This window comes from Mesorhizobium sp. M6A.T.Ce.TU.016.01.1.1 (genome assembly GCF_003997065.1).
GTDB lineage: Bacteria > Pseudomonadota > Alphaproteobacteria > Rhizobiales > Rhizobiaceae > Mesorhizobium > Mesorhizobium mediterraneum.
In genome coordinates this window covers 1-56255 of record NZ_RZTJ01000001.1, presented here as the reverse complement: position 1 = coordinate 56255, position 56255 = coordinate 1, and the positions used below count along the sequence as shown (strand labels likewise).

Here is a 56255-nt window from a genome sequence, read left to right as displayed (position 1 = left end):
AGAATTTCACCGGGTGCCACGCTCAGATCGACGGCTTCGTTTGCCTTGACGGCGCCGAAGCTCTTGGAGATGCCGCGCATTTCGATGAGTGGGGCGGGCCTCGGCACGGGTGCTCCTGATCGGAATTGGCTCTACGATTCAGCTTTGATCGACGGGATGCGCCGCACCCCCTCTGGCCTGCCGGCCATCTCCCCCTCAAGGGGGGAGATTGGATGTCACTTCGGCTTTCGCAAATCGTCAACGCTGAAGAAAAGGCGCTGTCGGCGAAGCTGCAAATCTCCCCCCTTGAGGGGGAGATGGCCGGCAGGCCAGAGGGGGGTGCGACAAGCGCCAGATCCCCAAAAAAGACAGCGCTCTAATCCGAAACCGGCGTGTTCTCGTCGACATCGACGCGGAAATTGCCGTCTAGGATTTCGGCCTTCCTCTTCTCGACCAGCTCCTTGACGTCAGCAGGCAGCGTCTTGTCGAACTTGTGGTAGGGCGCCAGAAAGGAGCCGCCCTTGGCCATGCGCGAGAAATCGCCGTAATCCTGCGCGGTGAAGACACCCGCCTTGACCAGCTTGATCGCGTGCTCGACCGTCGGATACATGTCCCATACCGGGCCGGTGATCACCGTGTCCGGGCCGAGGCTCGACTGGTCGGACATGTTGGAGATGGCGAGGATTTTCCTCTCGACCGCCGCTTCGATGACGCCGAAGCGTTCGGCATAGATCACGTCGACGCCGGCGTCGATCTGGGCGATAGCCGCTTCCTTCGCCTTTGGCGGGTCGAAGAAAGAGCCGATGAAAGCGACCTTCCTCTTGATATCCGGATTGACCTCCCTGGCGCCGGCGAAGAAGGCGTTGACCAGCCGGTTGACCTCAGGAATGCCCATCGCCGCGACGGCGCCGATCGTGCCTGATTTCGACATCTTTCCGGCGATCAGGCCGGAGAGATAGGCCGGCTCGTGGATCCAGTTGTCGAAGACTGCGAAATTCGGCTCAGCCGGCCCGGCGCCGGAGCCGAACAGGAAGGCGACCTTCGGGAACTGCTTGGCGGTTCGGCGGGATTCGCGCTCGGCGGCGAAAGCATCGCCGAGAACCAGCTCATAGCCGCCTTGCGCATATTCGCGCATGACCCGGCTGAAATCGGCCGATTGCACCTTCTCCGACCATTTGTATTCGATGCCGAGTTCCTTCTCGGCCCTCTGCAGGGCGACATGGATCTGGTGGTCCCATGGCTCCTCGATCGGCGTGGCGAAGATCGCCGCCACCTTCAGCTTCTTGTCCTGCGCCAAGGCACTGCCCGGCAGCATGGCTGCCGCCAGGCCGAGCGCGCCCAGCTCCAGCACATCGCGTCGCGAAAGTCCTTCGCGTTTCGATTGGATTTTGCTCTTCCCATTTTCCATTGCATGCCCCTCTGATTGACGCCGTGTCGAGCCGGCTGTTTCTTTGAATTATCAGCGAGGGAACTATGGAACGGCGTCCGACCTTTGTCCACATGGTCAAATTTGCCGGGAAGCTGCAGCCGGCCGCCCGTCATGGCAAGCCGCGGCCGGCGCCTGATCTCGTTTTATAGCCCCTCCAGCGCCACGGCGATGCCTTGGCCGACGCCGATGCACATGGTGGCGAGCGCATAGCGGCCGCCGCGCTCGCGAAGCTCCAGCGCCGCGGTGCCTGATATGCGCGCACCCGACATGCCGAGCGGGTGGCCGAGCGCGATGGCGCCGCCATTCGGATTGACGTGTTCCGCGTCCTCGGCAATGCCGAGTTGGCGAAGCACGGCGATGCCCTGGGAGGCAAAGGCTTCGTTGAGCTCGATGACGTCGAAATCTGTCGGCTTCAGGCCGAGCCGGGCACACAGCTTCTGCGTCGCCGGCACAGGGCCGATACCCATGATGCGCGGCGCCACGCCGGCGGCCGCGCCTCCTAGAATGCGGGCGATCGGCGTCAGGCCATATTTCTTTACGGCCGCTTCCGAGGCGACGATCAGCGCCGCGGCACCGTCGTTGACGCCCGACGCATTGCCGGCCGTGACCGTGCCGCCTTGCCGGAACGGCGTCGGCAATTTCGCCAGTGCTTCGATGGTCGTGCCCGCGCGGGGATGCTCGTCCTTCGAGACGATAACCGGATCGCCCTTGCGCTGCGGGATCGTTACGGGAGTGATCTCTTTCGCCAGCCGGCCATTGGCTTGCGCGGCGACCGCCTTGTCCTGGCTGCGCAGGGCGAAGGCATCCTGGTCCGCGCGGGAGATGGCGTACTCTTTTGCGACATTCTCACCGGTCTCCGGCATCGAATCGACGCCATACTGCTTCTTCATCAACGGATTGACGAAACGCCAGCCGATGGTGGTGTCGTAGATCTCGGCATTGCGCGAAAACGCCGTCTCCGCCTTGGGCATGACGAAGGGGGCGCGGCTCATCGATTCGACGCCGCCGGCGACCATCAGCTCCGCCTCGCCCGCCTTGATAGCGCGCGCGGCGATGACCACCGCATCCATACCCGAACCGCAGAGGCGATTGACGGTCGAGCCGGGAACCTCCTTGGGCAGTCCGGCGAGCAGCAGCGCCATGCGCGCCACATTGCGATTGTCTTCGCCGGCCTGGTTGGCGCAGCCATAGACGACGTCGTCAATATCAGCCCAGTCGACGCCGGGATTGCGCTCGACCAGCGCCCTCAGGGGTATGGCACCAAGATCGTCGGCTCGGACCGAGGACAGCGCCCCGCCGAAGCGGCCGATCGGCGTGCGGATATAGTCGCAGATATAGGCTTCGGCCATCTATGCAGCTTCCTCTTTTACGTTCCCCCGTGCGCCGCCTGCTACGGCCCGCTCGCTTTCGCTCAATGCTTGATGCGGTCGCGCATGGCGTACCAGAGCATGCCAAGCACATAAAGCGGACCACGCAGCGCCGTGCCACCAGGAAACGGCATTGGCCTCAGCGTCGAAAACAGATCCAACCGCGAAGCGTCGCCGGTGATCGCCTCGGCGAGCAGCTTTCCCGACAGCGTCGACAGGATCACGCCCTTGCCGGAATAACCATGCGCAAAATAGACCTCGCCATAGTGGCCGACATCCGGCAGGCGCGATGTCGTCACCGAGACGAGCCCGCCCCAGGCATGATCGATGCGGCGGCCGCGCAATTGCGGAAAGGTGTTTTCCATATGCGGGCGCACGAAGCCGGCAATGTCGGCGGGCGGTGACGGCGTGTAGCGCTCGCCGCCGCCGAACAGCAGGCGCCCGTCTGCCGACAGCCGATAGTAGTTGACGACAAAGCGCGTGTCGGAAACGGCCACATTGCTTGGAATGACGTCGCTCGTGTCGTCCAGCGGCTCGGTCGCGATGATGTAGTTACCGACCGGCATGATGCGACTGTTGACGCGCGGCTCAAGCCCCTGGAGCAGGGCGTCGCCAGCCAGCACGACATGCTTGGCCCGGACCGAGCCCTTGGCCGTCGAAACCATGATGGAAGGTTGCCGCTCCAGCCGCAGCGCCACCGAATTTTCGTGGATGGTGACGCCCGCCGCTGCCGCCGCACGGGCAAGACCCAGCGTGTAGTTCAGCGGATGCATATGGCCGCCGAGCTTCTCGTACATCGCGCCGTGATAGGGCGTGTTCACCATTCCACGCGCCTGCGCCGCCGACAGCATCTCGATGTCATGAAAATTCATCACGGTGGCAAGGCACTCGGCCTCTTCTTCGAGGTCGCGCAGGTCGGAGCTATTGACCGCACCGGCGAGGTGGCCGGTCAGCCGGAGGTCGCAATCGATGGCGTGGCGCTCGATCAGGTCGAGCACCAGCCCGCGCGCCTCGAAGGCGAGATCGAACAGCGCCCGCGCCCGTTCGGGCCCATAGAGCTTGACCAGACCCTTGGCGCCCTTGCGCAGGCCGGGGATGATCTGGCCGCCATTGCGCCCGGACGCGCCCCAGCCGATCTTTCCGCCTTCCAAGAGCACCACCTTCAGCCCGCGTTCGGCGGCATGAAGAGCCGCGGACAGGCCGGTGCAGCCGCCGCCGACCACCACCAGATCGGCGTCAACGTCGCCTTGCAGCGCCGGTTGATCGAGCGCCGGATTGGCCGTCGCGACGTAGTAGGACTTGCCAATATCCAGGCCGGAATTGAAGCCCATCATCACACCTTGAGCAGCAGATGATCGCGTTCCCAGCTCGTGACGACGCTTTGGAACAGGTCGAGCTCGACGCTCTTGACGCGCAGGTAGGTCTGGAAGAAATCCTCGCCGAGCAACTCCCGGACCGGACTGCACGCGGCGAAACGGTCGAGCGCCTCCTCCATGGTTTTCGGCAGCGTGCTCTTGCTGCGATATGCGTTGCCCGATGCCTCTGGCGAGCGCGAGAGCTTTTCCTCGACGCCGAGATAGCCGCAGAGCAGAGAGCCGGCAATCGCCAGGTAGGGATTGGAATCGGCGCCGGGCAGCCGGTTTTCCACCCGACGAGCGGCGCGCCCACCGGCCGGCACGCGCAGGCCGCAGGAGCGGTTGTCATGCGACCACTCGATGTTGGCCGGCGCGCTGTGATTGGGCCGGATGCGGCGGAACGAATTCACGTTCGGCGCAAACAGCGGCATCACCTCGGGAATGTATTTCTGCAGGCCGCCGATGAAATGCCCGAACATCTCGGTGTCGGCATCATCACGCCCGGCAAACAGCGTATTCCCGGCCTCGTCGATCACCGACATGTGGAGATGCATGGAGCTGCCGGCTTGTGCGGCGATCGGCTTGGCCATGAAGGTTGCATGCATGCCGAATTCCTGTGCGGCCTGGCGCGTCAACCGCTTGAACAGCAGCACCTTGTCGGCCAGCGGCAGCGCGTCGCCATGCAGGAAATTGATCTCGAGCTGCGCCGTGCCCGATTCATGGATCAGGGTGTCGAGCGGCAGCCCGGCCTTTGCGGCGTAGTCGTAGAGTCGCTGAACCACCGGCTCGAACTCCTCCAGCGCCGCCATGTCGTAGGGGTGCTGCACGGTTTCGGAGCGGCCATTGCGCCCGACTGGTGCTGTCAGCGGCCGATCAGGATCGGGATTGGGCGCGGTCAGGTAGAACTCGAGTTCCGGCGCGACTACCGCCCGCCATCCGCGCTGGCGATAAAGATCGAGCACGGCCCTTAGGACATGACGCGGCGAGGCCATCCACGGCCGATCGTCCATGTGAAACGCATCGGCAAAGACATAGGCCCTGCCTGCTCCGGCGCCAGGCGCAAGGCAGAGCGTCGCGACATCCGGCACCATCCGCATATCGGGGTCCTGATAGCCAAAACCCTCGTCGTTGGAACCGGAATAGCGGCCGTCGATGCAGACCAGGAAGGCGCTGCTCGGCAGATAGAGCGCGCGATCCTCGAGTGACTTCAGCAGCTTGGCCGTCGGCAAGGTCTTGCCGCGCAACACGCCATTCACGTCCGGCACCAGGCACTCGACTTCCCTGATCCCCTGCTGCTCCAGCCATCCCTTCGGATCCTCCATTGGGGTCATTTGCGGTGCATCCGTTGTTGTGGTCTTGAGCATCAGGTCACGTCCTTACAAGGGCGAGAATGGCTTCGGCGGCGGCGTCCGTTCCCGGCGCCCGTGCCATGGTGGCCGCATTCTCCTTGAGACGAAAGCGCATTTCGCCGTCGGCCATTAGGCCAAGGATGGCATTTTCAAGTTCATCGTCGCTCCAGCCATCGCGGCTGAGGTGGCGGCCGACGCCGGTTTCCTCGGCACGTTGCGCATTGTCGTGCCCGTCCCAGCAATAGGACATGATCAGCGACGGCACGCCGAAACGCAGCGCTTCGCAAAAGCTGTTGTTGCCGCCGTGATGGATGAAGAGGTCGGATTTCGCAACAACCGATGGCTGCGGAAACCAGGCATCGAGATAGACATTGTCCGGAACCGCGCGATAGGTGTCGCGCAGACCGCCGACATTGACGATGAAGCGGGCCGGAAGCCGGTCGAACACGGCGAGCATGCGCTCGATCAGCCCGACATCCATGGCGCCCAGGCTGCCGAAGCTGAGATAGACCAGCGGCCCGTCATTACGCGGGAACACCGGCACATCGAACGGCCCTTCCGAGCGGACGCAGCCTTCGAGATAGACGAAGCGGGCCGGGTCGAGCGGCTCGGCGCGTTCCCGCCGCACGATCGTCGGGGTCAGCAGCAGATTGAGGTCGGGCGAAGCTTCGAGAAAAAGACCCTTCGGCAAGGACGCAAGATCGGCATCCGCCCGAAGCCGGTTGAACCGGTCATGGGCCGGAGCGACCGCTGCCAGATAGCGGGCCTCGAAGGCCGCGCGGCTCGGATCGTCGGCGGCGAGACCGGACAGATAGGGAGGCACATCGGGGTCGGGCAACTCGGTCTCGGCGCAGGAGACGACGCGCACCCATGGGCAGCCGGCGGAAGCCAGCGCCGGAAACATGATGACATTGTCGAGCACGACCGCGTCCGGCTTCAGCCGCGCCAGCAATTGGCGCAGCGGCGCCTCGGCATTGACGGCGGTATCGACAATCGCTTCCCAGGTCGGGGCGACGTAGGTCTCGAGCTGGTCGATCGGGCTCAGCCTGAAATGCGGCAGATGCCGGCGCACGAAAGCCTGCCAATAGCTCTGGCGTTCGCTGTCGGTCAGCGGCTCGTCGGTCGGCAACTGGTATTCCTGAAAACCATAGTCGGCAAACACGCCGGAGAAGCCGGCATGGCAGATGAACACCGGCCGGGCGCCACGAGCGCGCAAGGCCTGCGCGATGCCGACGCAATTGAGCGCCGCGCCAAAGCTCGCTTCGGGAAACAGCGCGATGGTCGGGCTGGCTTTGCGCGTCACTATGGTCCTCGTCAAGCCGGCCGGCTGATCATGCCGAACAATGCGGGGGCCCCGCGACTGGCCGCCTGCGGCCGCTGGCTGCGGGAAAGCCGCAAGTGGACGCGAAGCAGGTCGGCCGCAACCTCATACTGCCGGCTTTCCAATTGGTCGAGTATGGTCAGGTGCTCGCGCAGCGACTGCTTCAGCCGGAAGACGTTGACGCCGGCATAGGTCCCTGGCAGCCGGCGCAGCCTGAGATGGTCGGACAGCGCGTCGGTGACGAACCGGTTGGCGGCGCCATCGGCGATTAGGCCGTGAAAGTCGATGTCCAGGCGCTGGAACTCTTTGGTGTCGAATGCGGCATCGGGCAGCGACAGCAGTGCTTCCATGCCCTGGCGCAACGCCGCCGCGCGGGTCCCGTCCAGCCGGAAGCCAGGCGCCAGAATGGCGGCAGGTTCGAGCAGCAGGCGGAACTCGTAGCTTTCCCCTTGTGCCTCCGGATCATCGGGCGCCCGCCTGAACAGCCAGGACTGACCCGGCGCGCGGTCCAGAAGATTTTCATCTGTCAGTTTCTTTAACGCTTTTAGTACCGTCTTCCGCTCGGCATCATACCGCCGCATCAGCGCGCCGATGGTCACCGTCTGATCAAGCCGGCGCGCCGACCGATCACGCAGGATCATCTCCGCGAGCTCGTCCTCCTCGGTAACAGGCAGATCGGTGGCAAGAGTCGCCTGGCTGGTTAGGTCCACCGCAAGGCGGTAGCCCGATTCAGCCTCCCAGCGCACGACGCCTTTTTCGGTGAGCAGGCGCAATGCGGCCCGCACCGGAGTCCGCGAAACGTTGCAGAGAGACGCGATCTGCTGTTCCGGAAGATGAGCACCGGCTTCGAAGCCGCGTTGCCGGGCCACATCCAGGATGCGCTGAGCGAGATCGAGATGGTTGGTGCGCGGTCGTCTGGCAGCGGCTTGCATGGCGATTTCTCATGAACGGACTTGACCGCTGCGGCTTGACCGATCGCCCTTGCAGACACAATCGGCCAGGTTTCGCAGCGATTTTCCAAATTATGGATTGACGTACTTTTTTCTGCAATAGTACTGTCAGGTCAATCGGCAATAAAAAGACCGGGGAACAGGATCGAAGCGGCGGCATGGTCGCAAGCGCTGGTCCGACGATTGATTGAATTCGACGATCAACCAGAATGGGAGTCTGTCATGACCGCCTCAACCCGCCTGCGCCATCCGTTAAAGATATCTTCGATTGCGCTTGGCCTCGCCCTGGCGCTGTCGGCGCCGGCTTCTGCCGCCGACCTCGTCATTTCCAACTGGGATGGCTACATGGCGCCGGATGCCATGGCCGCCTTCAAGGCCGCGACCGGCGTTTCCGGTGAGGTCGTCGTCCACGCCACCAATGAGGAGATCATGGGCAAGCTCGTCGCTTCGGGCGGCAAGGGCTATGACGTGGTCTTCGTCTCCTCGCCCTTCGCCGAAGTGCTGAACAAGCTCGGCCTGATCGAGACGATCGACCACGCCAAGATCCCCAACCTCGCCAATCTTTATCCCGAGGCGGCGAAGCTGCCGCACGACGCCGGCAACAATTTCTCCGTGCCTTACACCTGGGGCACGACCGGCCTTTGCTACCGCTCAGATCTGGTCAAGACCGAGCCGACCAGCTGGAACGATCTTCTCGCCCCATCCGACGCGCTCAAGGGCAAGACCACCATGCTGGCGACAGACCGCTGGCTGCTTGCCGCCGGCCAGCTCGCCAAGGGCTATTCGGTCAACGAGACCGATCCAGCCAAGCTCGCCGCGGTCAAGGACCTGTTGATCTCGGCCAAGAAGACCTTGCTCGCCTATGACGATACCACCTTCTATTCGAAGCTGGTCTCGGGCGAGGCGCTGATGGTGCAGGCATGGGATGGCTGGTGCAATTATGGCATCGCCGAGAAGCCTGAGATCAAATACGTCATCCCCAAGGAGGGTTCGGACCTGTGGGTCGACACGATGGTGGTGATGAAGGCGTCAGCCAACAAGGACGCCGCGTTCCAATTCATCAACTTCATGCTGGACGCCAAGAACCACGGCTGGGCGGCCCAGAACATCGACTACAAGGTGCCGAACAAGCCGGCCATGGAAAGCCTGCCGGCCGATTTCCTTGCCAAGTTTCCCAATATGGGCATGCCGGTGGCCGAGCTCGTCAAGTTCGAGCAGTTGCGTGACGTCGGCGACGCCCAGCGCGACTATTCAAAGATCGTCAGCGAGATCAAGGCCGCGCAGTAACCGGCATTAAAGTCAGAGATCGCGGTCGACGGCGGGCCTCCGCCGCCGGCCGCTGAGTGCGGTATCGCAATCGTGTCCCAAACCAGATTTCGCTCCTCGTTGCTGATGGCGCCTGCGCTGGCCTGGCTCACTGCCTTGATGGTGGTGCCATGTGCGCTGGTGCTGGCGCTCGCCTTCTTCCGGCGCGGCATCTATGGCGGCATAGAATACACCTTCACGCTGGAGAATTTCGGGCTGGTGTTCGATCCGCTCTATGCCGGCATCTTTCTCAATTCGGCACGCATCGCCGGCACGGCAACGCTGATCGCGGTGGTGATCGGCTATGCCGCGGCCTATGCGATCGCGGCAGCACCGCGCCGGTGGCAGCCGGTGTTCCTGTTCTTCGCTGTCTTGCCGTTCTGGTCCAACTACCTGATCCGCACCTACGCCTGGATCGTGCTGCTCAACCGCGAAGGTCTGATCACGCAGCTCTTGCGCTGGTTCGGCTACACCGGCGAGCCGCCGTCGATGCTTTACACCGAAGGCGCCGTCATCGCCGGCCTGGTCTACAACTACCTGCCCTTCGTCATCCTGGCCTGCTACGCGCCGCTGTCGCGGCTCAACCCGGAGCTCGCTGAAGCCTCGCGCGATCTCGGCGCCTCGGCCATGACAACATTTCGCCGGGTCATCCTGCCGTTGACGGTGCCCGGCATTGCCGCCGGGGCGGTCTTCGTCTTCGTGCTGTCGATCGGCAATTTCGTCACGCCGGCGCTGCTCGGCGGCGGCCGCTTCCAGATGATCGGCAATCTCGTCTACGACCAGTTCCTGACCGCCAATGACTGGCCCTTCGGCGCGGCGCTGGCGATGGCGCTGATCGCTATAATGCTGCTGGTGCTGACCGCGCAGGCTTTGGCCGCAGATCGCGCCGCTGGCCGTATCGCCGAAGCGAAAGGAGGCGCGGATGGCTGAACGCTCCCCTGCCACGCGTCGCACGCTCTGGCTCGTGCTTTCGTTCGTCTTCGCCTTTCTCTACATCCCGATCGCCGTGCTGGTGGCGCTGTCCTTCAACCAAGGCGGGCTGCCGACCGTCTGGTCGGGCTTTTCGCTGAAATGGTATGCCTCGCTCGCCGGAAACGCCGCGATCCTTTCCGCCGCCCTTAACACGCTGATCGTGGCGCTTGTCTCGACGGCAATCGCCACGCTGCTCGGCACGCTGCTGGCCATCGGCGTCGAAATGCGCCGGCAGTATGGAAGAGGCCTCGAGGCGCTGATCTTTGCGCCGATGATCATTCCCGACATCGTGCTGGCGATCGCGCTGCTCAGCTTCTTCTCCATGCTCGATTTCACCCTGGGCCTGCACACCATCATTCTCGCCCATGTCGTGTTCAATCTCGCCTTCGTCTGTTCGGTGGTGCGCGCGCGGCTGAAGAGCTTCGACTGGTCGATCGTCGAGGCTTCCGCCGATCTCGGCGCTTCCGCGCTCACCACCTTCCGGCGGGTGACATTGCCGGTCATCCTGCCTGCGGTCGTCGCTGGTGCGCTGCTCGCTTTCACCCTTTCGGTCGACGAGTTCATCATCGCTTTCTTCACCGCCGGCGCCGGACGTGCCTCGACCACGCTGCCGATGCAGATCTACTCGATGATCCGCTTCGGCATCACCCCGGAGATCAATGCATTGGCGACCATCGTCATGGCGGTCAGTATCACAGCGCTGACCCTGTCGCAGCGGCTCAACCGCGGGGTGATCGGCCAATGAGCGAGCCCCGCACGCTGCTGGCGATCGACAAGGTGTCAAAAAATTTCGGCCGGGTGACCGCCGTCGACGGCATTTCGCTCGATATCCGCGAGAACGAGTTCTTCGCCCTGCTCGGACCTTCGGGCTGCGGCAAGACCACGTTGCTGCGCATGCTGGCCGGCTTTGAGACGCCCAATGACGGGCGCATCCTGCTCGACGGCCGCGACATCGCCAGGACCCCGCCCAACAAGCGGCCGGTCAATCTGATGTTTCAGTCCTATGCGCTGTTTCCGCATATGAGCGTCAGGGCCAATGTTTCCTACGGCCTCGAAATGGAACGCTTGCCGGCAAAGGAAATCCGCTCCCGTGTCGACGCCATCCTGGCGACGACCGAGCTCGTTGCCTTCGCCGACCGCAAGCCGGAGCAATTGTCGGGCGGCCAGAAGCAGCGGGTTGCGCTTGCCCGCGCGCTGGTCAAGCGTCCCCGGCTGCTGCTGCTCGACGAGCCGCTCGGCGCGCTCGACAAGAAATTGCGCGGCGCCATGCAGTTGGAGCTGAAGCGCCTGCAGCACGAGGTCGGCATCACCTTCGTCATCGTCACCCATGACCAGGAAGAATCGCTTGTCATGGCCGACCGCATGGCCGTGCTCAGGGACGGCAAGCTGCTGCAATGCGATACACCGCACGCGGTATACGAGTATCCGGCCGATCGTTTCGTTGCCGACTTCATCGGCGTGATGAATTTTGTGCCGGGCAAGGCTGCCGGCGACGGCGTGCTGGCGGCCAACGGCGCGCGGATATCAGGCCGGGTTCCCGCAACACTTATCCCCGGCGCTGCGGCGGTCGCATCAGTGCGGCCCGAACGCATCCGGCTGTTCCCGTCGCCAGAAACGGCCAACCGTGTTGCCGGCACCGTCGAGGCGTTGGCCTATCAGGGGCTCGACCTGCAGCTGCATGTCCGCACCGCTCTGTCGCCAAAGCCGTTCCTGGTGCGCGTCACCGCCGACGCCGCTGACCGGCGCCCGGTCTCGTCAGGCGATGCAGTCGAGCTCGGCTGGGATGCCGCCGACGTCAGAATTTTCGCAGATTGATCGAAGGAGAAGCTTTCATGGCGCAGAAGACGATCGCGTTTTTTCCGGAAGCGGCCTATGGCCCGGCGCTCAATTCCGTCGGCATCGCCCAGGCAGTCGAGGCGCGCGGCCACAGAGCGGTGTTCCTGTCGGATCCCGGCTTTGTCGACGTCTACAAGGGCTACGGCTTCGAGGCTCATCCGGTGAACCTGTCCGAACCGATGCCGCCCGAACAGATGGCCAAGTTCTGGGAAGACTTCATCAACGGCCACATCCCGAACTTCCGCAAATCGCCCTACGACCAGGTCGACAATTACGTGAAGGATTGCTGGACGGCGATCGTCGACAGCGCCAAATGGGCTGAGAAGGACCTGCCCGGTGTGCTTGCGACGATCAAGCCCGACGTCATCTGCGTCGACAACGTCATCCTGTTCCCGGCGATCAAGCAGTATGGCAAGCCATGGGTGCGCGTCATCTCCTGCTCGGAGAACGAGATCGAGGACGAGGATATCCCGCCGCATCTGTCCGGCTGCGGCGAAAACGACCACGCCTGCCATCAGCGCTATCGCGACCATTTCAACACGGTCATCAAGCCGATCCATGACGACTTCAACGCGTTCTTGATTGCCAACAACGAAGCGCCTTATCCGATCGGCCAGTTTTTCGAGGCCTCGCCCTACCTCAATTTGCTGCTCTATCCCGAGGCGGCAAAGTTCAAGCGCCGCCATCCGCTCGACCCGGCAAAATTCCAGTATCTGGAAGGCTGCGTGCGGCAGGAGAAGCCCTACACCGTGCCGACTTTTGAGAAGAATAATGACGGGCCGCTGCTCTATGTTTCCTTCGGCAGCCTTGGCGCCGGCGATGTCGATCTGCTGAAGCGCATTATCGAAACCTTGGGCAAGACGCGCTACCGCGCGCTGGTCAATGTCGGCGGCTACAAGGACCAGTACGCGCAAGTGCCCGAAAACGTCATCGTCGAGAGCTGGTTTCCACAGCCCTCGGTCATCCCGCAGGTCGATGCGGTGATCCACCATGGCGGCAACAACTCATTCACCGAGTGCCTCTATTTCGGCAAGCCGGCGATCATCATGCCCTATGTCTGGGACGGCCACGACAACGCGACGCGGGTCGAGGAAACCGGCCACGGCTTCGGCATGCCGCGCTACGACTGGAGCGACGCCGCGCTGATCGCGAAGATCGAAACCTGCCTGACGGACCCCAAGATGAAGGCCAAGCTGGCGAAAACCTCGGCGCAGATGCAGTCGCAGAACGGCCCGGAGAAAGCGGCGGGGCTGTTGGAGCAACTTCTATGAGCGCGATGTTTGACGTGCGGAGCCAAGGCACCCCCCTCTGGCCTGCCGGCCATCTCCCCCTCAAGGGGGGAGATTGGATGTCACCTCGGCTTTCGCCAATCACCAACATCGCAGGAGTGAACAGGGCGCCGAAGCTGCTAATCTCCCCCCTTGAGGGGGAGATGTCCGGCAGGACAGAGGGGGGCGCCGTAGAGCGAAGCCATCTCGAAAATGAGCGTCGAACCGGAGCACCCGCATGACCTCCTCCGCGCCGCATCTCCACCAGGCCTCGACCCGCACCGACCTTGTCGACTGGGGCGCCCAGCCCGACGCGCTGGAAGGCGCGTCCCACTCCACCGGCAGGCTCGCCCACAAGGGACCGAACAACCAGCCGGAATCCGGCATTTGGGTCTGCACGCCCGGCCGCTGGCGGCTGGCGATTCCGCGCGACGAATTGTGCCATTTCGTTGCCGGCCGCGCGACCTACAGGTCGGACGACGGCGAGGTCATCGAGGTCTCCGCCGCCACGGTGGTCATGTTCCCGGCCGGTTGGGCCGGTGAATGCACCGTCCACGAGACCATCCGCAACGTCTACATGCTGGCCTAAGCGGGAATCGGTTTCCGGAAAAGATCATGCTCAAACAACCTGCCGCACTGGAGTTTCACGACATGCCGACACCGATCATGAAATCGCCGCTCGCTATCACCGACCTCGTCGACTGGGGCGTCATTCCCACCATGATCGAGGGCGAATCCCGCACCTCGGGCAAGCTGCTGCACAAGGGACCGGAGGGCCGCTCCGAATGCGGGCTTTGGGTCTGCACCCCGGGCAAATGGCACTGCCACGTCACCCGCGACGAGTTCTGCCACTTCCTCGAGGGACGCTGCACCTATGTGCATGAATCCGGCGAGGTGATCGAGATCGAGCCGGACACGGCGGCATTCTTTCCGCAGGACTGGAAAGGCATCTGCACCGTCCATGAGACGATCAAGAAGGTCTACATGATCCGCTGAGCGGGTCTGAAAGGAAGACCATGGAATTCTTCGCTGACCGGCCGGCTTTCTTCGTCAATCCGGACTACCGGCCGATGGCCGGCACAAGAAAGCCGGTGATCGACCCGGCGACGCTGGAAACCGTCGGCGCGATCGCGGCTGCAACCAACGGCGAGATTGACGCCGTGCTGACCGCGGCGACCAAGGCGCAGGTGGCCTGGAAAAAGCTCGACGCCAAGAGCCGTGCCAAGCAGCTGCACGCAGTCGCCAATGCGATCGAGGCGTCCGACTTCACGCACTGCGCCGAGCTGATGGTGCGCGAGATGGGCAAGCCCTATCCGGAAGCAATCGGCGAGATCGCCAATTGCGCACCGATCTTCCGCTATTACGCAGAGATGGCGCGTGACGATGCCGGCAAGATCGCCGGCACGACGCAGGCCGGTTCGTTCCAGTACGCGCGCTACGAGCCTTACGGCACGTCGGTACATATCATGCCTTACAATTTTCCGATCCTGCTGATGTGCTGGACCGTCGCCGCTTCGCTCGCCGCCGGCAACGCCTGCGTGATCAAGCCGGCCGAAGCGACGACATTGTCGACGCTGGATTACATGGCCGCGTTCCGCTCCTTGCCGGAGGGCCTGGTGTCCTGCCTGCCCGGCGGGGCGGCCACCGCGCAGGCGCTGATCGCTTCGGACCGTACCCACGCGGTCGCCTTCACCGGCTCGGTTGCCGCCGGCAAGGCCGTCGCCGTCGCCTGCGCCGAGCGCATGAAGCCTTGCGTCATCGAGGCCGGCGGCAGCGATCCGCTGATCATCAGCCAACACGCCCCGCTGGACGTCGCAGCCGCCGGCAGCGTCACTGCCGCATTCCATCTTACGGGCCAGGTCTGCACCTCGGCCGAACGCTTTTTCGTCGTCGATGCCGTTCACGATCGCTTTGTCGAGCTGTTTGCCGAGAAGACACGTGCGCTGCGCATCGGCAACGGCCTCGACAAGACCGAGATCGGACCGCTGGTCAGCGAGGCGGCGCGGGCAAAAGTCATGCGGCTGGTCGACGATGCGATCGGTAACGGCGCCAAGGCGGTCACCGGCGGGCGCATTCCGCCGGCGCACAATGTCGGCTGGTTCTACGAGCCGACGATCCTGACCGGCGTCACCCCTGATATGGCGATCGTGCGCGAAGAGTGTTTCGGGCCGGTCGCCGCGATCTGTCGGGTCAAGGATTTCGACGAGGCGATAGCGCTTGCCAACGACAGCCCGTTCGGGCTCGGCGCCTCGGTCTTCACCACCGATCTTGCCGAAGCGCATGAGGCTGCGGAGCGGCTCGAAGCCGGCATGGTCTGGGTCAACAATCCGCTGATCGACAATGACGCGCTGCCTTTCGGCGGCTGGAAGGCATCGGGCCTTGGCCGCGAACTCGGCCGCCAGGGGCTCGATGCCTTCCGCCGCTCGAAGATGGTGATCATCGACCACAAGCCGGCGATCCAGGACTGGTGGTATCCTTATCCCGACAGTTGGTTCCGCGAAGCCTGCGGCCGCAAGCACGTATGAGGTACGAAGGCTGCGTCAGCCGATGCTCTCGCCGCCGTCGATCACCAAAGCCTGGCCGGTCATGAAGGACGAGCGATCGGAGACGAGGAACAGGATCGCTTCGGCTATCTCTTCCGCCGCGGCCCAGCGCTGCATGGGGATCTTGGTGCGGACATAATTTTCGATCGCGTCGCGCCCGCCCATCTGGGCGATGAACGGCTCGTTGAACGGCGTGTCGACCCAGCCCGGACAGAGCGCGTTGATGCGGACATTGTGCTTGGCATAGTCGAGCGACATCTGCCGGGTCATCGCCACCACTGCATGTTTTGAGGTTGCGTAGGCAATCATCTCGCGGTCGTAGAACACACCCGAATTCGAGGCGGTATTCAGGATGACACCGCCGCCCTGTTCGATCATCGACGGCATGACGAGCCGGGCCGCGAGAAACTGCGCCCGCACATTGATCCGCCACGAGGCATCCATGCCGTCGACGCCGACTTCGGTCAGCGTGCCGCCGACCTGGACGCCGGCGTGGTTGTGCAGGATATCGATCCGACCATGTTTGCTCAGTGTGCCCGTGATGAGTCCCTCGACCGCCGCGTCGTCGCCGACATCGGTGGCGACCGCCTCGGCCCGTCCACCGGCGGCACGGATGTCGAAAGCCGTGGCTTCGCCGGCAGCCTGATCCCTGTCGGCGATCACCACCACCGCGCCTTCCCTGGCCATGATCATGGCACCGGCGCGCCCGATGCCCGACCCGGCGCCGGTCACCACGGCGATGCGATCTTTCAGAATCATGATGCGACTTTCAGTTTGATGGTTTGCGTTGGCGCAATTGCCATTGGGCAAGCACCACAAGCAGAACGGAGGCGACGAGGACGATCGTCGCGATGGCGTTGATTTCCGGCGTCACGCCGCGCCGGATCGAGGCAAAGACATAGATCGGCAATGTCGTCTGCGCGCCGGCGACGAAGAAGGCGACGATGAAATCGTCGAAGGAGAAGGTGAAGGCGAGCAGGAAGCCGGCGATCACCGCTGGCATGATCTGCGGCAACACGATGCTGCGGAACGTCGTCAGCGGAGTGGCGTAAAGATCGCTCGAGGCCTCGACCAGATTTCGGTCGAGGCTGCCGAGGCGTGTGCCGACGATCATCGCCACCAGCGCCATCGAAAACAGGCCGTGCGCGGCGATGATCGAGCCGTAGCCGAGCGCCAGGCGTGGCGGCTGGTCATTCGGCCACAGCGACGCGAGAAACGGATTGAGGACCCCAAATAGCTGGACGAGCGCGACCAGCGTCGAGATGCCGATGACGACGCCCGGAACGACGATCGCCGCACCGAGAAGCGCATCGAAGATGGCCCGTGTCCGCGCGCCGACACGCGCCAGCCCAAGCGCCGCCGCCGTGCCGCACAGTGCTGCGAGCAAGGCGCTGGTGGTGGCGATGAACAGGCTGTTCTTCAGCGCTTCGACCAGGAACGGGTTCGACAGCGCCTTGCCGTACCATTGCACCGACAGGCCGGTGAGCTCGCTGGCGTGGCGGCCGGCATTGAAGGAGAACAGCACCACAAGCGCGATCGGCAGGTAGAGAAATGCGAAGACCGCTATGACGAAGGCGCGCATCAGATCAGGTCCACCCGGCGCGCTCCGGAAAGCCGGGTCGAAATTCGGTTGGCGGCAAGCAGCACCACCACCGAAACCAGAACCAGTGTTATCGCGATTGCCGACCCGAACGGCCAGTTGCGCGACTGCAGGAACAGGTCGACCAGCGCGTTGCCGATGAAGAAGACCTTGCCGCCACCGAGCAGCGTCGGGATCAGATATTCGCCGAGCAGCAGGATCATGACCAGCGAGAAGCCGGTCATCACACCCGGCAGCGACAGCCGCAGCGTCACGCCTAGGAATGTCGAGATCGGCGTGGCGCCGAGATCCGCGGAGGCTTCCAGCAGCCGGCGATCGAGCCGCTCGAGGCTGACATAGATCGGCAGGATCATCAGCGGCAGATAGCCATAGACGATTCCGAGCAGGACCGCGCCCGGCGTGTTGATCAGCCGCACATCTTCAAACCCGACATAGGCCAGCAATGCCGGGATGCCGCGCCCGCCCAGAACATACATCCAGGCGTAGGTTCGCATCAGCAGGCTGGTCCAGAACGGGATGACGACAAGCGCAAGCAGGATCAGCCGCCACCGCTCCGGCGCACGCAAGGCGAGGTAATAGGCAACCGGATAGGCGACGAGCAGACAGGCCAAGGCGCCTGCCGGCGCCAGCACCATCGTGTTCCAGAAGGCAGTCGCCCGCGCCGGAAGATTGGCATATTGCGCAAAGGTGAAAGCGGCCTGATAGCCGCCTTCCGGCGCCCGCTCGCCGACGCTGAAGACGGCGATCGCGACGAACGGCAGGACCAGAAACACCACCAGCCACGCGGTTGCTGGACCAAGCAGCAGCGCGGTCAGCAGATTATGACGAAGGACATTGCTGCGCATTGAAAACCGCCCCGGTGCCGGCGGACATCTGCCCGCCGGGTGAGTTGCCTGCATCGGACCTATGGCCGGTTCAAGCCGACTTGAAGCGGGCCATCAGTTCGGCCCGGGCCGGATCGGTCAGCGTCGCAGCCGCACCGAATTCCATCGGAGATAGTAGTTCCGCCGCCGGGTAGAGGATCGGATTGTCCAGCACCTCCTTGGGCAGCAGCGCATTGACCCGCGCGTCGGTGGAAGGCGCGCCGTTGGCCAGGTGCTCCTTGACCGCGACTTTCGGGTCCATCAGGTAGTTGAGCAGGGCATAGCCGGCGGGCTTGTTGGGCGCATCTTTCGGAATGGCGTAGAAGTCGGTCCAGATCTCGCCGCCCTCCTTGCCAAGCACATAAGCGATCTCGGGAATGTCGCGGTGGAGCTGCGCCCCGTCATTGGTCCAGCACATCGTCATCCAGGCGTCGCCGGCACGCATCGACGGCTGGTAATCGCTGGAAACGGCAAACAGGTGCGGCTTGACCTTCAGCAGCAGTTCCTCCGCCTTGGCGAGTTCGTCCTGCTTCAGTGAGTTGAACGAGAAGCCGTAATATTTCAGCGCATTGCCGATCGTGGTGAGCTGGTAGTCATGAACCATGGTCCGGCCGTCGCCCTCGGTCATGGCCGTATCCCAGAATTCCTTCCAGCTCGTCACCGGCTTGGTCAGCTTCTTGGTGTTGACGGCAAATCCGGTGGTGCCCCAGTTCTTCGGCACCGCGTAGGTCGCACCGTCGATCGTGCCTTCCCCAGTGAAGCGCGGGTCCTGTTGCGAGCCGTCGAAATTGGCAAGCTTGGCCATGTCGAGCGCTTCGATTATGTCGAGCTTCTTGTAGGTGGAGATCGTGTAGTTGGTCGGCACGAAGAGGCTCCAGCCCGAGGCGCCGGCCTGCAGCTTGGCCAGCATCTCCTCGTTTGACCCGAACACATTGACTTCGACGGCGACGCCGGTCTCCGCCTTGAAATTCTCGAACGTCGCCGGGTCGTGATAATTGGGCCAGGTGGCGATCGACATGCGGTCGCCAAGACCCTCCTGGGCGAAGGCGGGCGACGGCATGATGCCGAGCTCGCGGGCCATCACCGCCGTTGCGATGCCAAGACCGGTGAGGCCAAGGAACTCGCGGCGGCCGATGGAACCGCGCTTGAGCCGCATCAACTGATCGACGAATTTTTCAGGGCTTATCGGCAGTCCGTCACGATAGGATTTCGACATGTTTATTTTCCCTCTGGTTGGTCCCGTTATTCTTGGGGTCCGGGAACGCGAGCGGCGTTCCTGATGTAAAGCCGATGGCGACGGGTTCACCCGGCTTGAAGAGGTTGCCACTGCCGATCAGGTGATCGGCCTTGGCGAGCAGCGTTCCGATACCGCCGACCTCGATCGCATATTCCGCGGTCGAGCCCAGAAAGATCCGGTTGCGGACAATGCCGTTCAGCCGGCCGCTTCCCGGCGCGCCGAGGCTTAGGGATTCAGGACGCAGGCTGACGGCAACGGCTTCGTCCTGCCGCAGCGAAGTCCGTTTGCGCGCGGCAATGACGGTGCCGTCGGCAAGCGCCACCTCGACGAGGTTGCCCGAATGCCCCGCGACCTTGCCGCTCAAGAGATTGGTCTTGCCGACGAAGTCCGCGACGAAGAGATCGGCGGGCTCGTCGTAGATTTCGCTTGGCTGTCCGAGCTGGACGATGCGCCCGCCATTCATGACGCAGACGAAATCGCTCATCGACAGTGCTTCTTCCTGGTCGTGCGTGACAAGGACGAAGGTGATGCCGATCTCGCGCTGCAGGTTCTGCAGCTCTATCTGCATGTCGGTGCGCAGCTTCTTGTCGAGCGCCGCCAGCGGCTCGTCGAGCAGCAGCACCGCCGGCTTGTTGACCAGCGCGCGCGCCAGGGCGACACGCTGCTGCTGGCCGCCGGAAAGCTCGTGGATCTTGCGGCGGCCGTAGCCGGCAAGCCGCACCATGGCGAGCGCCTCGCCTGCCCTCAGGCTGATCTCCCGCGACGACAGCCGCGGCCTTGCCTGGCGCAGCCCGTAGGCGATGTTGTCCTCGACATCCAGATGCGGAAACAGCGCATATTGCTGGAACACCATGTTGACCGGCCGCCGGTAGGGCGGCGTGCCGGCCATGTCGCGGCCGCGGATAAAGACCGCGCCTTCGCTCGGCTGTTCGAAGCCGCCGATCATGCGCAGGCAGGTAGTCTTGCCGCAGCCGGACGGCCCGAGCAAGGCGACAAAGGCAGACGGCGGGATGGCTAGATCGATGCCGCTGACCGCAGTCACGCTGCCGTAGCGTTTGGTGACCCCGCGAAACTCGATATCTGGCACTGCGGTCAAAGCTGCGGGCTCCAGCGAAGGCGATTTTCAAGACGCTATCAGAGCCAACGGTGACTAGTATATACCTCGCAGGTGGTATATTTGGTCTATTTTCTCGTTTAAAGGGGTATAAATTGAGCGGATCGCGCGGCGACGAATACAATCAGCTCGCTGCGCTCATCGCGGCGACACGGGAGACGAGCGGCGAGCTTTTCGGCAAGGCGATGGTCGCTTGGCTCCGGCGGCATGTCAGCTTCGATCACTGTGTGATCTTCGGCTATCGCGGCGCCTCGCGCCCGCCGCTGCTGTTCGAGACGTTCTCGCCGGCCGAAAGCCACGTCTTCGTCGCGCTCTACCAGGAAGGGCCTTATCTGCTCGACCCGTTCCACCACGCGGCGGTCGAGCGCAAGGAAGGTTTTTGGCGCATGCGCGAGCTGGCGCCGGACCGCTTCTACGCCAGCGAATATTATCGCTCCTACTATAGCCAGACCAAGCTGGCCGAGGAGGTCGGTTTCTTCGTGCCGCTGCCGGGAAAGGACGCGCTGGTGGTCTCGCTGATGCGACTGCATGCTTCGGGACCCTTCGGAACCGCCGATGCCAGGTTGCTGCGTGACATGGCGCCGGCGGTGATCGGTCTCGCCAGGCTGCGCTGGCCGGCCCTTCCGGCCGACGAACCGGCAGCGACGAAGCAGGACGAGGCGATTGCTCCGGTCAACGAGTTCGAGCGTGCTCATATCTGGAAAAGCCTTTCGCTCACGCCGCGCGAAAAGCATGTCGTCGATCTGGTGCTTCAGGGCCATTCGACGGAATCGATAGCCAGGGCGATGCGCATCGTACCGGGAACCGTAAAGGTCCACCGCCGCAACATCTATCGCAAGCTCAAAATCAAATCGCAGGCTGGCCTCTTCGCGCGTTTCGTCGAGATCATCGACGCGCGGATTCAGTAGTCCATGATTTCGAAAATGGCCTCGCTCAGGCAGTTAGCGGGCAACGCCTTCCCAGGAGCCGGATGCTGCCATTTGCCTGAGCAGGGGCGCTGGCTTGAAAACATCCTTGCCGGTCCGCTCGTGCCAGTGATCCAGCCGTCCAATAATCTTGTCGACCCCCACAAGGCTGGCCCAGAACATCGGCCCGCCCTTGCCCACCGGAAAGCCATAGCCGTTGACCCAGACGACATCGATGTGGGAGGCGCGGGCGGTAATTTTCTCCTCGAGGATCTTCGCCCCTTCATTGATCATCGGATAGAGCGTCCGCTCGATGATCTCCTCCGCGCCGATCGTGCGCGGCGCGATACCCTTCTCGGCAGCCTTGTCGCGGATCAGCGCTTCGACCGCTGGGTTGGGAACCGGTGTGCGTGAGCCGTTCTCATACCGGTAAAAGCCGCTGCCGGTCTTCTGGCCGAAATGCCCCTGTTCGCACAGTGTGTCGGCGATTATTGCCGTCTGGCCGCGCGCCTTGCGGTTGCGCCAGCCTATGTCGAGGCCGGCGAGATCGCCCATCTGGAACGGCCCCATCGGCCAGCCGAAATCGGTGAACGCCTGGTCGATCTGCTGTGGCGTTGCACCTTCCAGCAAAAGCGCCTCGGATTCCGAACCGCGCGCGGCCAGCATTCGGTTGCCGACGAAGCCGTGGCAGACGCCGACGACGACCGGCACCTTACCGATCCGCCGTGCCAGCTCGACGATTGTCGCCAGCGCATCGGGCGCGGTCTTGTCGGCGCGCACGATCTCCAGCAGCCTCATGACGTTGGCCGGCGAAAAGAAATGCATGCCGACGACATCCTGCGAGCGCGACGTCGAGGCGGCGATTTCGTTGACGTCGAGATAGGAGGTGTTGGTGGCGAGTATCGCGCCCGGTTTGGCCACCGCGTCGAGCCTGCCGAACACCTCTTTCTTGACCGCCATCTCCTCGAACACCGCCTCGACGATCAGGTCGCAATCGGCAAGGTCTCCATAGTCGGTGGAACCCTCGAACAGGCCGAGCCGCTGACGCTTGGCGTCTTCGCTGAGGGAACCGCGCGTGACGGAGACGGCATAATTCTTCTTGATCGTCGCCAGCCCGCGTTCCAGCGCCTCGCGGCTGGTTTCCAGCAAGGTCACGGGGTAGCCGCCATTGGCGAACGCCATGGCGATGCCGCCGCCCATGGTGCCGGCGCCGATGACGCCGACCCGCGCGATCGTGCGCCGGACGATATCCTTGCCGGCAATCTTCGCCGCCTCGCGCTCGGCGAAGAACAGATGCCGCTGCGCGCGCGATTGATCGCCCGCAACGAGTTTGACGAACAGTTCGCGTTCCGCCGCCAGCGCTTCTTCGAACGGCAGCGTGATGGCATTGCGCACCGACTGCGCACAGGCGATCGGCGCTTCAAGGCCGCGCGCCTTTTTGGCAAGCTCCGCCGCTTGCTTGTCGAATGCAGGCAATTCCGCCTGGTCGAGACGATCGTTGCGGTCGCGCACCGGCGCGAACGGCCCGCCCTTGCCAGCCATTTCGCTGGCGAAACGAACCGCCTGCGCAGCCAGGCCGCCCTCGAAGACGGCGTCCACCAGCCCGGCGGCGAACGCCTCGGCCGCACCGATCGGCGTGCCCGAAACGACCATGCTGAGCGCCTTCAGCGCGCCGACGAGACGCGGCAGCCGAACCGTGCCGCCACCGCCGGGCAGCAGGCCGAGCTTGACCTCTGGCAGGCCGAGCTTGGCCCCGGCATCGGCAACGCGGAAATGGCAACCAAGCGCCAGTTCCAAGCCACCGCCGAGCGCTGTGCCGTGGATAGCGGCGACCGTTGGCTTGGCGATGGTTTCCAGCACGGCAATGATGGCGCGCAAATCCGGCTGCTGCACCGGCTTGCCGAATTCGGTGATGTCGGCGCCGGCGACAAAGGTCCGCCCGGCGCAAGCGATGACGATGGCCGCGACATCAGGCTCGTCGCGCAAGGAGACAAGCGCCTGCATCAGCGGCTCGCGAGCATGGAAGCTCAGCGCATTGACCGGCGGATTGTCGATGGTCACGACGGCAATGCGGCCGTTCCTTGTAACGCTCACGAAATTGGACACGCAAACCTCTAGCAATGATGTTCGCCGAACGATTTACAGGGCCGATGCCCGGATGGAAACCGCGATGTTTTCGCGGAAAGGCTCCGGGCTGTTGTGGTGATCCTTCGCGCCCCCCTCTGCCCTGCCGGGCATCTCCCCCACAAGTGGGGAGATCGGCTGCTTCGCCCGCACCGCTCGCCCTGCAACGTCGGCGTTCTTACTGCTGAGGCGTTTGCGATTGGCGAAAGCGGCTGAGTGCGCAATCTCCCCCCAAGTGGGGGAGATGCCCGGCAGGGCAGAGGGGGGCGCTGTCCCGCCGGCATCAAAAGATTCTGCTCCGCCGTGCGAAAGAGCTAGCGCAGTGCCTTCTGGCCGCCGGCAGCGGTGATGACGCCGACGATGATCAGCCCCGTCAGCAGCAGACGGACGCCGGCGCTGACGCCGAACGTGTTGAGCATGGTCAGGAGCAGCACCAGGAACAGCGCCGCGCCCCAGACACCCGGCACATTGGCCTTGCCGCCGGCCACCGACGTGCCGCCGATGACGACGACGGCGATTGAGGCCAGCAGGTACTCGTTGCCGATATCGACATTGGCGCCGCGGAAATAGCCGGCGAGCAGCGCCCCGTCGAGGCCGCCGAGCGCGCCCGACAGCGTGTAGGTGAGGAAGCGGATGCGGCCAACATTGATGCCGGCCAACCACGCGGCGCGGATGTTCTGGCCGATCGCCAGCACAGAGCGGCCATAGATCATGCGCTGTAGCGCGATGGCAGCGCCGATGGTGAACAGCACGGTGAGGATCGCCAGGACCGGAAAGCCCAGAATCTGCCAGTTGGTAAAACTGGCGAAGCCCGGCGGCGGCTTGATCTGCAAGCCGCGACCATAGCTGATGTCGATCGACTGGATAATGAAGCTCGCCGACAATGTGGCGATGATCGGCGGAATGCGCAGCGCCCAGATCAAGAGATAGTTGGCGGCACCGACCGCCATGCCGCAGGCCAGCGCCGCCAGAAGCCCGACGGCGATCATCGAATCATTGCCGTCCATCACCTTCATGGCGACGGCGCTGGCGAGGCCGATGTTGGCCGGCAGCGACAGGTCGACATTGCCCGGTCCGAGGGTGATGACGAACATCTGCCCGACGCCGACGATGACGGTGAAGACGGCGAGCGAAAGTGCTGCCGTAATCATGCCGCCGCCGCCATATCCGCCGGTGAAGGCAATCGTCGCCAACCACACCAGCAGCGCGCCGATGAAGGACCAGATCCACGGTTTGGCGAGCAGCAATCGCAACGATGCCATCGCTCACCTCTCCCTGCGGCTGATCAGCACCCGGGCCGCCAGCACGATGATCAGGATGGCGCCATTGGCGGCCACCTGCCAATCGGGCGGAATGTGCATGAAGGTCAGCAGTGGCGACGCGGCCAGCGCCAGCGTCAGCGCGCCGATCACCGCGCCGATCGGCGACACCCGGCCGCCGACGAATTCGCCGCCACCGAGGATGACGCCGGCGATCGAAAGCAGCGTGTAGCCATTGCCGATATTGGCGTCGGCCGAGGTGGTGATGCCGATCAAGGCCATGCCGGACAGCACCCCGAACAGGCCGGCGAGTGCAAACAGGATGATCTTGGTCTTGAGCAGCGACCAGCCGGCACGGCTGAGTGCCGCGGCATTGCCGCCCGATCCGCGCAGGATCACGCCATAGGAGGTGCGCATCAGTCCGAAATAAACGACCGCCGCGATCAGCAGCGCGGCAATGATCGGAAAGGGAATGAAAGGCGGCTTGAAAGCCATGAGCGACAGCAACCAGTCCGGCGCCTTGCCGCCGGGCTTCGGCAGGATGAGGATGGCGAGCCCCTGCCAGACAAAACTCATGCCGAGCGTCACCACGATCGAAGGCAGGTTGCGCAGATGGATCAGCGCGCCGAGCAGCGCGTAGACACCGATCGAGCCGAGCAGGATCAAGATGCCGACCAGTGGCGCGTCCTTCAGCCACGTCGCCGTGACGCAGCCGACGAAACCGACGAAGGTGCCGATCGACAGGTCGAGCTCGTTGCCGGCGATGACGAACATCTGCGCGATCGTCGCCAGGGCGATCGGGATCGCCAAATTGAGCATCAGGCTGAAGCCGAAATAGCTGATGGCGCGCGGGTTGAGCCACGCGATCGCCAGCAGCACAAGCACCAGCGATAAAGCCGGCAGCAGGCTGCGCAACAGGCGCGCCCGCGCTAGCCTGTCACGCTCGGCGGAACCTTTGAGGCCGGTCTCGACAGGTGCTGCCGTCATCTCAGGCCGCGTCGCCGAACGAGGACTGGATGATCTTTTCCTCCGTCAGCTCGTCGCGCCCAAGATTGGCGACGATCCGGCCGTTCTTGAAGACGTAGATATGGTGGCAATTGTCGAGCTCTTCGGTTTCCGTGGTGTACCACAGGAAGGTGCGGCCGCGGCCAGCTTCTTCGCGCACGAGGTCGTAGACCTCGAGCTTGGTGCCGATATCGACCCCCCGCATTGGGTCGTCCATCAGCACGATCTTCGCGTCGGAGCCGAGCGCCCGGGCAAACAAGGCCTTCTGCTGGTTGCCGCCGGACAGCGAGAAGATGTTGTTGTTCATGTCCGGAGTGCGGATGCCGATTTTCCCTCGCCAGAAGTCGGCGAGCTCGGCTTCGCGCTGCGGCGAGATCAGCAGGCCGTTGCGCAATCGCTTCAGCGAGCGGATGCCGATGTTTTGCGCAATCGACCATTGCGGGAAAATCCCGTCCGACTGCCGGTCACCGGCCACCAGCGCTACCGGCGCGGTGACCTCGATGCCGGTTTTAGAGCGCGCCGCAGCGGCGAAGATCGCCAGCAGCAGGTCGGTTTGGCCATGGCCGGCCAGCCCGGTAAGACCGATGATCTCGCCCGCATGCGCGACAAGCTCGTTGCCGTCCTGCTGCCGCGCTGGGCGGGCCCGGACCCGCAACGGGCCGGTCTCCGGCTTTTGGGTCGCAATTTCGGCCGCGATCTTCTCACGCGCTTCCGCTCCACCCATGGTCGTCACCAGCCTGTCGCGATCGAAAGCCGTTGCCGCATCTGACGCAACGACCTTGCCGTCGCGCATCACCACGATGCGGTCGGCATTCCCGAGTACCTCGCCAAGAACATGCGAGATCAGGATGCAGCTCTTGCCCCCGGCGACAAAGCGCCGGACGAAGGCCAGCAACTGGCCGGCCGTATGCGCGTCGAGCGACGATGTCGGCTCGTCGAGGATGACCAGTTCGAGCGGATCCTGCGTTTCCGTGAAGGCACGCGCCACCTCGACCATCTGCCGCCTGCCGATGGAAAGGTCGCTGGCGATATCGGAGGCGGAGATGCTGTGGCCCGGGAATATCTCGTCGAGCTTGGCGGCGATGAGATCGGCCGCCTTGCGCCGCCAACTGAGGCCGCGCAGCGCCGGGTGGTTGATACGCGTGTTCTCGGCAACGCTGAGGTTCGGACAGAGCGAGAGTTCCTGGAACACGCAGCGTATGCCGAGCTGTTGGGCGCGCGGCACCGAATAATTGTTCTCGATGCCGCCACGCACCGCGATCTGGCCGCTGTCGGGCACAAGCGTGCCCGCCACCATATGCATGAGCGTCGACTTGCCCGCGCCATTATGGCCGACGAGACCAACGCATTCACCGGCACCGACATGGAAATCGACGCCGGCGAGGGCACGGACGGCGCCAAAATGTTTTTCGGCGCCGTCCAGCCGGATGATGTCTGCGCCGGCCTCGGGCATCCCTAGCGATATCCGGTCGGCAACGCGTGCGGCATTGGATGTGCCATGCTCACTTGATGTTGGCTTTGATCGCCGCGATGGCGTCTTCCTGTGTGTATTCGTGGCTGGCGACACCACCCTTGGGGATTTTCGGCAGCGCGGCCTCGAAATCATCTTGGGTGAAGGCGAGGTATGGCACCAAGAGATCATGCGGGATGTCGGTGCGGCCGTCGAGCACCTGCTGCGCTACCCAGAAGGCCAGCGACGATACGCCCGGCGCGATGGAGGCCGACCAGGTCTGGTAGCCGTCCTTGTCCTTTTGTTCCTTCCACCATTGCAGCTCGTCCTGACGATTGCCCATGATGATGGTCGGGCGCGGCTTGCCGGCGGCGGCGAAGGCTTGTGCCGCGCCATAGCCGTCGCCGCCCTGATCGACGACGCCGACGATTTCCGGCAGCGACGGCAGGATCGTCGCGACCGCCTTTTGTGCTGTTGTCTGATCCCAGTCACCGGTCACCGAACCGACGATCTTGAACTCGGGATGAGCGGCGACGCCTTCCAGAATTCCGGCATGGATGGCGTCATCGATCGACGTGCCGGCAAGGCCGCGGATTTCCAGCAGATTGCCGCCCTTGGGCTGGAATTTGGCCATCTGCTCGACTTCCTGCTTGCCCATGTCCTTGAAGTCCACGACCACACGGTAGGCGCAAGGCTCGGTGACAATGCCGTCGAAGGAGACGACGACAATGCCGGCATCGCAAGCCTGCTTGACAGCGCCGTTGAGCGCATCCGGCGAGGCGGCGTTGATGACGATCGCGTCATAGCCTTGCAGGATCAGGTTCTGGACTTGGGCCGCCTGTGTCGGCACCTCCTTGTCGGCCGTCGTGAAGATGTCCGCGGCTGCCACCACCCCGTCCGCGACCGCCTTTTTGGTGACGATGGCATAGCTGTCGAGCATCGCCTGCCGCCACGAATTGCCGGCATAATTGTTGGAGAAGGCGATCTTCTTGTCGCTGGTATCGGCCAGTGCGGTGCCTGACGCGAGCATCGCCGCGAATGCCCCCAAAACGAGCATTTTCTTCATGTCATACTCCTCCCTGAGTTGCTGATCTTTATTGACTGCTGACGGTTGTTAAAATTCGCGTCCCTGTTTTTTATCTATTGTCAGACAAATGCAGATGGCTCGCAAGCTGTCAACTGCAATCCGCGCAGAGTTGGTGATCAACTTGCGGTGCAATGATTGAAAAGCCTTTGGGTCATGGGCTAGGGAAGGGTCTGGAGGCCGAAATCGAATGGCAGTGACGCCGACTGTTGCGCCGGGCGCACCCGGAATTGCGGCGCGCTGGACCTCGAGCGCCAAGAGCGGCGTCGGCACCGCGCTTTCACTGGCTAGCCGCGTCTGGTTCACGGTCAGCCACGGCATCCTCAACGAGATCTACTATCCCCACCTGGACAGCGCCTGCACGCGCGACATGGGGTTGGTCGTCACGGGACCGGGCGGCTATTTCTCGGAAGAGAAGCGCGATGCCGAACACAGCATCGAGCCGTTCGAGGGCGGCGTGCCCGCCTACAGGTTGGTCAACACCACGGCTGATGGCACCTACCGGATCGAAAAGCGGATCATTACGGATCCGGAACGTCCTGTTTTGCTGCAGGAAATCAGCTTCACGCTGCTGAGAGGCACGGTTGCCGACTACCGCGTCTACGCGCTGCTGGCGCCGCATCTGGTCAACGCCGGCACGGGCAATACCGCCTGGGTCGACGACTACGAGGGAAAGCCTGTCCTGTTTGCATCGGGGCGTGGTGTTTACTTGGCGCTCGCCTCGTCGCTGCCTTGGGGAGCCTGCTCGGCCGGCTATGTCGGCGCCTCCGACGGCTGGCAGCAACTCCATTGTGACGGCCGGTTCGATCCGGCTTATCAAAGGGCAGAGAACGGCAATGTAGCGCTGACAGGGGAGATTGGCTTTTCGGCCGAGAACCCAAAAGTCATGCTGGCGCTGGGTTTTGGGGCAACACCGCAAGAGGCGGCGGGGGTTGCTTCCGCCAGCTTGAAGCAAGGCTTCGATGCCGCTGCCGAGGTCTATGTCGAAAAATGGCGCAAATGGCAGAAAGGGTTGCTTCCGCTCGACCGGCATGCAGTGTCCGGGATCAACACCTATCGCGTCAGCACGGCTGTTTTGGCAGCGCACCGGTCGTCCGCGAAATCCGGCGCAGCCGTCGCCAGCCTGTCGATCCCATGGGGCTTCAGCATGGGCGACGACGATCTCGGCGGCTATCACCTGGTCTGGCCGCGCGACCTGGTCGAAACCGCGGGCGGCTTCCTGGCCGCCGGCGATCCGGCGCAAGCGCTTGAGATTCTCGCCTATCTCCGTTCCATCCAGCAGCCTGACGGCCATTGGCCGCAGAATGCCTGGCTCGACGGGTCAGCCTATTGGCCCGGCATTCAGATGGACGAATGCGCCTTTCCGCTGCTGCTCGCCGACGCGCTGCGCCGGGCCGGGCACCTGCCGCACGCCAAGCTGCTCGCCTTCATGCCGATGATCGAGCGCGCCGCTTCCTATGTCGTGCGCAATGGTCCGGTCACCGGCGAGGACCGCTGGGAGGAGGACGCCGGCTACAGCCCGTTCACGCTTGCCGTCGAGATCGCAGCGCTGCTTGCGGCGGCCGACATGTTCGGTGTTTGCGCCAAAGCAGAGCCGGCAAATTATCTGCGTAAAACCGCCGATGTCTGGAACGACCAGATCGAGCGCTGGACCTATGTCACTGGCACTCCACTGTGCGAAGAGGTTGGCGTCGCAGGCTACTACGTCCGTATTGCGCCGCCCGACACCGCCGGCGCGGCGTCGCCGAAACACGGCTATGTCCCGATCAAGAACCGACCGCCCGCCGATACGGACCGGCCGGCCGAGGCGATCGTCAGCCCGGATGCGCTGGCGCTCGTCCGCTTCGGCCTCAGGGCCGCCGACGATCCGCGCGTCGTCGACACGGTCAAGGTCATCGATGCGCGGCTGCGCTGCGACCTGCCGCAGGGGCCTGTCTGGTATCGCTATAGCGGCGACGGCTATGGCGAACACGCCGACGGCGCGCCCTTCGACGGGACCGGGCAGGGTCGCGCTTGGCCGCTGCTCACCGGCGAGCGCGCGCATTACGAGCTGGCGGCGGGGCGCAAGGACAGAGCGGCGAGCCTGCTGAAGACGTTCGAGGCCTCGGCCGGGTCTGGCGGCCTGCTGCCCGAGCAGGTCTGGGACGGTCCCGACATGCCGGAAAGGGAATTGTGGCGCGGCCGACCATCGGGCAGCGCCATGCCGCTGGTCTGGGCGCATTCGGAGCACATCAAGCTGCTGCGTTCGCTGAGCGACGGCGCCGTCTTCGACATGCCGCCGCAAGGCGTGAAGCGCTACATCGAGGACAGGACCGTGTCGCCGCGCCGGACATGGCGCTTCAACCACAAGGTCCGCATCCTGCCCGCCGGCAAGATGCTGCGCGTCGAGCTGCTGGCCCGAGCGGTGGTGCATTGGAGCAGCGACAATTGGGCGACCGCCCATGACGCCGAGACGACCGAGAATGCCTTCGGCATCCATCTCACGGATCTGCCGGTTGCCGATGTTTCGCCGGGCAATACGATCGTCTTTACTTTTTTCTGGTCCGATGCCGGCCGTTGGGAGAATGTCGACTTTTCCATCGGTATCGACAAGCTGGATTAGAGCATGATCCCGAAAAGTGGAACCCGGTTTTCGGAAAAGATCATGCTCCAACAATAGAGCCAATAGGTTTTCTATCCCTCAAGAATCAGGACGAGAAACATGCAGATCGGAATGATGGGACTGGGCAGGATGGGCGCCAATATGGTGCGGCGCCTGCTGCGCGATGGTCACGAATGCGTGGTCTACGACATCAACCCGGCCAGCGTCGCAGCCCTTGTGACGGCAGGCGCGATCGGAGCGGCGTCGATGGAGGAGTTCGTCGGCAAGCTGACCAAGCCGCGCAGCGCCTGGCTGATGCTGCCGGCGGCGATCACCGGCCGAATCGTCGATCAGGTGGCCGCATTGATGGAGCCGGGCGACATCATCATCGATGGCGGCAATTCCTATTATCACGAGGCTGTCGACCATGCAGCGCGTCTGGCCTTGAAAGGCCTGAGCTATGTCGATGTCGGCACCAGCGGCGGCGTCTGGGGCCTCGAGCGCGGCTATTGCCTAATGATCGGCGGCCCCGACAGCGCGGTCCAGCATCTCGACCCGGTCTTCGCGACCCTGGCGCCGGGCACCGATGCCGGGGCACTTGCTCCGGGAAAGGATGCCGGAACGGCCCCGTTCGGTTATCTCCACTGCGGACCAAGCGGCGCCGGCCACTTCGTCAAGATGGTCCACAACGGCATCGAATACGGCGTCATGGCCGCCTATGCCGAGGGCATGAACATTTTGAAGTCGGCCAATGCGGGCAAGCGGCAGCGGACGGCCGATGCTGAAACCAGTCCATTGGAAAATCCCCAATATTACCAGTTCGACATCGATATCGCTGAGGTGGCCGAGGTCTGGCGGCATGGCAGCGTCATCGGCTCCTGGCTGCTCGATCTGACGGCGGGCGTGTTGAAGGCCGATTCGGGGCTGACGCAGTTCGGCGGCCGGGTTTCGGATTCTGGCGAAGGCCGCTGGACGCTGAAGGCGGCCATCGACACCGGCGTGCCGGCGCCGGTTCTGTCCTCAGCCCTGTTCGACCGCTTCTCCTCGCAAGGCGAATCCGAGTTCGCCGACAAGCTGCTATCCGCCATGCGTTACGCTTTCGGCGGCCATGTCGAAAAGCCGAAGGCCGGCTCGTGACGGGGGAGACACGCTCATGAGCCTGGAACGGTCCGATACGCTGGTGCTTTTCGGGGCAACCGGCGATCTCGCCCACAAGAAGATCTTCCCCGCACTTTACGCCATGGTCGCCAAGGGAACGCTCACCGAGCCGGTGATCGGCGTCGCTTTCGACGCCTGGGACCTGCAGCAGTTGCAGGCGCGAGCCCGCGACGGCATCGTCAAGGCGACCGGCAAGGTCGACGAAAAAATCTTCGCGAAACTCGCCTCCCTGCTTCGCTATGTCAGCGGCGACTACCGTGGCGCTGCGACATTCGAGAAGCTGAAAAGCGTGCTGGGGACCGCGCAGCATCCCCTGCACTATCTGGCGGTTCCGCCGACCATGTTCGAGACGGTCATCCAGGGGCTGGAGCAGTCGGGTGCGGCCCAGGGTGCGCGCCTGATGGTGGAAAAGCCCTTCGGCCACGATCTGCAATCGGCGCGCTGGCTGAACCGGGTGCTGCATCTGGTATTCGATGAGCAGTCGATCTTCCGCATCGACCATTATCTCGGCAAGGAGGCGATCCAGAACCTGCTCTATTTCCGCTTCGCCAATTCCTTTCTCGAGCCGATCTGGAACCGCAATTTCGTCGAAAGCGTGCAGATCACCATGGCCGAGGATTTCGGCGTCGAAGGCCGCGGCCGCTTCTACGACGAGGTCGGCTGCATCCGCGACGTCATCGAGAACCATTTGCTCAACATCCTGTTGCTGCTCGCCATGGAACCGCCCGTTGGCCGCTCGGCTGACGATCTGATCGACGAGAAGGTGCAGGTTCTGCGGGCAATCCGGACACTGACCAAAGACGATGTCGTGCGCGGCCAATTCAAAGGCTATCTCCAGGAGCCCGGGGTGGCGCCGAATTCGCCGGTCGAGACCTTCGCGGCGGTGCGTTTCTTCGTCGACACATGGCGCTGGCAGGACGTGCCCTTCTTCATCCGCGCCGGCAAATCGATGCCGGTGCACGCCACCGAGGTAATCGTGCGGCTGAAGCGGCCGCCGCTCGACGTCTTCGACCCGATCAAGCCCGACGACGCCAACCACGTGCGCTTCCGCATCGATCCGCAAGTAGCGATCTCGATCGGCGCCCAGCGCAAGGCCGCCGGTGACGACATGATCGGCGAGCAGGTCGAGCTGACCGCGCTCGACGACAGCAAGGACGACATGCCGCCCTATGAGCGCCTGATCGGCGATGCCATGAACGGCAACGGCCAGTTGTTCACCCGCCAAGACGCCAGCGAGCTTGCCTGGCGGATCGTCGGCCCGGTGCTTGGCGACACCACGCCGCCCCCGCTTTATGAGCCGGGGACATGGGGGCCTGCCGATGCGATGGCCGGGTTTGGACCGCCGAACGGCTGGATCAATCCGGCGAAATGAATTGGAGAGGCGACGCAATGGCCAAGGTGGCGAAAAAGCCGGCACAGGACAGCGAAAAGATCGTGCTTGCGATCGATATTGGCGGCTCCCATGTCAAGATCCTTACCAGCGCCGGCGGCGAGGAGCGCAAGGCCGATTCCGGACCCGGCCTGACACCGCAACAGATGGTCGCAGCCGTGCAGACGCTCGCCCAGGGTTTGCCCTACGACGTCGTCTCGATGGGTTATCCCGGCCCGGTGCATCACAACAGGCCGCTGACCGACCCGGCCAATCTCGGCAAGGGCTGGGTCGGATTCGACTTTGCCGCACAGTTCGGCAAGCCGGTTAAGGTGACAACGACGCGCTGATGCAGGCCATCGGCAGCTACGAGGGTGGGCGCATGCTGTTCCTGGGTCTGGGAACAGGCTTGGGTGCTGCGATGATCGTCGACAACGTCGCCCAGCCGATGGAGCTCGCGCATCTTCCTTACAAGAACGGCCGCAGTTTCGAGGACTATGTCGGCGAACGCGGCCTGGAGAAGCGCGGCAGGAAGAAATGGCGCAAGCACGTCTTCGACGTCATCGAGCGGCTTCGCGCCGCCATGCAGCCTGACTATGTGGTCATCGGCGGCGGCAATGTCGACGAACTCGACGAGTTGCCTGCCGGTTGCAGGCGCGGCGACAACACACGCGCCTTCGAAGGTGGGTTTCGACTGTGGCGCGACAAATCCCTGATTATCTGATATTATGCCGGTTTGGGGTCAGACCTGTTGAACCGACCCTGCCGTTAGTATTGTTATTCAAAATAATGTGCGACGTGGCTCGGCGTCATTGCGTTACGCAGATTTGCCGACTAGGAACTCTATGACCCCCACGGACGGAGAAAATAGATTGACCGACGACAGCAACAAGGCCCGCAAGGACATCGACCTTCTCGAGCTGACCGCTCACATCGTGTCCGCCTACGTCGAGAAGAACCGCTTGCCCGCTTCCGGCCTCGGCGATCTCATCGCGAGCGTCAGCGCGTCGATAGGTGGACTCGGACAACCCGCCGTTCCGGTGGCAGCGCCGCTGATCCCCGCGGTCAACCCAAAGAAATCGGTAACGCCGGACTACATCGTCTGCCTTGAGGACGGCAAGAAGTTCAAATCCCTGAAGCGCCATATCGGTGTTCATTTCGGGCTGACACCGGACGCCTACCGCGCCAAATGGGGCTTGCCGGCCGACTATCCGATGGTTGCCCCCAACTATGCGGCCTCGCGCTCGCAACTGGCGAAGGCAATCGGCCTCGGCCGTAAGGCCGCCCCGCCGGCGCCCGTCAAGAAGACCAGGAAGCCCAAGGCCACGGTCTGACACGCCGTTCGAAGCCCGGCGGACATCTCCCTGATCGCTTCAGGTTTGCGCTGCCCTCATCGCCCTGCCGGGCACTTCTCCCCGTATAGTGACGGGGAGAAGTGCCCGGTGTCCGAACCGGATAGATAGGTAACAGAATGGACCGATTGCATGGGTGACAGTTTTCTTGTCCGCCGGGAGGACCGGCGATGGTTTGGCAAGAGACTGGCATCATGGACGAGCGGCTTCGGTTTGTTGTGGAGTGCCTGGCGGGTGAGGAGACGATGAGCGAGCTTTGTGTGGCCTACGGCGTATCGCGCAAGACCGGCTACAAATGGCTTGGTCGCTATCGCGCGCTCGGCCCGGAAGGCCTGCATGATCTGCCGCGGGCGCCGCTCAATCATGGCCGAGCGACGGCCCTGGATCTGGTGGAGCGGATCGTTGCGGCCAAGGAGACGCACCCGCTGTGGGGCCCGAAGAAGATCATGGCGCGGCTCAAGCGCACCGCTCCCGAGCTGCTGTGGCCGTCGGCCTCGACGGCTGGTGCGATCCTTGCGCGGCACGGGCTTGTCAGCGTCCGCAAGCGGGCACGGCTGCGGGCCTGTGGCAACGGACCATGGCCGCAAGCCGAGGAGCCGAACGCGGTATGGACGGGCGATCACAAGGGCTGGTTCCGGACCCGTGACGGGTGGCGCTGCGAACCGTTGACGGTGATGGATGCGTCGAGCCGCTACCTGTTGGCGCTCGAAGCGACGGGCTCGACGGCGGATGACGAGGCCTGGCCGGTATTCGAACGGCTGTTTGAGGCGCATGGTCTGCCGGATCGGCTCAGAAGCGACAATGGCCCGCCTTTCGCGTCGGCCGGCGTCACTGGGCTGACGCCGCTTTCGGTGCGCTTCATCAAGCTCGGCATCACGCTGGAGCGGATCGCGCCCGGCAAGCCGCAGCAGAACGGGCGCCACGAGCGCTTCCACCTGACCATGCTGCCGCTGGCCAAGACGCCGGAGGCCGACAGAATGGCCCAGAGCCAGGCCTTCGAGGCCTTCCGGCGCAGCTACAATGAGGAGCGTCCGCATGAGGCGCTGGCCATGGACACCCCGGCGCAGCATTACCGCGCCTCGCCGCGCGCCATGCCCGCGACACCGCCCGAGCCCGACTATCCGGCCGAGGCGGCGGTGCGCAGCGTGCGTCACAATGGCGAGATCAGGTGGAATGGCGGCTTCATCTACGCTTCCAAGACGCTGGCCGGCGAAGCGGTCGCCGCCACCGAAACCGAGGATGGTGAATGGGCGCTCAGCTTCCATGCCCATCCGCTCGGCATCTTCGACACCAGGCGCATGAAGCTCGTCCGCCGCAGCGCCGCGCCAACCAAACCGCTTGGCGCTGCGGCCGACAGCACAGGGGGGAAACTGTAACCCATGTATCCGGTTCAAAGTGTTACCCATCTATCAACTGGACAGCCTTCGAAAAGAATTTCGCCAATCTCACCTGGAAACCCTTGATCCAGAGCCGATTTTTGCGCGCGCCCCGCACCGAACTGCGCTAAAAAGCGCTGTGGTCGGACCAGCGCCCATTGTGGAAGCCCCGCCGGCCGATACACAGTCTCGCCGGGGCCATTCACAAATGACAGCCGAACAAACATCGCCCGACCAGCGCTATGCCGCCTTCCGCCACAAACCCTTCCTGAGCTATTGGGCGGCGCGCTTCCTCTCCACATTCGCCACCCAGATCGTATCCGTCGCCGTCGGCTGGCAGGTGTATGACCTGACCCGTGATCCGTTCGATCTCGGGCTTGTGGGCATTGTCCAGTTCCTGCCTTCGCTGCTGCTGGTGCTGGTCACCGGGGTGGTCGCCGACCGTTTCGGACGCCGTCTGATTATGGCGCTGACGGTCCTGCTGGAGGCGATCTGCGCGCTGGCTCTGCTGCTGCTGACGCTGCGCGGCCTTAGCGGACCGGGCTTGATCTTCGGCGTGCTCGCCATGTTCGGCATCGCGCGCGCCTTCTTCGGGCCGGCCGCAGCGTCGCTGTTCGCCAATCTCGTGCCACCAGAGGATTTTGGCAACGCAATCGCTTGGAATTCGTCAGCCTGGCAGACGGCAACCATCATTGGACCCGTCGCCGGCGGCCTGCTCTACGGGCTTTCGGCGGAAGCGGCATACGGCACGGCTGCCGTTCTGATGCTTGTCGCCGCGGTGCTGATCTTCACCATCCCGAAGCCAGCCCAGCGCAGCGAGACCGACAAGCCGACGATGCAGACCCTGTTTGCCGGCTTCGGCTATATCTGGAGCGAGAAGATCGTGCTCGGCGCCATTTCGCTCGACCTGTTCGCCGTGCTTTTGTCCGGCGCCACAGCACTGCTGCCGGTCTACGCGCGCGACATCCTCGAACTCGGCCCGTGGGGCCTCGGACTGTTGCGCTCGGCACCGGGCATCGGCGCCATCTGCGTTGCCATCTGGCTGGCCGGACATCCGATCCGCAACCACGCCGGCCTGGTCATGCTCGGCTTCGTCGCGCTGTTCGGCACCTTTACCGTGGTGTTCGGCCTCTCCACCATCACCTGGCTATCGATCGCCGCACTCGCCTTGCTCGGCGCCACCGATATGTTCAGCGTCTATATCAGAGAGACGCTGATCCAGCTCTGGACCCCGGACCAGGTGCGCGGTCGCGTCAACGCCGTCAACCAGGTTTTCGTTGGCGCCTCCAACGAGCTCGGCGAATTCCGCGCAGGCACCATGGCGGCGTTGATCGGCACCGTGCCCGCGGTGGTGATTGGCGGCGTCGGCGCAGTCATTGTCGCCGGGTTGTGGGCGGTGCTGTTCCCGCAGCTGCGCAAGGTGCGCCACCTCAACGGGCGAAACTGATCCAGAGCGCACTGATCCGGGCGCGGGCCCGCGGCAATCTCGAAGGCCGGGTCGGACAGAGACACACCCTCGGCGACATGCCTGGCGATGCTATGGCTGAGCGATGCGCTTTGGCTAACTTACAATTTGTTCGGCGGCAGCTTCATCGAGGCCAGCTGCCGCTTGGGCGGCAAGACCGCGGGCCGCTGCTTGTGAATCGTAAAATTCCTCGAGTGCATAGACCCTGCCCCACCGCAGGGTGAACACGTGGAGACCACGGTTGACGTACGACGCGTCGCCGTTGAGCAGCGTTGCGGTGCCGTCCCACTGGGCAAACACGGTGGTATGCCACGGCCAGCCCTTCACCCAGATGTGGTTGACCGTGAGATGGAGATTAGGCAGGACGCGGCCGAGGCGCTCAAACCAGCGGCGCACGGCTTCTTTGTCGTGGCGCTCACCACCAAGCGCGTGGGCGCCGGAAACGCGGTGACGGACACGCGGCACGAGTGCTTTCACCGCCGCATTCCAGCGATGGTTGTTGACGTGGTCGAAGCTCTGTCGGATCGATTTCTCGACAAAATAACTGTATAGCATTTGACCTCTCCTCCAAACTTATTCGACGGCGTGATCGAGGGCACCGTGTGGCGCTCCCGTCCGGTGATTTTTGACGACGTTCGCCGCCACGCCCGCCAGCAAGATGGCGGGTCTCTTTTTCATGCCCTTCGCCTCATCTCGAAATAGATTGCATCCGTCCTCTATAATGGTTATAGATTACGAATGCAATCTAAAAGGAGATGATGATGCGCGTGAGTCGCATGCAGGCCGCGGAAAACCGTGAAACCGTGATCAATGTGGCAAGCCGCCTTTTTCGGGAGCGCGGCTTTGACGGCATCGGCCTTAAAGATCTTATGAAGGGAGCCGGTCTGACCCAAGGCGCCTTTTACAAGCAGTTCGCATCAAAGGAGGACCTGGCGGCGCAGGCGTCCAGGCGGGCGATGGAGAGCGCCACTCACCGATGGTCGGCCGCGACTGCGGCAAAGCCTGAGGATCCGCTCGGCGCGGTGATCGCATTCTACCTCAGCATGGGCCATCGCGGAGAAAAGATGGACGGCTGCCCGGTCGTGGCGCTCGGCTCGGATGCCGCCAGACAGGGTGCCGAGGTCAAGGCGTCATTCGAGGCCGGGATCAGGGAATATCTAGAGATGCTCGGCAGTTGGGTTGGCGAGGCCGACGGCGAGGAGGCCGGCGGCAAGGCCATGGCCATTCTCTCGACAATGGTCGGCGCGGTGCTGCTTTCGCGGGTCGTCAACGACCCCGATCTCGCCCAGGCCTTTCTGGATGCGGCGACCGATCGGGTTCGCGAAGCAGTCGCCGCTTGAACGGCGTAGGCAACGCTGGCGGCGCACCCAAATTGATAGGAGAATAGATGCGACGAATTGTCGTTACAGGCATGGGAGCGGTCACGCCCCTTGCTGCCAATGTCGAAGCGTCCTGGTCGCGCCTGCTGGCCGGTCGTTCGGGTATCCGGAGGCTTTCGGACGATGTCGTGGGAGACCTGCCGGCGAAGATCGGCGGCGTGGTTCCCTCCTTGGAAGACGATCCGGACGCTGGTTTCGATCCCGATGCCATCCTGGCTGCGAAAGATCGGCGCAAGGTGGATCGGTTCATTCTCTTTGCGCTGGCGGCGGCAGAAGAGGCGCTTGCGCAGGCGAAATGGAAGCCTGCCTTGGAAGCGGCTCGCCTGCGCACGGCAACGATCATTGCTTCAGGGGTCGGCGGGTTCCCAGCCATAACCGAGGCGGTGCGCACGGTCGACGGGCGCGGCGTCCGCCGTCTCTCGCCTTTTATGGTGCCGTCCTTCCTGGTTAACCTTGCGGCAGGCCACATCTCGATCCGCTATGGTCTCAAGGGGCCACTCGGCGCACCGGTGACGGCGTGCGCGGCCGGCATTCAGGCGATCGGCGACGCGGCCCGTCTTATCCGCGCCAATGAAGCCGATATCGCCGTGTGCGGCGGCACGGAAGCATGCATGAACATCGTCAGTCTCGGTGGGTTTGCTGCCGCACGCTCCCTTTCCACCGGCTTCAACTGGGCGCCGGCTCAAGCCTCACGGCCTTTCGACGTGTCGCGGGACGGCTTCGTCATGGGCGAAGGAGCCGGCATGCTGGTCATTGAGGAACTGAGCCACGCGCTTGCGCGCGGCGCGAAACCACTCGCCGAGCTCGTCGGCTACGGCACGACGGCGGATGCTCATCACGTCACCTCCGGTCCCGAGGACGGCAACGGGGCGCGCCGAGCCATGGAGATCGCGATTGCCCAAGCCGGCATTTCGCCGCACGAGGTATCTCATCTCAACGCGCATGCGACCTCAACGCCGGTCGGCGACCTCGGCGAAATCGAAGCGATAAAGAGCGTGTTCGGACGCGATTTCGCGATCGCTGTCAGCGCAACCAAATCGGCGACCGGACACCTGCTCGGAGCCGCCGGCGGGCTTGGAGCCATCTTCGCAATCTTGGCGCTGAGGAATCAGGTCGCGCCGCCAACCCTTAATTTGAGCGCTCCGGATCCCGCCGGCGACGGGATCGACTTCGTTGCAAACCAAGCCCGGCCGATGGGAATGGACTACGCGATCTCCAACGGCTTCGGCTTCGGAGGCGTCAATGCCAGCGCGCTATTCCGGCGCTGGACGGACCAGCTGGCCGGCGCGAGCATCGCAGAGTCCGGTGATTGACTTCCGACCGCCTGGCAGCCCGGCGCTTGCGATCGCGGATGCTATTCGGGTGCTGCAACGCGAATCGGGCGGGTGCCGATCTTTGCCCCACTGACGGCATCCACGGCCACCGGCTCGATTTCTTCTCCTGTCTCTGCATCGATGTATCGCGCCAACCTGCCTTCGCCGCGGTACTGGCGTCCCCACGCACCCAGTAAGATGAGCACCGGCAAGAAATCGCCTCCGGCCGCCGTCAGCACATACTCATCGCGCGGAGGCCGCTCCGAGTAGCGCCGCTTTTCCAGAAGTCCCTCTTCCGTCAGCGTCGCCAGCCGCCGGGTCAGAATGGTGGGGGCGATGCCCAGACTTTTCCGGAATTCGTCAAAGCGCGTGAGGCCCAGGCTCGCGTCGCGAAGGATCAACATGCTCCACGCATCGCCGACGCAGGTGAGGCCGCGGGCGATCGGGCAAAAGGCATCGGAAAGATTTTTCATGTTAATATCATTTTGATAGTGACTTAATATCAAAATGATAGTAACATCTTTTTGAAATGCAATCCAGCACAAAGAAGGAGTGACCCTCATGAACAGGACCAACCCGGAATTTAACCGTCAGAGCGCGCAACCGATGCATCATGTCGCCGCCGGCCAGCCGAGATCGGCGCCATCCATACGGAGCCTCGCGACGATCAACCTTATCGGTGGCGTGGCGGCATTCTTCCTGGCCGCGTCCCCGTTGCATGCCGGTGAGCTGTCGGCCATGGCCGGGGAGAGTATCGATCTCGGCGGTTTTCGCGGCGTCCTGCACTACACCGACGAAAATGACGGCTATCGGGTGATCGCAACGATAGCGGAAGGAGAGACCGGGATTCCGGTGCGCTTCTCGGCCACTCTCGCCGAAGGGCAGTCGGCTACGATATCCGTGCCGCGGAAATTGGGCGAGCCTGAGCAAAACCTCGAGATTTCGCGCTCCGGCGACAAGCTTACCGTCACCGAGGTGGGATCAGTGTCCAACCAGCAAACTGGGGCCATTGCCGAGTAATGGCCTCATCGGATCGCGGGGCGTGCGCCTATCTCCATTTGCGCACGCCTGCAGCCGGCAAATCCAGCACAAAGAAGGAAGTGATTTCCATGAACAAGACCAATCTAGGCGTCGCCCTGGTGACGGGCGCATCCACCGGCATCGGGCACGCAACGGCCAAAGCCCTGCAGAACGCGGGCTTTCGCGTGTTCGGAACCAGCCGTCGTGCGGTCGCCGAACGATCCGACGGCGTTACCATGCTGACCTGCGACGTCACCGATGACGCGTCCGTTGCGAAACTGGTCGATGACGTGTTGGCTGAAGCCGGACGTATCGACCTGCTCGTCAACAATGCCGGCGTCGGCCTGCTCGGCGGCGCGGAGGAGTCCTCGACCGTCCAGGCTCAGGCGCTGTTCGACGTGAACGTCTTCGGCGTTCTCCGCGTGACCAACGCGGTCCTGCCGGCAATGCGCCGTCAAGGGAAGGGCAGAATCGTCAATTTGAGTTCTGTGCTGGGTTTAATCCCAGCACCTTATTCCGCGCTCTATGCGTCGACCAAACATGCCATCGAGGGCTATTCCGAATCGCTCGACCACGAACTGCGCCCTTTCGGAATTCGCGTCGTGTTGGTCGAGCCCGCCTATACCCGAACGTCATTTGAAGAAAATCTCGCCAGGCCGGACCAGTTGCTTGAGATCTATGACGCTGCGCGCGCTGGCATGGATGTGATCCTGCGCAAATCGATGGAAACAGGTGATGCTCCCGAAATTGTAGCCGGGACGGTCTTGAAAGCAGCGACCGATTCCGTTCCGAGGAGGCGCTATGCGGCGGGAAAAATGGCGCGCCAGGTCAGTTTATTGCGCCGTTTCGTCCCCGCATCCGCATTCGACAAAAGCCTGCGAAAGCAGAACGGCCTGCCGGTCTGACGTTGAAGTCAACGACATTCTGCTTCGGTCGAACCGGCAGGCGTTGCCGGCGCGAAGCCGCCATCTGCGGCCGCCTGCCGGGGCGGCCGGCGCGCTACGCGGTCATGCTGCCTCCGCGCTTTTCGGGGATGCCTTGAAGAGGTTGCCGCCGATGGCGCGCGCGGCACCGAATTGAGAGACCGGATCCTGCGTCTCCGAGCCGAGCAGGAGCTCGGACGTCACGACGGATGCGCCACAGTAATCGAAGATGCCATGGTCGATCTGCGTCTTCATGGCTCCAAAATAGCCGTGGCGCGCATAAGTTCGCAAGTCGGCGCCTCCGATGGCAACCAGATGAACCCGGAGATGGCGAAGTTTCTTCACCAGTTTGGTATTCGGGCCTTCATCGTAAGCCCAACCGTTCGCGAATACCCGATCGATCCATCCCTTGAGAAGCCCCGGCATCGACCACCAGTAGACGGGATAGACCAGCACAAGGGCATCGGCGCGATCAATCCTCGCTTGCTCGGCGGCGACATCGGCTGAGGGCGGCGTCTGCCTGCGATGGACGGCGAGATCAGTCGCGGTGAACCTTGGATCGAAGCCTTCCGCCGCAAGGTCGGCAATTTCGAAGGAATTGCCGGGATCGGACAGGGACACACCCTCGGCGACATGCCTGGCGACGCTATGGCTGAGCGAGCTGGGATCGGGATGCGCGATAACGATCAGCGCGTGCATATCAAAACTCCTGCTGATTGGTTGCGGCCGAAGGGCCAAGCTTATATACTCTTAGTAAGTTACTAATGGTACATAAGCATGTCAAGCGCCGGATCAAGGGAGCAGACTTCCCATTCGCGACCGCGTCGCCGCCTGTCGCGGGAGGAACGGCATCGCCAACTTCTGGACGTCGCATGGCGGCTGATCGGGGAAGAAGGAACGGAAGCCTTGACGCTCGGGCGGCTGGCCGAGCAGTCGGCTGTTACAAAACCCGTCGTTTACGACCATTTCGGCACGCGGTCCGGGCTGCTGGCGGCGCTCTATCGGGAGTTCGACGCGCGTCAGAATGCGCTCATGGACGCTGCGCTTCAGGCGAGCGAACCGACCTTGGCGGGCAGAGCCGCGGTTATCGCGTCCTCCTATGTCGACTGCGTGCTTCTCCAAGGCCGCGAGATACCCGGTGTCATCGCGGCGTTGGCCGGTTCGCCTGAGCTTGAAAGGATCAAGCGCGACTGCGAGACGGCGTTCATCGAGAGGTGCCGGATTGCGCTTGCCCCATTCGCCGGAACTGGTGCTGTCGCTTCAGCGGGCCTTTGGGCGATGCTCGGTGCAGCCGAGGCCCTGTCCTATGCTGCCGCGACCGCAGAAATCACGGCCGCGCAAGCGCGGGACGAACTCTTCGAAACAATCGTCGCGATGGTCGCCAGAAGCGCGCCCCGGCATACGCTAGGCCGTAGACACATAACCCTTTAATCCAGTAGCGAAGTGCAAAATCCCTCAGATCAACCAGCGACGCATCACAAGGCTACCTTCCAGGAGCCCTGAATGCTCACCTGGCAAGCAGTTTATGAGTTTACGGCTTAGGGCGACACCTTGTAGATTGGACACATGGCGCTCAAACGGATGGACAACGTAGGAATCGTCGTCGATGACCTCGAAGCGACGATTGATTTCTTTCGCGAGCTCGGCCTGGAGCTCGAAGGGCGAGGCACGGTCGAAGGAGAATGGGCCGGACGTGTCACTGGACTGGGCGATCAGCGCGTCGAGATTGCGATGATGCGCACGCCGGACGGCCACGGTCGGCTGGAGCTATCCCGCTTCCTCACGCCGCCTGCCGTCGCGGATCACCGCAACGCCCCGGTTAATGCTCTAGGCTACCTCCGCGTCATGTTCGCCGTGGACGATATCGACGAGACGCTTGAAAGGCTCCGCAATCGCGGCGCGCAGCTCGTAGGCGAAGTAGTCCAGTATAAAAACGTGTATCGGCTCTGCTATATCCGCGGGCCTGGAGGGCTTCTCATCGGGCTCGCCCAAGAACTCAGCTGAGCGCAATACGACGACAATGACGAAGGGCGACCAATGTCAGCGTGCGCGTCTCACAAAAGTCCGTTGTTGGATTGGATTAGGACAGCGCGGGCTTGCCGAAGATCGTCTGCAGGAATTCGCCGAGCCAGCGCTTCAGATGCATGTCCCAGATCAGCCGGCCACCTAAGTGATCGCGGCCGGGCTGCGCGCCGGGTAACTCGAAGCGGTGCGCGCCGCGAACGACCCAGCGCTGCATCATCGCCCGGGTCAATTCGCCGTGGAACTGGATGCCCCAGGCATTGTCGCCATAACGAAACGCCTGGTTGGGGTAGGTTTCGGCCGTCGCCAGCAGCGTCGCGTCCCGCGGCAGCGAAAAGCCTTCGCGGTGAAACTGGTAGACCATGTCAGGCCAGTGCATCAGCTTCCGGCCCGCCTCCGTCGCCTTCAGCGGATACCAGCCGATCTCGACCAGCCCCTCGCCATGACCCTCGACCTTGCCGCCAAGATGATTGACCAGCATCTGCGCGCCGAGGCAGATGCCGAGCAACGGCCGGTTCTCCTTGAGCGGAATTTTCAGCCAGTCGGTCTCGCGGCGGACGAAATCGTCCTCGTCATTGGCGCTCATCGGTCCGCCGAACACCACGGTTCCGGCATGGCCGTCCAGTGTTTCCGGCAAGGCGTCGCCGAGCGGCGGGCAGCGGAGATCGAGGTCGAAGCCTTCTTCGATAAGCATGTGGCCGACGCGCCCGGGGCTCGAACTCTCCTGATGCAGCACGATCAGGATTTTTGGTCTCGGCCTCGGCGTGGATGGCATGGGGATCCCGTCTATTCGTCGCTCGACGTTCCGGTGGCGCCCGGCGCTTCGGCCGCCGCCTTGCGGCGTGCCTCGACGCGGTCGCGGCGTTCGACGCCGATCAGCTCGGCGACCCGCCAGACGATATTGTCCTCGAGTTCGTGCAATTCGCCATCGGCATAGACGATTTCCCACATCAGGCCGATGAAGGCTTTTCGCGCGTCCGCATCGAGCTGGCGCTTTAACACGCTGGTGAAGGCATAGAGGTCTACCGCCTCATTGTCGGCCCGCTCGCCGGCGGCCGCCAGCGCGTCGAGCTCGTCGCCGCTGATCGAATAGCTTTCCGCCAGCACCGCCTTGAAGCGCTCCCATTCGGCATCCTGACGCACGCCGTCGGCACTCATCACATGGTAGAGAAGGGCGGATGCGGCAACGCGCGGATCATCGGCGTTGTTGCGGGCGCTGCCACCTGCCGGCAGGTCCTTCAGAAACGACAGAACACGTTCGAACATGTGATTCTTACTTCCCATCGGCCAAAACTATCAAGCTCAGCCAGATCAAAACAATCGAAACTTGCGTGGTGATTTTTGGTCTTCGTCGTCCGGATCGACGCCGGGATCGTCGGGCAGCCGGGCCAGTTCCTCCGCCGGTTCGACAGCTTCGGCATCCGGCGGCAGCGCGGCAAAGGTCGTGGCGGTGACCGGCGCAACCTGGTCTTCGTCACTTTCCGATGCCATCGCGGTGGTCGGTCTTTCGGCCGAAACAGCGGGGTTCAGCTCGATCACATTTTCCTTTGCCGGCTTGATTGGCGCCGCAATGGTCGGCACCGTGGCATCCGCCGCGTCCTCATTACTGTCGATGAGCTGACCGAGCCGCTCCATCGGTGCCCGCCATTCGAAGGCGTCGAGCCTGCCGGTGATCGGCGACACCGGCGCCCATCGTTCGGAGACGAGGCCGTCGGCAACCCAGGCCGGATCGCGCGGTGCACGCACCGCCTTGGACAGAAGCTGCCGCACCTTGCCCTGATCGCCGGTCTCGGCCTCCTCGATGTCGGCCAGAAGCAGATAGGCGCCTTCGCGGCGATCCATGCGAATGGCTGCCTCGGCCTCCTGGCGGGCGGTCTTGTAATCTTGCGCATCGAGCGCGGCGCGCGCCACCGTCAGCGAGGATTCGGCGTGATTCTTCTTCATCTCCTGCAGTTTCTTCGCCCGATTCAGACGGTCGAGGACGGCATCGGCAGGCCGGGCGTGGGTGTAAAGCTCGGCGATCTCCGGATGCGGCTCGGCTTTCCACGCCGCTTCGAGGATCTTCGCGCCCTTGCGCACATCGTTCTGCCTGAACAGCAGTTTGGCTGCGACGACCGCCGCCGGCGCGAAATCCGGCCGCAGTCGATTGGCCTCGAGAGCAGCGGTTTTGGCGGCATTGGGATCGCTGTCGATCAGCGCCTGCGCCTTGGCGGTGAGCAGCACAGCGCGGCGCCGGTTGGCGGCGTCGCGCTCGATCTGGCGCGTCGATTTCTGCGCCTCGACCAATTTCAGCGCGCTGTCCCAGTCGCCGCGCCCGGTCAGGTCTTCCAGCGTCGATTCGGCGGCCCAGGCCAGCTGCGGCGCCATCGCCGCGGCGCGGCCGGCATAGTGGCGCGCCGCGTTGCGATCGCCGAGGCGTTCGGCCTCGAGATAAAGCCCGCGCAGGCCAAGCAGCCGCATTTCGGGATCGTCGAGCATGGTCTCGAACTTTTCGCGGGCGCCCTCGTGGTCGCCTTCGAGCAGAGAGGCTTGCGCCTCCAGCAGCTGGATCAACGGCTCCTGGTCAGAGCGGATCAGCTTTGCCGCTTCCTTGGTCTTCTTGCGGGCGAGTGCTCCGTCACCGGCGCCGGCGGCGATCATGCCGGTCGATAGCGCCTGATAGCCACGGTCGCGGCGGCGCACGCGCAAATAGCGCGAGATGGTGTAGGGGCTGTTCCACAGTGACTTGATCAGCCACCAGACGATCATCACCGCGGCAACCACGGCGACGACCGCCACCGCCGCCACCATCAGGCTGACCTGATACTGATAGCCGCTGAAGGTGACGACCATCTCGCCCGGCCGGTCGGCCAGCCAGGCGAAACCCAGCCCGAGCGCGAAAACGACGGCGAGGAAAAGCAGAATGCGAATCATCGGGTTTTCCTCACGCCTTCATCGCACCAGCGATCAACGCGTCGACCTGTGTCTCGACCTCGATCCGCGCCTTCAGTTTGCCGGCAAAGTCGGCGCCGGCGGCCTTCACCGCCTCGGGCAGCGTATCGTATTCACTGAGCGCCTTGGCGTAGTCGCCCTGGCTGACCGCCACCTCCATGCGCGCGACGGTTTCCGGTGCGCCGGCGCCTTCGACGGCACCGATCGGCCTGACTTTGACCAGTGATTCGGCGCTCGACAAAAGGTTCTGCAGGAAGCCGGCATTCTGGTCGACGGGCTCGGTGGCAGCGACCATGGCATTGGCCGCGGCGGGCACTTCGGCGGCGATCTCGGCACGTGTCGAAACGCCCTTTTCGGCGTAGGGACGCAAGGTTGCGATCTCCGGTGCGCCCGGTGAAATCGCCGCAAACGTTTCGAGCTCGGCGGCGAACGGCGCACCGCCGTCGACTGCTGCCTTCAGCGCCGAAGCGGCGATGGCGAGCGCGATCTTCGGCTGTCCCGCCTGTGCCTCGACCTTGCCGGAAAGCTGCGACACTGACTGTTCCAGCGCCGCAAGCCGGCCTTCCTGCGCCGATGCCGCCTCACCGGCGGATTTCACCGCCGCGTCGAGCCCGGCCAGCTTTTCGTTGAGCGCCCCGAGATCGACCGGCGCCGTATTGCCTGCCTGACCAAGGGCAGCAACAGTCGTCTCGATCTGCCTGACTTTGTCGCCAAGGGCAGCAAGCCCGGCAGTGTCGCCGGCCCCACCCTGCTCGACCGCCGATTTCAGCGCCGCGACATCCGTCTTGACCTGATCCAGGGCCGACGACAACCCGTCCACCTTGGCCGACGCATCATTGTTGCCGGCTGTGTCCTTGAGCCCGGCAATCTCGCTCTTCAGCGAAGCGATTTCGCCATTGACGCCATCGAGCGACACGCCGCCCGAACCCGGCGCGCCGAGCAGGCCGGCAAACTGCAGCCCTCCGGCGGCGGCGAGCGCGATGACGCCGCCGATAATGCCGGCAGCGATGCCGTTGATGCCGCCACGCCTCGGCTGTGCTGCCATGCCTTCATCCCCTGCCTGGGCTTCCTTCGGCGCTTCTTTGGCCCCCATCCCGCTGGCTTTGGCAGATGCGTCGTCGAAGCTGTAGTCGAAGGCCCGTTTCGCCGATGCGTCTGAGCCGGCCGGATAAGTCGGTTTGGGTCCTTCAGGACCTTTGGTGCCGCCCTCTGCCGGCTCTTCCGGACCGGCGGGCGGGGCCGCATCGGCATGTTCCCACGGCTCGATGTCGGTCTGGTCGGCATGCATGGGTTCTTCAGGCGCTCCTGGCTGCGACGCGTTCGCCGCCTCCTCCGCCTTCGCCTCGTCGGTCCGCCCGTTGGCGGCATTCTCGTCGGCAACGCGCGAGACGGCGCCGGGTTCGAGTTCGATGGTCACCGGCTCGCGACGGCTTTTCGAATGCCGCATCTTCGGCGTCTTGACCATGCTTGGGCTCCGCAAAAATTCGCTTCGGGATGGTTCAGAAAGGGTCTAGCACATCACCAAGCGGTGAAAAGGGGCGGCGTGATGACACGGGGTCACCGCCACGTCCGCAAAAGCTCCAGCAACGCCTCCTCGCTGGGCTCCGGCGCAACACGGAGCTTTTCTGAGGCGACAGCCTCCAAGGCTGCGGCGATGCGTCCGGACAGGACGAAAAACCATGTCTCTTCAAAAAGATCACGCAGCGCCGGCCGGCCGGCCAGGGCCTGCATCGCTGTCGCCGCCTTGGCCGAATAAAGAAGCACCGCTTCAACCGGCTGGCCGGACAGGCATGCAAGGATTGCGGCGTCCGAATGGTCCAGGGTGACTGTGTCGTAGGTCTCGATGGCGCGGACGTCGACACAAGCGGCCTTCAGCCGCGCCTCGAACGCCGGAAACCGCACGCGTCCGCACAGATAGATGATCGTCTTTGCCGTGAAGCCGCCGGCAAGCGCATCCGCCAGCGCCTCGGCATCGCCGGGGCCTTCGCTGACGGACAGGAAACCCGCAGCGCGGGCCGCTTCCGCTGTCCTTTTGCCGACGGCATGGCAGGGCAAAGCGGCGAGCGCCGCGACAATTTCCCTCGGCGCATGGCGCACGGCATTGGCGCTGGTGACCGCAACGGCCACGGCATTGTTTGCGACCCCCTCCACGTCGACGGGCAGAGCCACCGTTTCGGTCAATGGCAGCAGGATCGGCTGGAATCCCTGGTCCTCAAGCCGCTGCGCCGTGCGCGAGGCGCCCGGTTCCGGCCTCGTCACCAGCACGCGAACCATGTCAGGCCCAGCCGTCGAAGAATTTTTCGCCGGCCTTGGCCCGCACGGTCCTAGCAGCTTCGTTGCCGATGCGGGCGGCATCTTGCGCCGGGCCTTCCGCCTTGACCTCATGGGATTGCGTGCCGTCCGGCGAGATGATCAGCCCGGCGAAGAAGACCGTTCCGTCTGATATCGTCGCATGGCCGGCGATCGGCGTTCGGCATGACCCGTCGAGCGCCGCCAGGAAGGCGCGCTCGCAGGCCAGCGCCTGTCCGGTCGGCAAATCATGGATCGCCGTCAGCATCCTTTCCACGTCGCGGTCGCCGATGCGGCTTTCGATGCAGATCGCGCCTTGCCCGGGCGCCGGCGGAAAGGTGTCGAGCGGCATCAGGTCGGTGACGACATGCTCCAGGGCAAGCCGCTTCAGCCCGGCATAGGCGAGGATGGTGCCGTCGGCCATGCCCTCGTCGAGCTTGCGCAGCCGCGTCTGCACATTGCCGCGGAACATCACCACGTCGAGGTCCGGCCGCATGCGCCGAATCAATGCCTGGCGCCGCAGCGACGACGAGCCGACCTTCGCGCCCTGCGGCAGTCCGGCGATTGTCTTCGCCGCTTTGCCGACGAAAGCGTCGCGGGCATCCTCGCGCGGCAGGAAGGCGGACAGCTCCAGCCCGTCGGGCAACACCGTCGGCATGTCTTTCGACGAATGCACGGCGATGTCGATACGGCGCGCCAGCAGCGCTTCCTCGATCTCCTTGGTGAACAGCCCTTTGCCGCCGGCTTCCGACAGCGGCCGGTCCTGGATGCGGTCGCCACTGGTCGAGATGACGACCACCTCGAACGCCTCAACCGGCATGCCATGCGCGGCCATCAGCCGCGCCTGCGTTTCATGCGCCTGCGCCAGCGCCAGCGGGCTGCCGCGTGTTCCGATTTTCAAGGTTGTTTGCATGGCGCGCCGTCCGTGATAACCCCCGGCAGATTGAGGCCGTTTTCCGGGCTTCCTCCTAACGGGGAAAGGCTGGTTGCACAATCTCTAGGGACAGCGACGAATTGATCCGCGTTCTGGGCATTGAGACGAGTTGCGACGAGACCGCCGCCAGCGTGGTGACTCTGGATGGCGGCGGCGCACCCAAAATCCTGTCCGATATCGTGCTCAGCCAGATCGAGGAGCATGCCGCCTTCGGCGGCGTCGTGCCGGAAATCGCCGCACGTGCCCATGTCGAGGCGCTGGACGGCATCATCGAGGCAGCGCTGGCCGATTCGGGCGTCGATCTCGCCGACATCGACGCGATCGCCGCAACCGCCGGCCCCGGCCTCGTCGGCGGGCTGATCGTCGGCCTGATGACGGCGAAAGCCATTGCCGCGGCCGCAAACAAGCCGCTGATCGCCATCAACCACCTCGAAGGCCACGCGCTGACCGCGCGGCTGACAGACGGTCTCGATTTTCCCTACCTGTTGCTGCTGGTGTCCGGCGGTCACACGCAGATCGTCGCCGTGCGTGGCGTCGGCGACTATCAGCGCTGGGCGACAACCATCGACGATGCGCTCGGCGAAGCCTTCGATAAGACGGCCAAGATGCTTGGCCTGCCCTATCCCGGCGGACCGAATGTCGAGAAGGTGGCGGCGACCGGCGACGCCACGCGCTTCGCCTTCCCGCGGCCGATGAAGGGCTCGGCGCAGTCCGATTTCTCTTTTTCCGGGCTGAAGACCGCCGTGCGCCAGGCAGCGACGGCCATCGCCCCGTTGAGCGACCAGGACGTCGCCGACATCTGCGCCTCGTTCCAGGCGGCGGTGGCGGATGCGCTGGATGATCGTGTTTCGAGAGCGCTGACGCGTTTTCGCGAAACTTTTCCTGATAAGCAAAATCCTGCGCTGGTTGTTGCCGGCGGCGTCGCTGCCAACCGGACGATCAAGACGACACTGGAAGCCTTGTGCGAGAAAGCCGGCTTTGCTTTCGTCGCGCCGCCGCTCAAACTCTGCACTGACAATGCGGCGATGATCGCCTGGGCCGGCATCGAGCGGCTGCGCGCCGGCATCGCGGGTGAAAACACCGCCGATTTCGTGCCGCGCTCGCGCTGGCCGCTGGACAGCATCTCCGCCCCGATGGTCGGCTCGGGCCGGCGTGGAGCCAAGGCATGACCGGCGGCGAGGACAGGGCGCCAAGCGGCTGGCGCGTCGCGGTGCTTGGCGGCGGCGCCTGGGGCACGGCGCTGGCGCTGGCCATGCTGCGAGCCGGTCATTTCGTCCGCCTCTATGCGCGCGACCCGGAGACCGTCGCCGCGATCGACCGTGGCGAAAATCCGCGCTATCTGCCGGGCATCGCGCTCCAGGCCGGTATCGTGGCAACGAGCGACATCGAGGCCGCGCTCGACGGCGCCGACTGCGTGCTGGCGGTGGCGCCGGCGCAGTCGCTGCGCGCCATGCTGGCGACCGCGAAGACCCATATGCCGAAAGACGTCCCGCTGGTCCTCTGCGCCAAGGGCATCGAGCGCGACACTGGCGCGCTGCTGTCGGCGATAGTCGAAGAGATTCTGCCTGAAAACCCGGTTGCTGCCCTGTCCGGCCCGAGCTTCGCCACCGACGTTGCCAGGGGCCTGCCGACGGCCGTGGTGGTCGCGGCCCGCAACGAGGGTCTGGCGGCAGACCTTGCCGCGCGCTTTTCGGCTGAGAACCTGCGCTGCTATTCGAGCGACGATCTCATCGGCGTCGAGATCGGTGGCGCGCTGAAGAACGTCTTCGCCATTGCCGCCGGCGCGGTCACCGGCGCCGGGCTCGGCGCCAGCGCCCAGGCCGCCATGGTGACGCGCGGCTTTGTCGAATTGCGTCGCATCGGTGCTGCGTTCGGCGCCAGACCGGAAACGCTGATGGGGCTTTCCGGCCTCGGCGACCTGCTGCTCACCTGCTCGTCCGCCCAGTCGCGCAATTTCGCCTACGGGCTGGCGCTGGGGCAAGGCAAGCCGCTTGCCGGGCTGCCCTTGGCCGAAGGCGTGCCGACGGCAGCGATCGCCGCCCGCATCGCCGCCGAGCGCCGGATCGACGCGCCAATCATCACCGCCGTCGCCGCCATATTGGACGGCACGATCACCATTCGCCAGGCTGTGTCGGCGCTGATGACAAGGCCGCTGAAGACCGAAACCGATGTTTAGAGCGACGTGCGTCCGCTTGGACGCACAAAGTACGCTCTAACAACTTTGAACCTGCGCATCGTGCTTTCCGAAAATCGATTCCGATTTTCGGGCCGATGCGATAAATCTCGAACAATCCGGAGATCGAAAAATGCTGTTTGCGTTGATTTGCAAGGACAAGCCTGAAAACCTGCAGGTGCGGCTCGATACGCGGCCCGAGCATATTGCCTTCCTGGAAAGATTGAACGGCGAGAAGAAGCTGGCCTTCGCCGGTCCGTTCCTCGACGCCGACGGCAAGCCGAACGGCAGCCTCGTCGTGGTCGAGGCGCCGGATCTGGCCGCGGCACAAGCCCTGTCGGCGGCAGACCCCTACGCCAAGGCCGGGCTGTTCGAAAGCGTCGAAATCAGGCAATGGAACTGGACCTTCAACAAGCCGGCGAGCGCATGACCCCGAAAATCGGAATCGATTTTCGCTGGGGATCATGCGCAAAATCAAAGTGCTACAGCGTCCTTTGCGCGTCTGAGAGACGCGCGGCGCTGTAGCTGATTTCCAGCCTTCAGGAGGAGCAAAAACGATGAACTACTGGCTGTTCAAATCGGAACCCTCGGTCTTCTCCTTCGAAGCGCTGAAGGCGAAGGGCAAGGCCGGCACGCAATGGGACGGCGTGCGCAACTATGCGGCGCGCAACAACATGAAGGCGATGCAGATCGGCGATCTCGGCTTCTTCTACCATTCCAATGATGGGCTCGACGTGGTCGGCATCGCCGAGGTCTGCGCGCTGGCCCATCAGGATACCACCACCGACGATCCACGCTGGGAATGCGTCGATATCCGCGCCGTCAAGGACGTGCCGAAGCCGGTGACGCTGGAACAGGTCAAGGCCAATCCCAAGCTTGCCGAGATGGCACTGGTCCGGCTCGGACGGCTTTCCGTGCAGCCGGTGACACCGGCCGAATGGAAAGAGGTCTGCCGCATGGGCGGCCTGACGCCGGCGCCGTGACGGCGCTGACGCCAAACAGCGCGAAGAATTTCATCCTCGACAACACGACGCTGATGGCGCCGCCGCATGTGCCGGAGATCCTGCTGCATCTGGCCGACGAGGCGCATGATCTGTGGCAGCGGACCGAGGACGAACTGGCCGAAATCGGCCTGCCCCCGCCCTTCTGGGCCTTTGCCTGGGCCGGCGGCCAAGGCCTTGCCCGCTACATCCTCGACAATCCGTCTGATGTGCACGGCAAGCGCGTGCTCGACTTCGCCTCCGGTTCCGGCCTTGTCGCCATTGCGGCAGTGAAGGCCGGCGCGGCAGAGGTGATCGCCGCCGACATCGACCCGTTCTGCGCGACCGCGATCCGCCTGAATGCCGAGGCCAATGGCGTCAGGATAACGTTCCTCGGCTCGGACTGCATCGGAACCGATGCGCGCTGGGATGTGGTTCTGGCCGGCGACGTCTTCTACGACAGATCCTTTGCCGACAGGCTGATGCCGTGGTTCGCAGCACTGAAGTCGCGCGGCGCCGACATCCTCGTTGGCGATCCCGGCCGCTCCTATCTGCCGAAGACGGGGTTGGAGCCGCTCGCCGTCTACGAAGTGGCGGTAACCCGGGCGCTGGAAGATTCCCTGGTCAAGCGCACGACCGTCTGGCGGTTTGCTTGACGGCACCGCCGAACAGGCGTTCCATCACGCATCGATTTTGAGAATACGCATGTCGTTGTCCCAAAACCGCCGGGCACCCTCGGGTCAGGCCCGAGGGCAGGCTTTTGGGCGACATGCTTCCGGGGGAGGGAAATCATGGATTTTTCAGCAGTGAACTGGCTGGCGGTGATCATCGCCGCCGTGGTGGCGTGGTTGTTCGGCGCGGCCTGGTACATGGGCTTGAGCAAGCCCTGGCTCAAGGCCGCCAAGCTTGATCCTGCGACCATGAGCAAATCGCCGTTGCCCTTCGTCATCAGCTTCATCGCGGAACTTGTCATGGCGTTCGTCATGTCCCTGGTCATCGGAGCAATGACCGGCGGCGAGCCGAGCCTCATTGCCGGGCTGGTCTTCGGCTTCGTTCTCTGGCTGGGATTCGTCGCCACGACGCTTTCCGTCAATCATCGTTACGAGGGTTTCGGCTGGGACCTGACCATCATAGACTGCGGCCACTGGCTTGGCGTGCTGCTCATTATCGGCGCGGTGATCGGCTGGTTTGGAGCAGCGGCGGCTTGAGCTAACGATCAGCCACGATCGTCAGGTCGGCGTCTTCGCGACTTCGTCGAGAAGCCATTCGCGAAAGGCGACGATGCGCGGGTCGTGCGCCGCGCTTTTTGGATAGACCAGGAAATAGGCGAATTCGGGCGCAACCTTGATGCCCAGCTCAAACGGTCGCACCAGCCTGCCCTCGGAAAGGTCGTTTGCCACCATGGCGAAATCGGCGAGCGCGACGGCATTGCCGTCGAGCGCAGCCTGAACGACATCTGAAGACGTGCCGAAGACCATCGTTCGGCTGTCGTCGAAATCGTCGACGCCCGCCGCTGCCATCCACATGCGCCAATTCGGCCACGTCACACCCTGGCGCGCCCACTCGATGTGGGCAAGCGTGTGGTGAAACAGGTCGCGCGGCTCCTTCAGCGGCGGCCCCGCCCGCAGCAACGCCGGACTGCAGACAGGAATGATGACGTTTTCGAACAGCCGGTCGGCGCAAAGTCCCGGATACTTCCCGGCGCCGAAGCGGATGCCGATATCGACATCGTCGAGGTCGAAGTCGCGCACCTCATAACTGATGTCGAAGCGGAGCTCGATGTCGGGCTGATGCTTGCGAAACCCGTCGACGCGCCGCATCAGCCATTTTGTCGCGAACTGTGCGTCGAGGGTCACTTTCAGCAGCGCCGTTCCACGCGCCATCTTGTGCGCCCGTGAGACGGCCCGGCCAAGCAGGTCGAGCGCGTCGGTCGCGGCCTCGAACAGCACCGCGCCCGCTTCCGTCAGCCGGATGGTGCGGCTGGTGCGCGTGAACAGCACGATGCCGAGCTGATCCTCGATTTCCTTGATCTGGTGGCTGACCGCGGCAGGCGTCAGGCCGAGCTCGTCTGCGGCGCGGGTGAAATTGAGGTGCCGGGCCGCCGCTTCCAGCGTCCTCAGTGCACGGGTTCCAGGCAGCAGGCGCGCCATCAGCACGGAATGATTTTTGGCAGGATCATTGCCCTTGATCCACAAATTAAACTTGATGATCTGGAAAAAACTACTCGTTTCCCTCTTAGATTTCAATCCGGCATGATGTGAGCATCGATAAACTATCAAACCGGATTTGATGTCCGGATGGAACGGATCACGTCATGTCACACATTGCTTTGAAGTCTCCGGCTGCCGGACCAACCTGGCTGCGCGCGGCAGTTGAATGGTTCCATCACGCGAGAATCGCGATCAACCTTCCGCAAGAGCCCGGCCTGCCGCGTGAAAACGTCGAGGACCTCTCGGACCGCCAACTGCGCGACATCGGCGCCGAGCGGAAGGATGTCGCCCGCGCCATGGACCAGGAACTAGGCCGGCTCGGCCTGCTCGACATCGGCTGGCAGAAGCCGAAACGGTAGGGGAGTAAGGGAGTAAGGCAATAGGGCAGTAGGGAAAAGTGAGGCGGCGCGAACGCGCATATCGGCTGACAACTTCCTACTCCCCTACTCCCCTACTCCCCTACTC

55 protein-coding genes and 1 pseudogene (1 of these 56 running past the window's edge) are annotated in these 56255 nt (G+C 63.7%); 29 read left to right on the top strand and 27 right to left on the bottom strand.

The window, feature by feature from the left end:
• From EOC94_RS00295 to EOC94_RS00260, 7 genes are all read right to left on the bottom strand, one after another.
• Window positions 1–80, bottom strand: the 5' end (the start) of a protein-coding gene (locus tag EOC94_RS00295; protein WP_127288582.1) for an ABC transporter ATP-binding protein. It extends 1411 nt beyond the left edge of the window; 80 of the gene's 1491 nt are visible here — the first part of the coding sequence; the start codon lies at window positions 78–80; the stop codon falls past the left edge of the window.
• A gap of 275 nt (window positions 81–355) precedes the next feature.
• On the bottom strand, window positions 356–1387 hold the full coding sequence (locus tag EOC94_RS00285) for a BMP family protein (protein WP_127288269.1): 1032 nt from the start codon (window positions 1385–1387) through the stop codon (window positions 356–358).
• A 164-nt stretch (window positions 1388–1551) separates the two neighbouring features.
• Window positions 1552–2757 carry a 3-oxoadipyl-CoA thiolase gene (pcaF, locus tag EOC94_RS00280; RefSeq protein WP_127288268.1) on the bottom strand — a complete coding sequence of 402 codons (1206 nt, stop codon included), beginning with the start codon at window positions 2755–2757 and terminating at the stop codon, window positions 1552–1554.
• Window positions 2758–2819: 62 nt separating this feature from the next.
• Window positions 2820–4109, bottom strand: coding sequence for an FAD-binding oxidoreductase (locus EOC94_RS00275; RefSeq protein ID WP_127288267.1), 1290 nt, complete (start codon window positions 4107–4109; stop codon window positions 2820–2822).
• Window positions 4109–5461 carry a glutamine synthetase family protein gene (locus EOC94_RS00270; RefSeq protein ID WP_127288266.1) on the bottom strand — a complete coding sequence of 451 codons (1353 nt, stop codon included), beginning with the start codon at window positions 5459–5461 and terminating at the stop codon, window positions 4109–4111. The genes EOC94_RS00275 and EOC94_RS00270 overlap by 1 nt, the downstream gene beginning before the upstream one ends.
• A gap of 37 nt (window positions 5462–5498) precedes the next feature.
• Window positions 5499–6782, bottom strand: a complete 1284-nt coding sequence (locus EOC94_RS00265; protein WP_126104400.1) for a glycosyltransferase — start codon at window positions 6780–6782, stop codon at window positions 5499–5501.
• An 11-nt stretch (window positions 6783–6793) separates the two neighbouring features.
• Entirely contained in the window at window positions 6794–7732 is a 939-nt protein-coding gene (locus EOC94_RS00260; RefSeq protein ID WP_126104399.1) for a GntR family transcriptional regulator, read from the bottom strand.
• A 240-nt stretch (window positions 7733–7972) separates the two neighbouring features.
• Between EOC94_RS00260 and EOC94_RS00255 the strand changes: the two genes are divergently transcribed.
• The 8 genes from EOC94_RS00255 to EOC94_RS00215 all read left to right on the top strand — a co-directional run bounded on the left by EOC94_RS00255 (window position 7973) and on the right by EOC94_RS00215 (window position 15656).
• Window positions 7973–9037, top strand: a complete 1065-nt coding sequence (locus tag EOC94_RS00255; RefSeq protein ID WP_127288265.1) for a spermidine/putrescine ABC transporter substrate-binding protein — start codon at window positions 7973–7975, stop codon at window positions 9035–9037.
• A 105-nt stretch (window positions 9038–9142) separates the two neighbouring features.
• Window positions 9143–9985, top strand: coding sequence for an ABC transporter permease (locus EOC94_RS00250; RefSeq protein WP_127288581.1), 843 nt, complete (start codon window positions 9143–9145; stop codon window positions 9983–9985).
• Window positions 9978–10772: an ABC transporter permease gene (locus EOC94_RS00245; protein ID WP_127205290.1), complete on the top strand. Its 795-nt coding sequence runs from the start codon at window positions 9978–9980 to the stop codon at window positions 10770–10772. The genes EOC94_RS00250 and EOC94_RS00245 overlap by 8 nt, the downstream gene beginning before the upstream one ends.
• Window positions 10769–11842, top strand: a complete 1074-nt coding sequence (locus EOC94_RS00240; protein WP_127288264.1) for an ABC transporter ATP-binding protein — start codon at window positions 10769–10771, stop codon at window positions 11840–11842. Before EOC94_RS00245 ends, EOC94_RS00240 begins: the two co-directional genes overlap by 4 nt.
• 17 nt (window positions 11843–11859) lie before the next feature.
• Window positions 11860–13134, top strand: a complete 1275-nt coding sequence (locus tag EOC94_RS00235) for a glycosyltransferase (RefSeq protein WP_127288263.1) — start codon at window positions 11860–11862, stop codon at window positions 13132–13134.
• Between the two features lie 235 nt (window positions 13135–13369).
• Window positions 13370–13720: a cupin domain-containing protein gene (locus EOC94_RS00225; protein ID WP_127288262.1), complete on the top strand. Its 351-nt coding sequence runs from the start codon at window positions 13370–13372 to the stop codon at window positions 13718–13720.
• Between the two features lie 62 nt (window positions 13721–13782).
• A complete protein-coding gene (locus tag EOC94_RS00220; protein ID WP_127288579.1) occupies window positions 13783–14127 on the top strand; it encodes a cupin domain-containing protein in 345 nt (114 codons plus the stop codon).
• Window positions 14128–14147: 20 nt separating this feature from the next.
• Window positions 14148–15656, top strand: coding sequence for an aldehyde dehydrogenase family protein (locus EOC94_RS00215; protein ID WP_127288261.1), 1509 nt, complete (start codon window positions 14148–14150; stop codon window positions 15654–15656).
• 15 nt (window positions 15657–15671) lie between these two features.
• Here EOC94_RS00215 and EOC94_RS00210 read toward each other — a convergent pair whose 3' ends face one another.
• The 5 genes from EOC94_RS00210 to EOC94_RS00190 form a co-directional block, all read right to left on the bottom strand.
• Window positions 15672–16433: a glucose 1-dehydrogenase gene (locus EOC94_RS00210; protein ID WP_127288260.1), complete on the bottom strand. Its 762-nt coding sequence runs from the start codon at window positions 16431–16433 to the stop codon at window positions 15672–15674.
• A gap of 10 nt (window positions 16434–16443) precedes the next feature.
• Entirely contained in the window at window positions 16444–17256 is an 813-nt protein-coding gene (locus EOC94_RS00205) for an ABC transporter permease (RefSeq protein WP_127288259.1), read from the bottom strand.
• A complete protein-coding gene (locus tag EOC94_RS00200; RefSeq protein ID WP_127288258.1) occupies window positions 17256–18119 on the bottom strand; it encodes an ABC transporter permease in 864 nt (287 codons plus the stop codon). Before EOC94_RS00200 ends, EOC94_RS00205 begins: the two co-directional genes overlap by 1 nt.
• A 70-nt stretch (window positions 18120–18189) precedes the next feature.
• A complete protein-coding gene (locus EOC94_RS00195; protein WP_127288257.1) occupies window positions 18190–19353 on the bottom strand; it encodes a spermidine/putrescine ABC transporter substrate-binding protein in 1164 nt (387 codons plus the stop codon).
• Window positions 19334–20470 carry an ABC transporter ATP-binding protein gene (locus tag EOC94_RS00190; RefSeq protein ID WP_127288256.1) on the bottom strand — a complete coding sequence of 379 codons (1137 nt, stop codon included), beginning with the start codon at window positions 20468–20470 and terminating at the stop codon, window positions 19334–19336. Before EOC94_RS00190 ends, EOC94_RS00195 begins: the two co-directional genes overlap by 20 nt.
• Before the next feature lie 113 nt (window positions 20471–20583).
• Here EOC94_RS00190 and EOC94_RS00185 point away from each other — a divergent pair, with 113 nt between their 5' ends.
• Window positions 20584–21396: a LuxR C-terminal-related transcriptional regulator gene (locus EOC94_RS00185; protein ID WP_127288255.1), complete on the top strand. Its 813-nt coding sequence runs from the start codon at window positions 20584–20586 to the stop codon at window positions 21394–21396.
• Between the two features lie 33 nt (window positions 21397–21429).
• Here EOC94_RS00185 and EOC94_RS00180 read toward each other — a convergent pair whose 3' ends face one another.
• From EOC94_RS00180 to EOC94_RS00155, 5 genes are all read right to left on the bottom strand, one after another.
• A complete protein-coding gene (locus EOC94_RS00180) occupies window positions 21430–23499 on the bottom strand; it encodes a 3-hydroxyacyl-CoA dehydrogenase NAD-binding domain-containing protein (RefSeq protein WP_127288254.1) in 2070 nt (689 codons plus the stop codon).
• Between the two features lie 332 nt (window positions 23500–23831).
• A complete protein-coding gene (locus tag EOC94_RS00170; RefSeq protein ID WP_127288253.1) occupies window positions 23832–24779 on the bottom strand; it encodes an ABC transporter permease in 948 nt (315 codons plus the stop codon).
• 3 nt (window positions 24780–24782) lie between these two features.
• The gene (locus tag EOC94_RS00165) at window positions 24783–25763 is read right to left on the bottom strand and encodes an ABC transporter permease (RefSeq protein ID WP_095484953.1); all 981 of its coding nucleotides are present in this window, start codon (window positions 25761–25763) and stop codon (window positions 24783–24785) included.
• Between the two features lies 1 nt (window position 25764).
• Window positions 25765–27234: a sugar ABC transporter ATP-binding protein gene (locus EOC94_RS00160; protein WP_127288252.1), complete on the bottom strand. Its 1470-nt coding sequence runs from the start codon at window positions 27232–27234 to the stop codon at window positions 25765–25767.
• 49 nt (window positions 27235–27283) lie between these two features.
• A complete protein-coding gene (locus tag EOC94_RS00155; RefSeq protein WP_127288251.1) occupies window positions 27284–28297 on the bottom strand; it encodes a substrate-binding domain-containing protein in 1014 nt (337 codons plus the stop codon).
• 208 nt (window positions 28298–28505) lie between these two features.
• Between EOC94_RS00155 and EOC94_RS00150 the strand changes: the two genes are divergently transcribed.
• From EOC94_RS00150 to EOC94_RS00120, 7 genes and pseudogenes are all read left to right on the top strand, one after another.
• Window positions 28506–30917 carry a glucan 1,4-alpha-glucosidase gene (locus EOC94_RS00150; RefSeq protein WP_127288250.1) on the top strand — a complete coding sequence of 804 codons (2412 nt, stop codon included), beginning with the start codon at window positions 28506–28508 and terminating at the stop codon, window positions 30915–30917.
• Between the two features lie 99 nt (window positions 30918–31016).
• A complete protein-coding gene (gene gnd / locus EOC94_RS00145; protein ID WP_095484949.1) occupies window positions 31017–32033 on the top strand; it encodes a phosphogluconate dehydrogenase (NAD(+)-dependent, decarboxylating) in 1017 nt (338 codons plus the stop codon).
• Between the two features lie 16 nt (window positions 32034–32049).
• Window positions 32050–33426 carry a glucose-6-phosphate dehydrogenase gene (gene zwf / locus EOC94_RS00140; protein ID WP_095484948.1) on the top strand — a complete coding sequence of 459 codons (1377 nt, stop codon included), beginning with the start codon at window positions 32050–32052 and terminating at the stop codon, window positions 33424–33426.
• Window positions 33427–33443: 17 nt separating this feature from the next.
• Window positions 33444–34147 (top strand): annotated as a pseudogene (locus EOC94_RS00135) (ROK family protein).
• A gap of 148 nt (window positions 34148–34295) precedes the next feature.
• Window positions 34296–34757, top strand: coding sequence for a MucR family transcriptional regulator (locus EOC94_RS00130; protein ID WP_095485124.1), 462 nt, complete (start codon window positions 34296–34298; stop codon window positions 34755–34757).
• Window positions 34758–34945: 188 nt separating this feature from the next.
• Window positions 34946–36151, top strand: a complete 1206-nt coding sequence (locus EOC94_RS00125) for an integrase core domain-containing protein (RefSeq protein WP_127288249.1) — start codon at window positions 34946–34948, stop codon at window positions 36149–36151.
• Window positions 36152–36359: 208 nt separating this feature from the next.
• Window positions 36360–37598: an MFS transporter gene (locus EOC94_RS00120; protein WP_126104380.1), complete on the top strand. Its 1239-nt coding sequence runs from the start codon at window positions 36360–36362 to the stop codon at window positions 37596–37598.
• Window positions 37599–37712: 114 nt separating this feature from the next.
• Here the strand turns inward: EOC94_RS00120 and EOC94_RS00115 are convergent, their stop codons facing one another.
• Window positions 37713–38171: a nuclear transport factor 2 family protein gene (locus tag EOC94_RS00115; protein ID WP_127288248.1), complete on the bottom strand. Its 459-nt coding sequence runs from the start codon at window positions 38169–38171 to the stop codon at window positions 37713–37715.
• 206 nt (window positions 38172–38377) lie between these two features.
• Here EOC94_RS00115 and EOC94_RS00110 point away from each other — a divergent pair, with 206 nt between their 5' ends.
• Together EOC94_RS00110 and fabF are read left to right on the top strand one after the other, a co-directional pair.
• On the top strand, window positions 38378–38956 hold the full coding sequence (locus EOC94_RS00110; protein WP_127288247.1) for a TetR/AcrR family transcriptional regulator: 579 nt from the start codon (window positions 38378–38380) through the stop codon (window positions 38954–38956).
• A 47-nt stretch (window positions 38957–39003) separates the two neighbouring features.
• On the top strand, window positions 39004–40308 hold the full coding sequence (gene fabF, locus EOC94_RS00105; protein WP_127288246.1) for a beta-ketoacyl-ACP synthase II: 1305 nt from the start codon (window positions 39004–39006) through the stop codon (window positions 40306–40308).
• Window positions 40309–40349: 41 nt separating this feature from the next.
• Here fabF and EOC94_RS00100 read toward each other — a convergent pair whose 3' ends face one another.
• The gene (locus EOC94_RS00100; RefSeq protein WP_127288245.1) at window positions 40350–40781 is read right to left on the bottom strand and encodes a helix-turn-helix domain-containing protein; all 432 of its coding nucleotides are present in this window, start codon (window positions 40779–40781) and stop codon (window positions 40350–40352) included.
• A gap of 88 nt (window positions 40782–40869) precedes the next feature.
• On the opposite strand from EOC94_RS00100, the gene EOC94_RS00095 reads away from it, so the two are divergent.
• Both EOC94_RS00095 and EOC94_RS00090 read left to right on the top strand, forming a co-directional pair.
• Entirely contained in the window at window positions 40870–41328 is a 459-nt protein-coding gene (locus tag EOC94_RS00095; protein WP_245465460.1) for a hypothetical protein, read from the top strand.
• A gap of 89 nt (window positions 41329–41417) precedes the next feature.
• Entirely contained in the window at window positions 41418–42233 is an 816-nt protein-coding gene (locus tag EOC94_RS00090; protein WP_127288244.1) for an oxidoreductase, read from the top strand.
• 102 nt (window positions 42234–42335) lie between these two features.
• Here the strand turns inward: EOC94_RS00090 and EOC94_RS00085 are convergent, their stop codons facing one another.
• Window positions 42336–42950: an NAD(P)H-dependent oxidoreductase gene (locus EOC94_RS00085; RefSeq protein ID WP_127288243.1), complete on the bottom strand. Its 615-nt coding sequence runs from the start codon at window positions 42948–42950 to the stop codon at window positions 42336–42338.
• A gap of 78 nt (window positions 42951–43028) precedes the next feature.
• Between EOC94_RS00085 and EOC94_RS00080 the strand changes: the two genes are divergently transcribed.
• A complete protein-coding gene (locus tag EOC94_RS00080; protein WP_127288242.1) occupies window positions 43029–43682 on the top strand; it encodes a helix-turn-helix domain-containing protein in 654 nt (217 codons plus the stop codon).
• A gap of 135 nt (window positions 43683–43817) precedes the next feature.
• Entirely contained in the window at window positions 43818–44255 is a 438-nt protein-coding gene (locus tag EOC94_RS00075; RefSeq protein WP_127288241.1) for a VOC family protein, read from the top strand.
• Between the two features lie 76 nt (window positions 44256–44331).
• On the opposite strand, the gene EOC94_RS00070 is transcribed toward EOC94_RS00075, so the two are convergent.
• The 6 genes from EOC94_RS00070 to hemC all read right to left on the bottom strand — a co-directional run bounded on the left by EOC94_RS00070 (window position 44332) and on the right by hemC (window position 50406).
• The gene (locus EOC94_RS00070; RefSeq protein ID WP_127288240.1) at window positions 44332–45048 is read right to left on the bottom strand and encodes a glutamine amidotransferase; all 717 of its coding nucleotides are present in this window, start codon (window positions 45046–45048) and stop codon (window positions 44332–44334) included.
• 11 nt (window positions 45049–45059) lie between these two features.
• Complete coding sequence (locus EOC94_RS00065) at window positions 45060–45539, bottom strand: TerB family tellurite resistance protein (protein ID WP_127288239.1); 480 nt, start codon at window positions 45537–45539, stop codon at window positions 45060–45062.
• Between the two features lie 45 nt (window positions 45540–45584).
• Window positions 45585–47186, bottom strand: coding sequence for a heme biosynthesis protein HemY (locus EOC94_RS00060; RefSeq protein ID WP_127288238.1), 1602 nt, complete (start codon window positions 47184–47186; stop codon window positions 45585–45587).
• 10 nt (window positions 47187–47196) lie between these two features.
• On the bottom strand, window positions 47197–48669 hold the full coding sequence (locus EOC94_RS00055; RefSeq protein WP_095484937.1) for a COG4223 family protein: 1473 nt from the start codon (window positions 48667–48669) through the stop codon (window positions 47197–47199).
• 92 nt (window positions 48670–48761) lie between these two features.
• The gene (locus EOC94_RS00050) at window positions 48762–49478 is read right to left on the bottom strand and encodes a uroporphyrinogen-III synthase (protein WP_095484936.1); all 717 of its coding nucleotides are present in this window, start codon (window positions 49476–49478) and stop codon (window positions 48762–48764) included.
• Between the two features lies 1 nt (window position 49479).
• On the bottom strand, window positions 49480–50406 hold the full coding sequence (gene hemC, locus EOC94_RS00045) for a hydroxymethylbilane synthase (RefSeq protein WP_095484935.1): 927 nt from the start codon (window positions 50404–50406) through the stop codon (window positions 49480–49482).
• A gap of 104 nt (window positions 50407–50510) precedes the next feature.
• Between hemC and tsaD the strand changes: the two genes are divergently transcribed.
• From tsaD to EOC94_RS00015, 6 genes are all read left to right on the top strand, one after another.
• Window positions 50511–51596 (top strand): tRNA (adenosine(37)-N6)-threonylcarbamoyltransferase complex transferase subunit TsaD, encoded by a 1086-nt coding sequence (tsaD, locus tag EOC94_RS00040; RefSeq protein WP_185928139.1) that lies wholly within the window; start codon window positions 50511–50513, stop codon window positions 51594–51596.
• Window positions 51593–52603: an NAD(P)H-dependent glycerol-3-phosphate dehydrogenase gene (locus tag EOC94_RS00035; protein WP_127288236.1), complete on the top strand. Its 1011-nt coding sequence runs from the start codon at window positions 51593–51595 to the stop codon at window positions 52601–52603. The genes tsaD and EOC94_RS00035 overlap by 4 nt, the downstream gene beginning before the upstream one ends.
• Before the next feature lie 130 nt (window positions 52604–52733).
• On the top strand, window positions 52734–53030 hold the full coding sequence (locus tag EOC94_RS00030; RefSeq protein WP_127205863.1) for a YciI-like protein: 297 nt from the start codon (window positions 52734–52736) through the stop codon (window positions 53028–53030).
• A 127-nt stretch (window positions 53031–53157) separates the two neighbouring features.
• Entirely contained in the window at window positions 53158–53583 is a 426-nt protein-coding gene (locus tag EOC94_RS00025; RefSeq protein WP_127288235.1) for an EVE domain-containing protein, read from the top strand.
• Window positions 53538–54236 carry a methyltransferase gene (locus EOC94_RS00020; protein ID WP_185928122.1) on the top strand — a complete coding sequence of 233 codons (699 nt, stop codon included), beginning with the start codon at window positions 53538–53540 and terminating at the stop codon, window positions 54234–54236. The genes EOC94_RS00025 and EOC94_RS00020 overlap by 46 nt, the downstream gene beginning before the upstream one ends.
• Window positions 54237–54371: 135 nt before the next feature.
• Window positions 54372–54788 carry a DUF1761 domain-containing protein gene (locus EOC94_RS00015; RefSeq protein WP_126104369.1) on the top strand — a complete coding sequence of 139 codons (417 nt, stop codon included), beginning with the start codon at window positions 54372–54374 and terminating at the stop codon, window positions 54786–54788.
• Between the two features lie 21 nt (window positions 54789–54809).
• On the opposite strand, the gene gcvA is transcribed toward EOC94_RS00015, so the two are convergent.
• Entirely contained in the window at window positions 54810–55730 is a 921-nt protein-coding gene (gene gcvA / locus EOC94_RS00010; RefSeq protein WP_127288576.1) for a transcriptional regulator GcvA, read from the bottom strand.
• 164 nt (window positions 55731–55894) lie between these two features.
• Between gcvA and EOC94_RS00005 the strand changes: the two genes are divergently transcribed.
• The gene (locus EOC94_RS00005; RefSeq protein ID WP_126104366.1) at window positions 55895–56149 is read left to right on the top strand and encodes a hypothetical protein; all 255 of its coding nucleotides are present in this window, start codon (window positions 55895–55897) and stop codon (window positions 56147–56149) included.
• Window positions 56150–56255 lie beyond the last annotated feature (106 nt).

What these genes read in the sequence shown, in the direction of transcription:
- EOC94_RS00285 (WP_127288269.1), bottom strand. Translation starts at nt 1,387, where the DNA reads ATGGAAAATGGGAAGAGCAAAATCCAATCGAAACGCGAAGGACTTTCG.
- pcaF (WP_127288268.1), bottom strand. Translation starts at nt 2,757, where the DNA reads ATGGCCGAAGCCTATATCTGCGACTATATCCGCACGCCGATCGGCCGC.
- EOC94_RS00275 (WP_127288267.1), bottom strand. Translation starts at nt 4,109, where the DNA reads ATGATGGGCTTCAATTCCGGCCTGGATATTGGCAAGTCCTACTACGTC.
- EOC94_RS00270 (WP_127288266.1), bottom strand. Translation starts at nt 5,461, where the DNA reads ATGACCCCAATGGAGGATCCGAAGGGATGGCTGGAGCAGCAGGGGATC.
- EOC94_RS00260 (WP_126104399.1), bottom strand. Translation starts at nt 7,732, where the DNA reads ATGCAAGCCGCTGCCAGACGACCGCGCACCAACCATCTCGATCTCGCT.
- EOC94_RS00255 (WP_127288265.1), top strand. Translation starts at nt 7,973, where the DNA reads ATGACCGCCTCAACCCGCCTGCGCCATCCGTTAAAGATATCTTCGATT.
- EOC94_RS00250 (WP_127288581.1), top strand. Translation starts at nt 9,143, where the DNA reads ATGGCGCCTGCGCTGGCCTGGCTCACTGCCTTGATGGTGGTGCCATGT.
- EOC94_RS00245 (WP_127205290.1), top strand. Translation starts at nt 9,978, where the DNA reads ATGGCTGAACGCTCCCCTGCCACGCGTCGCACGCTCTGGCTCGTGCTT.
- EOC94_RS00240 (WP_127288264.1), top strand. Translation starts at nt 10,769, where the DNA reads ATGAGCGAGCCCCGCACGCTGCTGGCGATCGACAAGGTGTCAAAAAAT.
- EOC94_RS00235 (WP_127288263.1), top strand. Translation starts at nt 11,860, where the DNA reads ATGGCGCAGAAGACGATCGCGTTTTTTCCGGAAGCGGCCTATGGCCCG.
- EOC94_RS00225 (WP_127288262.1), top strand. Translation starts at nt 13,370, where the DNA reads ATGACCTCCTCCGCGCCGCATCTCCACCAGGCCTCGACCCGCACCGAC.
- EOC94_RS00220 (WP_127288579.1), top strand. Translation starts at nt 13,783, where the DNA reads ATGCCGACACCGATCATGAAATCGCCGCTCGCTATCACCGACCTCGTC.
- EOC94_RS00215 (WP_127288261.1), top strand. Translation starts at nt 14,148, where the DNA reads ATGGAATTCTTCGCTGACCGGCCGGCTTTCTTCGTCAATCCGGACTAC.
- EOC94_RS00210 (WP_127288260.1), bottom strand. Translation starts at nt 16,433, where the DNA reads ATGATTCTGAAAGATCGCATCGCCGTGGTGACCGGCGCCGGGTCGGGC.
- EOC94_RS00205 (WP_127288259.1), bottom strand. Translation starts at nt 17,256, where the DNA reads ATGCGCGCCTTCGTCATAGCGGTCTTCGCATTTCTCTACCTGCCGATC.
- EOC94_RS00200 (WP_127288258.1), bottom strand. Translation starts at nt 18,119, where the DNA reads ATGCGCAGCAATGTCCTTCGTCATAATCTGCTGACCGCGCTGCTGCTT.
- EOC94_RS00195 (WP_127288257.1), bottom strand. Translation starts at nt 19,353, where the DNA reads ATGTCGAAATCCTATCGTGACGGACTGCCGATAAGCCCTGAAAAATTC.
- EOC94_RS00170 (WP_127288253.1), bottom strand. Translation starts at nt 24,779, where the DNA reads ATGGCATCGTTGCGATTGCTGCTCGCCAAACCGTGGATCTGGTCCTTC.
- EOC94_RS00165 (WP_095484953.1), bottom strand. Translation starts at nt 25,763, where the DNA reads ATGACGGCAGCACCTGTCGAGACCGGCCTCAAAGGTTCCGCCGAGCGT.
- EOC94_RS00160 (WP_127288252.1), bottom strand. Translation starts at nt 27,234, where the DNA reads ATGCCCGAGGCCGGCGCAGACATCATCCGGCTGGACGGCGCCGAAAAA.
- EOC94_RS00155 (WP_127288251.1), bottom strand. Translation starts at nt 28,297, where the DNA reads ATGAAGAAAATGCTCGTTTTGGGGGCATTCGCGGCGATGCTCGCGTCA.
- EOC94_RS00150 (WP_127288250.1), top strand. Translation starts at nt 28,506, where the DNA reads ATGGCAGTGACGCCGACTGTTGCGCCGGGCGCACCCGGAATTGCGGCG.
- gnd (WP_095484949.1), top strand. Translation starts at nt 31,017, where the DNA reads ATGCAGATCGGAATGATGGGACTGGGCAGGATGGGCGCCAATATGGTG.
- zwf (WP_095484948.1), top strand. Translation starts at nt 32,050, where the DNA reads ATGAGCCTGGAACGGTCCGATACGCTGGTGCTTTTCGGGGCAACCGGC.
- EOC94_RS00125 (WP_127288249.1), top strand. Translation starts at nt 34,946, where the DNA reads ATGGTTTGGCAAGAGACTGGCATCATGGACGAGCGGCTTCGGTTTGTT.
- EOC94_RS00120 (WP_126104380.1), top strand. Translation starts at nt 36,360, where the DNA reads ATGACAGCCGAACAAACATCGCCCGACCAGCGCTATGCCGCCTTCCGC.
- EOC94_RS00115 (WP_127288248.1), bottom strand. Translation starts at nt 38,171, where the DNA reads ATGCTATACAGTTATTTTGTCGAGAAATCGATCCGACAGAGCTTCGAC.
- EOC94_RS00110 (WP_127288247.1), top strand. Translation starts at nt 38,378, where the DNA reads ATGCGCGTGAGTCGCATGCAGGCCGCGGAAAACCGTGAAACCGTGATC.
- fabF (WP_127288246.1), top strand. Translation starts at nt 39,004, where the DNA reads ATGCGACGAATTGTCGTTACAGGCATGGGAGCGGTCACGCCCCTTGCT.
- EOC94_RS00100 (WP_127288245.1), bottom strand. Translation starts at nt 40,781, where the DNA reads ATGAAAAATCTTTCCGATGCCTTTTGCCCGATCGCCCGCGGCCTCACC.
- EOC94_RS00095 (WP_245465460.1), top strand. Translation starts at nt 40,870, where the DNA reads ATGAACAGGACCAACCCGGAATTTAACCGTCAGAGCGCGCAACCGATG.
- EOC94_RS00090 (WP_127288244.1), top strand. Translation starts at nt 41,418, where the DNA reads ATGAACAAGACCAATCTAGGCGTCGCCCTGGTGACGGGCGCATCCACC.
- EOC94_RS00085 (WP_127288243.1), bottom strand. Translation starts at nt 42,950, where the DNA reads ATGCACGCGCTGATCGTTATCGCGCATCCCGATCCCAGCTCGCTCAGC.
- EOC94_RS00080 (WP_127288242.1), top strand. Translation starts at nt 43,029, where the DNA reads ATGTCAAGCGCCGGATCAAGGGAGCAGACTTCCCATTCGCGACCGCGT.
- EOC94_RS00075 (WP_127288241.1), top strand. Translation starts at nt 43,818, where the DNA reads ATGGCGCTCAAACGGATGGACAACGTAGGAATCGTCGTCGATGACCTC.
- EOC94_RS00070 (WP_127288240.1), bottom strand. Translation starts at nt 45,048, where the DNA reads ATGCCATCCACGCCGAGGCCGAGACCAAAAATCCTGATCGTGCTGCAT.
- EOC94_RS00065 (WP_127288239.1), bottom strand. Translation starts at nt 45,539, where the DNA reads ATGTTCGAACGTGTTCTGTCGTTTCTGAAGGACCTGCCGGCAGGTGGC.
- EOC94_RS00060 (WP_127288238.1), bottom strand. Translation starts at nt 47,186, where the DNA reads ATGATTCGCATTCTGCTTTTCCTCGCCGTCGTTTTCGCGCTCGGGCTG.
- EOC94_RS00055 (WP_095484937.1), bottom strand. Translation starts at nt 48,669, where the DNA reads ATGGTCAAGACGCCGAAGATGCGGCATTCGAAAAGCCGTCGCGAGCCG.
- EOC94_RS00050 (WP_095484936.1), bottom strand. Translation starts at nt 49,478, where the DNA reads ATGGTTCGCGTGCTGGTGACGAGGCCGGAACCGGGCGCCTCGCGCACG.
- hemC (WP_095484935.1), bottom strand. Translation starts at nt 50,406, where the DNA reads ATGCAAACAACCTTGAAAATCGGAACACGCGGCAGCCCGCTGGCGCTG.
- EOC94_RS00035 (WP_127288236.1), top strand. Translation starts at nt 51,593, where the DNA reads ATGACCGGCGGCGAGGACAGGGCGCCAAGCGGCTGGCGCGTCGCGGTG.
- EOC94_RS00030 (WP_127205863.1), top strand. Translation starts at nt 52,734, where the DNA reads ATGCTGTTTGCGTTGATTTGCAAGGACAAGCCTGAAAACCTGCAGGTG.
- EOC94_RS00025 (WP_127288235.1), top strand. Translation starts at nt 53,158, where the DNA reads ATGAACTACTGGCTGTTCAAATCGGAACCCTCGGTCTTCTCCTTCGAA.
- EOC94_RS00020 (WP_185928122.1), top strand. Translation starts at nt 53,538, where the DNA reads ATGGAAAGAGGTCTGCCGCATGGGCGGCCTGACGCCGGCGCCGTGACG.
- EOC94_RS00015 (WP_126104369.1), top strand. Translation starts at nt 54,372, where the DNA reads ATGGATTTTTCAGCAGTGAACTGGCTGGCGGTGATCATCGCCGCCGTG.
- gcvA (WP_127288576.1), bottom strand. Translation starts at nt 55,730, where the DNA reads ATGGCGCGCCTGCTGCCTGGAACCCGTGCACTGAGGACGCTGGAAGCG.
- EOC94_RS00005 (WP_126104366.1), top strand. Translation starts at nt 55,895, where the DNA reads ATGTCACACATTGCTTTGAAGTCTCCGGCTGCCGGACCAACCTGGCTG.